A 57,038-nucleotide genomic window follows, 5' to 3' on the forward strand; every position below is an offset into this window, starting at 1 on the left:
CGCGCCGTGCCGACCCGTGGGTAACCCGTTCGCAGGAGAAAGCCGACCGGCCGGTCCTTACCCTCGGTCACCTGCGCCTTCCGCCCTGGCCGCGCACCCTACTCGCCGGTAGGGTGTGGCCCACTCAGCGGTCCACCCTCCGCCGGGCGACTCCGCGGGAGCCTCCCGGCGAGATCCGAGAGAGACGAGAGCGAGCATGACCGAGCAGAGCACCGCCCCCAGGGTCGCCGTCGTCACCGGCGCCGCACGCGGCCTGGGCGCCGCCACCGCCGAGCGGCTGGCGGCCGACGGCTACACCGTCGCCGTGCTGGACCTGGAGGAGGCGGCCGGCCAGGACGCCGTCGACCGGATCACCGCCGCCGGCGGCCGGGCGATCGCCGTCGGAGCGGACGTCTCGGACGCCGGACAGGTGCAGGCCGCCGTGGACCGGATCGCCGCCGAACTCGGCCCGCCGGTCGTCCTCGTGAACAACGCGGGCGTGCTGCGCGACAACCTGATCTTCAAGATGTCCGAGTCCGACTGGGACACGGTCATGAACGTTCACCTCCGCGGCGCCTTCCTGATGACCCGCGCGGTGCAGAAGCACATGGTGGACGCCGGCTTCGGCCGCGTGATCAACCTGTCCTCCTCCTCGGCCCAGGGCAACCGCGGCCAGGCCAACTACTCCGCCGCCAAGGCCGGTCTGCAGGGCTTCACCAAGACCCTCGCCATCGAACTCGGCCGCTTCGGCGTCACCGCCAACGCGGTCGCCCCCGGATTCATCGCCACCGACATGACGGCGGCCACCGCCGCCCGGGTCGGGATGGAGTTCGAGGAGTTCAAGAAGGCCGCCGCTTCGCAGATCCCGGTCCAGCGGGTCGGTGTGCCCGAGGACGTCGCGCACACCATCTCGTTCCTGGCGAGCGAGGGCGCCGGATTCGTCTCCGGCCAGGTCATCTACGTGGCCGGCGGTCCCCTCGACTGAGCCATCGAACCTACACAGGGTTACCACGGAGTGGGAACCGGCGTGGCCGGTCTCCCACTCCGTGCGTTTTGCCCGCCCTTGGGAACGGGCGATCGGTGTTCGCCTGCACATTCGATGGGGGAATATCAGGAAATCGGACCGGAGCGAGGGCGATCCGGTCATTCAAACGCCGCTCCGAAGAATTCCGAATTCCACCGGGAGTCACGCCGGTCCACTGGGTAGGGTCACCCGCGTGCGAGCGCCGAGTGAATTGCAGGAGAACCCGACCACCCGCGGCAAGCGCTCCCGCCGCACCTCCGGAGAACCCGGCTGGCCCCCGCTCGGCCGACGGCGCGCGGGGCTGCTGGCCCTCACCTCGCTCGGCTACCTGATGGTGGTCGCGGGCGTCCTCCTCGACACCCCGCTGGTCGACCTCGACTGGGCGGTGCGCCTCGCCCGCCCTTACGAGCGGTGGCCCGGGCCGCAGCCGCTGCTCGACAACTGGGTGGTGGCCGGGCAGCGCGGCCCGTCCGCCGTCGCGGCCTTCGCCTGGCTCACCTGGCGCGCCCTCCGGCTGCGGCGCCTGCGCCCGCTCCTGGTGATGGGGGCGGCCCTGCTGCTGCTCAACGTCACGGTGGGCGCGGTGAAGATCGTCACCGGCCGGCTGGGCCCCCACTACGCGCACTACGTCGGCTCGCCCGAACTCTTCTCCGGCGGCACCGTATTCCCCTCCGGACACACCGCCAACGCGGTGGTCACCTGGGGCGTCCTGGCCTACCTGGCGGTCCGGTGGCGGCGCGGCGGCGCGGTGCTCGCCGGCGCCACCGCCGCCTCGGTCGGGCTCACCACGATCTACCTGGGCACCCACTGGGTCACCGACGTCCTGGCCGGCTGGGCCGCGGGCCTGCTGGTGCTGCTCTCGCTGCCCCTGCTGGAGCCCCTGGTGACCGCCCTCGAACAGCGGACCGCCCGGCGCCGGGGGCCGGCGCTCACCCCTCCCAGCTGCGTTCCACGACCCCGTCGCGCACCGCGAGGTTGAGCCGCCCCTCGCGGTGGTCCATGGTCATCATCGCCCCCGGCTGGAGGACCCGCACCGAGGTCCAGCCGTCCCGGTGGGCCAGCTCCCGCGCCCGCTCGACCCGCAGGCCGGCGTAGCCCTCCGCGTCCGCTTCCGGCATCGCCCCTCCCCCACTCGTACCCGGACGTACGCTGGAATCGTAGACCGGATCCCGTCCGACGGGAGGTGCGCGGGTATGCGAGCCACGACGCCGCGGCGCTGGCGCAGCGGCACCGAACCCAGTTCCGCCCGGAGCGACCTCAAACTGCGCTATCTGCTCTCCCTGACCTTCACCCCGCTGTTCGCCGTCGCGACGGTGGCTTTCGCGATATGGGCCGCCAACGCCCCGGCGTACGGCGCGCCCGGCCGGGGCACGCTCACCGGATTCGCGGTGGCCTGCGGGCTCCTCACCCTGTTCGCCGTGGTCGATCTCGTCATCGTCATCCGGCGCCGCCGGACCGAGCTCTGACGCGGTGTCTCCCACGGAGTGGGAAGTCGGCCCGGCCGACTTCCCACTCCGCCGCGGCCCGGCCCGCTCAGCGGTTGCCGACCGCCTGCTTCACCAGCGTCCGCCCGAAGTCCCACATCAGGCCGCTCCCGCGGTGCGCGTCGTCCATCACGTCGGTGAAGGCGTCGATGAACCGGTCCACGTCCCGGTCGGTGATGATCAGCGGCGGGATCAGCTTGATCACCTCCAGGTGGTCGCCGGAGACCTGGGTGAGGATCCGGTGCCGCTGCAACAGCGGGACGACCACCATCTGGGCGAACAGGCCCTTGCGGGCCGCCTGCAGCGCCGTCCACCCGGTCCGCAGCTTCAGCGACTTCGGCCGGCCGAACTCGATGCCGATCATCAGGCCCCGGCCGCGGACCTCGGCCAGCAGCTCGTACCGGTCGACCAGCGCCGCCAGCCGCTCCCGGAACCGGTCCCCGACGGCGCGGGCGTTCTCCACCACCTTCTCGTCCCGCATCACCTCCAGGGTCGCCAGGCCCGCCGCCATCGCCTGCGCGTTGGAGCCGAAACTGGCCGAGTGCACCAGCACCCGGTCCATCGAGGAGTAGACCTTCTCGAAGATCCAGCCCTTGCCGAGCGTCGCCCCGACCGGGACGTAGCCGCCGGACAGCGCCTTGGCCGCGCAGACCAGGTCGGGCAGCACGCCCTCCTCGTGCTGGTAGGCGAAGAACTCCCCGGTCCGGCCGATGCCGGTCTGCACCTCGTCGCAGATCAGCAGCGCCTTGTGCTCGTGCAGGAGTTCCTGTGCCGCCCGCAGCCAGCCGGGTGGCGGGGCCAGCACGCCCTTGCCCTGGATCGGCTCCACGATCAGGGCCGCGACGTCGCCCTTCTTCAGCTCCTTGGCCAGTGCCCCGAGGTCGCCGAGCGGGATCGCGGTGTCCGGCAGCAGCGGATCGAAGCCCTTGCGGAACCCGCTCTCGCCGTTGACCGAGAGCGAACCGGTGGTCAGCCCGTGGAAGGCGTGGTCGGCGTAGAGCACGCGCCGGCGCCCGGTGGCGTAGCGGGCGAACTTCAGCGCCGTCTCGACCGCCTCGGTGCCGCTGTTGCCGAAGAAGACCCGGTCCAGCCCCGGCGTGTACGAGAGCAGCCGCTCGGCGAGCAGGCCGGGCAGCGGCGAACAGTCGAACCGGACCAGGTCCGGCAGGTCGAGGTCCATCACCTGCTGGACGGCCCCGCGCACCACCGGGTGGTGCCGGCCGAGTGCGAAGATGCCGAACCCGGCGAGCATGTCGAGGTACTCGTTGCCCTCGGCGTCGTAGAAGTACGGGCCCTCGGCGCGCTCGTAGTACTTGTCGAAGCCGATGGTGTGCAGCATCCGCGGCAGCTGCGGATTCAGGTGGCGGCTGTGCAGCTCGTACCGTTCGCCCCCGCGCTCGGCGAGCAGGGCGGCGAGGTCGAAGCGGGGTTCGTTGCCGGGGTCAGCCTGCATGGCGCTGGTTCGCTCCTCGGGTCGGTAGCAGGTTCTTGGCGAAGGCCGCGGTCTGCGCGGCGACCCCGGTGCCGGTCAGCCCGGTCTCCTCCAGGATCTCGCCCCTGGCGGCGTGGCCGAGGAACTCCTGCGGCAGGCCGAGCACCCGCACCGGGACGTCCACGTCGGCGTCCCGCAGCGCCTGGGCGACCGCCGCGCCGACGCCGCCGGTCCGGCAGTTGTCCTCGACCGTGACGACCAGCCGGTGCGCGGCGGCCAGCGCGGGCAGGGCCGGGTCGACCGGCTTGACCCAGCGCGGGTCGACGACCGTCGCGGTGAACCCCTCGGCCAGCAGCAGGCGCGCCGCGTCCAGCCCGGCGCCCGCCATGGTGCCCACCGCGACCAGCAGGATCTCCGGCAGCTCTCCGGTCCGCAGCAGCACGTCGACGCCGCCGATCCGCTCCACGGCCGGGACGGCCGGCCCGATGTTCCCCTTGGGGAACCGGACCACCGTCGGCGCGTCCGTCACCTCCACCGCCTCGCGCAGCTGGGCCCGCAGCTGGTCGGCGTCGCGCGGGGCCGCCAGCCGCAGGCCGGGGACGACCTGGAGGATCGACATGTCCCACATGCCGTTGTGCGAGGCGCCGTCCGGCCCGGTCACCCCGGAGCGGTCGAGGACGAAGGTCACGCCCAGCCGGTGCAGGGCGACGTCCATCAGGACCTGGTCGAAGGCCCGGTTGAGGAAGGTCGCGTAGACCGCGACCACCGGGTGCAGCCCGCCGGTGGCCAGCCCCGCCGCACTGGTCACGGCGTGCTGCTCGGCGATCCCCACGTCGAAGGTCCGCTCCGGGTGGGCCTTGGCGAACTTGGCCAGCCCGACCGGCTGGAGCATCGCGGCGGTGATCGCGACCACGTCCGGCCGCTCGGCGCCCAGCGCGAGCATCTCCTCGCCGAACACCGACGTCCAGGAGACCCCGGCACTGGGCGCGATGGGCAGGCAGGTGTACGGGTCGATCGGGTTGACGGCGTGGAAGCGGTCCGCCTCGTCCTGCTCGGCCGGACCGTAGCCGCGGCCCTTCACGGTCAGGCAGTGGACGATGACCGGGCCGCCGAAGCCGCGAGCCTGGCGCAGCGCCTGCTCGACGGCGCCCAGGTCGTGGCCGTCGATCGGGCCGAGGTACTTGAGCCCGAGGTCCTCGAACATGCCCTGCGGGGCGAAGGCGTCCTTGAAACCCTTCTTGGCGCCGTGCAGCGCGTCGAAGATCGGCTGCCCGACCAGCGGGGTGCGCTGCAGCGCTTCCTTGCCGAGGGCGAGGAAGCGCTCGTACCCCTGGGTGGTGCGCAGCGTGGCGAGGTGGTGGGCGAGACCGCCGATGGTCCTTGCGTAGGAGCGCTCGTTGTCGTTGACGACGATCACCAGCGGGCGGTCCCGCGCCTCGGCGATGTTGTTGAGCGCCTCCCAGGCGAGCCCGCCGGTGAGCGCGCCGTCACCGATCACCGCGATGGTCTGCCGGTCGTGCTGGCCGAGCAGCTGGGCGGCCTTGGCGAGGCCGTCGGCGTAGGAGAGGGCGGTGGAGGCGTGCGAGTTCTCGACCAGGTCGTGCTCGGACTCCGCGCGCGAGGGATAGCCGGACAGGCCGCCCCTGGAACGCAGTTTCGAGAAGTCCTGCCGCCCGGTGAGCAGTTTGTGGACGTAGCTCTGATGGCCGGTGTCCCAGACGATCCGGTCGTAGGGCGAGTCGAACACCCGGTGCAGCGCGATGGTCAGCTCCACAACCCCGAGGTTCGGGCCGAGGTGGCCTCCGGTCCGGGTGACGGCATCGATCAGGAAGGCGCGGATCTCGTCGGCGAGGAGCGGGAGGTCGGCGGCCGGGATCTTTCTGAGGTCGGCCGGGGACGTGACGCCGGAGAGCAGTGGCATGTGTTCACCTCACGACTCGGAGCAGTGCTGTGGTGCCCCCCTGTGGCAGGACCGCCCGGCACGGGGGCGACCCCGTGCCGGGCGGGGCGCGGTCAGTGACCGCGGTTGGCGCCGACGGTCTCCGTGAGCGCGCGCAGCGACTCCTTGAGCGAGCCCATGGTGGCGAGGACGGCGGTCGGCTCGTAGCCGCAGTGCGCCATGCAGTTGGCGCAGCGCGCGTCCTTGCCGCGGCCGTACTTCGACCAGTCGGTCTTCTCGATCAGTTCGCGGTAGGTGGGCACGTACCCGTCGGCCATCAGGTAGCAGGGGCGTTGCCAGCCGAAGAGCGAGTAGTTGGGGATGCCCCAGGCGGTGCACTCGAAGTCGACCTTGCCCTCCAGGAAGTCCAGGAAGAGCGGGCTGTGGTTGAGCCGCCAGCGGCGCCGGTTGCCGCCGGAGAAGGTCTTGCGGAAGAGCTCCCTGGTCTGCTCCACGCCGAGGAAGTGCTCCTGGTCGGGCGCCTTCTCGTAGGCGAACGCCGGGGAGATCATCATCTCGTCGACCTTGAGGTCGTCGTTGAGGTAGTCCAGCACGTCGATGATGGTCTGCGGGGTGTCGGTGTTGAAGAAGGTGCTGTTGGTGGTGACCCGGAAGCCGCGCCGCTTGGCCTCCTTGATCGCCTCCACCGCCTCGTCGAAGGTCCCCTCCTTGGCCACCGAGGCGTCGTGCCGCTCGCGCAGGCCGTCGATGTGCACGGTGAAGGTGAAGTACGGCGAGGGGGTGAACTTGTCCAGCTTCTTGCGCAGCAGCAGCGCGTTGGTGCAGAGGAAGACGTACTTGCGGCGCGCCACCAGCTGGCGGACGATCTCGTCGATCTGCGGGTGCATCAGCGGCTCGCCGCCGGCGATCGAGACCATCGGGGCGCCCGACTCCAGCACCGCGCCGACCGCCTGGGCGACCGGCATCCGCTGCTTCAGCACACCCGCCGGGTGCTGGATCTTGCCGCACCCCTCACAGGCGAGGTTGCAGGCGAAGAGCGGCTCCAGCTCGACGATCAGTGGGAACTTGTCCCGCCGCTTGAGCTTCTGCTGCATGAGGTAGGTGCCGACCCGCACGGTTTGGCGCAACGGCATGGCCATGGCTAGCTCGCCTCCTGAGGGAGCGTCGAGGGTGTGGGGTGGTTGAGGCTTGCGGACCGCGGGCCTGCCTGCCGCGGCCGGTTCTGCTCGTGCCAGTCGACGAGCGCGGGCACGGTGGCCCGCAGCGTCCGCCAGGCGCGGACGCCGGCCGGCAGGGTGCCCGGGCGCAGCAGCTCGCGCTCGGGGGTGTCGACCACCACCCGCAGGACGGCGGCGGGCAGGGCCGGGCGGATCTCCTGGAGGGCGGCGAGGACCGCCGCGGCCTCCATGTCGACGGCGAGTGCGCCCTGCAGGTGCAGGGCGCGCCGCTCCAGACCGCGCACCACGTGGTCGGCGGTGTGGTGCACGCCGGTGTGGGCCGTCAGCCCACGCGTCTTCAGCGCCCGGCTGAGCCCGGGCCCGGAGTCGACCGCGAAGAGGTTCCCCTCGGCATCGCGCACGCCGTCCGCAACGATCACGTCACCGGGTGTTATTCCCGGCGCGACGGCCGCGCCGAATCCGGCCACCACGACGGCGCCGTAGCCGCCGGGGGCCGAGGTGAGCAGCCGTCTGACCGTGTGGGCGGCCCGGCGGCGACCGACACCGGTGCGGACCAGTACCGGCGGCCCGCCGGCGGCGCCGCGCCAGTCCCCTCCGCGCAGGGCCCAGACCTCGGGGCCGAGTGCGCAGAGCACCAGCAGCGGAGCGGGCTTCACCGGGCCGCCCCGATCACCGGGCTGCCGCCGGCCGGGGCGCCCTTGGCGCCGGGGACGCTGTCCCGGCCGGTGGCGGGAGTGCCGTGCAGGTACCGGCCGAGCGCGGTGACCGGGAAGACCAGCCGGTAGAGGTGGTAGTTGATGGAGAAGTCCCACGGGAAGCCCGTCCCGGTGAACTGCGGCTCGTCCCAGGTGCCCTCGGGCAGCTGGGTGCGGGCCAGCCAGTCGACCCCGCGCACGACCGCCGGGTTGGCCCGGCCGTCCGGGCCCTCGCCGGCCGCGAGCAGCGCCATCAGCGCCCACGCGGTCTGCGAGGCGGTGGAGTCGCCGCGCCCGGCCCAGCGGGCCGGGTCCTCGTAGGAGCGCATGTCCTCGCCCCAGCCGCCGTCGGTGTTCTGCCGGTCCTCCAGCCAGCGGACGGCGCGGCGGATCGCCGGGTGCTCGTCCGGGACGCCGGCCGCGACCAGGGCGGGCAGCACCGAGCCGGTGCCGTAGATGTAGTTGGTGCCCCAGCGGCCGAACCAGGAGCCGTCGGCCTCCTGGTTGCGCAGCAGCCACTCCACGCCCCGGCGGGTACGGGGGTCCTTGCCCTTGCCGACCTCGGCGAGCATCTCCACCACGTGGGCGGTGACGTCGGCGGACGGCGGGTCGACCACCTCGCCGAAGTCGCAGAACGGCAGCTTGTTGGGCAGGGTGCTGGTGTTGTCGACGTCGAAGGCGCCCCAGGCGCCGTTCTTGGACTGCATGCCGAGGTTCCAGCCGACCCCGCGGTCGACCGCGCCGGTCACCTTGGCGGGATCGGGGTGGGCCACCCGGCGCAGGGCGAGCACCACCTCGGCGGTGTCGTCGATGTCGGGGTAGGTGTCGTTCTCGAATTCGAACGCCCAGCCGCCGGGGGCGAGCGAGGGCCGCTGGACGGACCAGTCGCCGCGCCGGGTGATCTCCTCGGCGAGCATCCAGTCGACGGCCGAGACCAGCGCGGGGTGATCGGCCGGCAGCCCGGCGTCGGCCAGCGCGATGGTGGCCAGGCAGGTGTCCCAGACCGGGGACTGGCAGGCCTCCAGCCAGCGCCGGCCGTCCTCGGTGTGCACGGTGAAGCGGTCGAAGGAGGAGAGCCCGGCCTGCATCACCGGATGGTCGAGTTCGTAGCCCTCCAGGTGCAGGGCGATCAGCGAGTAGACGGCGGGCGGCTGGATGCCACCCCAGCAGCCGTCCGCCTCCTGCCGTTCGACGATCCAGCGGCAGGCCTGCGAGAGGGCGAGCCGGCGCAGTGGGCGCAGCGCCCGGCGGTGGTAGGCGTGCAGCACCTTGTCCAGGCGTTCGAAGACGCCGTCCCAGGTGGTGGCGGGGGCGAGCGGGCGCTCGGGGAAGGGGTGCTCCGGGTCGGTGTGCAACTCGGTCAGCGGGAACGGCGCGGGGCGCACCGGGCGGTGCGCCGAGACGATGGTGAGCGGCACGATGGTCTGCCGGGCCCAGCATCCGAAGGCGTAGATGTTCAGCGGGAGCCACTTGGGCAGGAAGATGATCTCCGGTGGCATCTCGGGCAGCCGCGCCCAGGGCCACCAGCCGAAGAGGGCCAGCCAGATCCGGGTGAAGACCCGGGCGGCCGCGATGCCGCCGGCGGACCGGACGTAGCGGGCGGCGGCGAGCATGTGCGGGGCGTCGGGATCGTCACCGGCGAGCTTGAGGGCGACGTAGGCCTCGACCGTGGTGGAGAGCTCCGCCGGTCCGCCGTGGAAGGTGGACCAGGTGCCGTCCTCCCGTTGCTGGGAGCGGATCCACTCGGCGGTGGCCTTGGTCTGCTCCTCCGTCCGGATCCCGAGGAACTGCCGGAGCAGTAAGTCCTCGGCGTCCATGGTGACGTTGGTCTCCAGGTCGCCCTTCCACCAGCCCTCGGAGCTCTGCAGCGAGAGCAGGTGGGTGGTGGCGCGCGCCAGTGCCTCCTCGGCCGAGAGCGGACCGTCCTGCTCCTGGTCGGGCCGGTCGGCCGACCGCCCGGCGCTCAGCAGCGCCGGGGGGCGGTCGCCCACCGCGACCGGCTCGGAATCGTACTCAGGGTCGAGCCGGCCGTCCGCGGTTGCTGTCAACGTAACGTCACCTCTCTCGTACCACCACGAATTCGGCGAGTGCGACGAAGTGCTCGCGCACCACATCGGGCATGGGCACCTCGTCCAGAGCGGCGAGGGCAGTCGTGTGCTGGCGGCGGGCCTCCTCCTGGGTCCAGGCGCGGCCGCCGGCCTCCTCGATCAGCGCGGCGCGGGCGGCGAGCTCGGGCTCGCTCTCCTCGCCGCGCCCCGAGGGGTCGGCCAGCTGTTCGGCGAGCCGGCGCGAGGCCGAGCCGCCCTCGGCGAGGGCCGCGGCCACCGGCAGGGACTTCTTGCGCTGGCGGAGGTCCCCCCAGTGCGGCTTTCCGGTGACCTCGGTGGCGCCCCAGATGCCGAGCAGGTCGTCCACCGCCTGGAAGGCCAGTCCGAGGTGGTGGCCGTAGCGCTGGAGGGCGTCCGAGACCCGGTCGTCGGCGCCGGCCAGGACGGCGCCGATCGCGGAGGCGGCGGCGAGCAGGGCGGCGGTCTTGCCACCCTCCATCTCCAGGCACTCGGCGACGGTGACGCTGTCCCGCTGTTCGAAGGCGACGTCCATGGCCTGGCCGTCGATGAGCCGACGGGTGGCGGTGGTGAGGAGCCGGACGGCGCGCGCGGCGTCGGTGGGGCTCGTGCCACCGGCGGTGGCCGCGTCGAGCAGCACCTCGGTACCGAGCGTCGCCAGGGCGTCGCCCACCAGGATCGCCTGGGCCGGTCCGAAGACCGTCCAGGCGGTGGCCCGGTGCCGTCTGGTCTCGTCACCGTCCATCAGATCATCATGGAGCAGGGAGAAGTTGTGCACCAGTTCAACGGCCACCCCACCGGGCACACCGGCCTCCGCCGGGGCGCCGACGGCCTGGGCCGAGAGCAGCGCCAGGGCGGGGCGCACGGCCTTGCCGCCGTCCCCCGCGGCCGGCGTGCCGTCCCGGTCGATCCAGCCGAAGTGGTAGGCCCCGACGGTGTCCATCGGTGCGGCCAAACGGGCGACGGCGGCCCGCAACGGCGGGGTGCAGAGCGTGCGGCTGCGGGCGAGCAGCTCCGGCACCGAGACCGGTTCGGCGTGCGCCGTGCCTCCGACGGCAGTGCCGGTGCGTGACTCCACGTGCGTTCCCTCTCCCTGGTGGTGCCGGGCCGCGCGGGACGGCCGGGCGCTTGCGATGTCGATGAGACCGGTGCGGCCGGCGGTGGGGCGGCCGGATCTCGCGGGGTCGCCGGGACCGGCGGCGGGGCCCTGGGTCACCGGGGCCACCTCCCGTCGCCGCGGTCCACCGGGAGCCGGGTACCGGCGCCGGCGAGCGCCGCGTCGGCCGCGGCGTGGCCGCTGCGGACGGCGCCCTCCATGGTCGCGGGCCACCCGGTGGCCGTCCACGCGCCGGCCAGCAGCAGGCCGGGGACGTGCGTGCGGGCCGTCGGGCGGACGGCGGCCGTGCCCGGGGCCGGGTCGAAGGTGGCGGTGCGCTCGCGGGTGACGAAGAAGTCCAGCACCTCGGCCCCGCCGGCGGCGGGGAGCAGCCGGGCCAGCTCGGGCAGGTAGCGGCGGCGCAGCTCGGCCACCGGCAGGTCGATCTCGTCCTGGACGGCGGACTGGGAGAGCGCCAGGTACTGGGCCCCTGGGTGGGCCCGGCCCAGCTCGGTGGCGGCCAGCCCGGAGTGCGCGGTGCGGTCGAAGACCCACTGCACCGGCGAGCCGAGCGCGGCGAAGAACGGGCGCCGCAGCACCTTGCGGTCGTAGACCACGTGCACGTTGAGGATCGGCGCGGTGCCGAAGCCGGCCAGCCGCTGCTGGGCGTCGACGGCGTCGGGCGGCAGCAGGGCGGCGGCGGTGTCCTGGGCGCCGGCCAGCACCACCGTGTCGGCCATGAGCAGCTCGCCGCTCTCCAGCCGGACGGCGTGCTGCGGGGCGGACGGCTTGAGCTCGGTCGCCCGGGCTCGCAGCAGTACCTTCACGCCGGCGCGCTCCAGCTCGGCGAGCGCCCGGTCGTGGTGGATCACGCCGAGCGGGACGGCTGCCATGCCGATGTCGGAGGCGCCCGGATCGGAGAGCAGGCCGGTCTTGAAGACCATCGCGGCCAGCGCCAGCGACACCTGGTCGGCCCGGGCGTTCAGGGTGGCCACGCCGACCAGGTCCCAGAGCGCGGCGATGGTGCGCTCGTTCTGCCCGTTGCGGCGCAGCCAGTCACCGAACGAGACCGCGTCCAGCGCCGGATCGGCGAGGTCGAGGCCCTGGAGCGCGATCGCGCCGCGGACCACCCGGGCCCGGTCGGCGGGCGCCAGGTGCGGGTAGGTGGCCAGGCTGGCGGCCAGGTGCAGCGGGACGGGCAGGCCCGCCCGGCGGAGCCGGCCGAGCGTGCGCACCGGCGCGGCCGCGGGCCCGGACACGCCGAGCACCGGGACGTCCAGCCGGTCCTGGAGGTGGACCAGCCGGCTCGCGCCGAGCCGGTCCAGCAGGCCCCGGTAGGCGGTGCAGCAGCGCAAGTAGACGTGCTGGCCGTTGTCGACGGTCAGCTCGCCGCGCTGGAACGAGAAGGCCAGGCCGCCCAGCCGGGGACGGCCCTCGACGAGGGTGACCCGGTGGTCGGCCTCGGCCAGCCGGAGCGCGGTTGTGATGCCCGCCAGGCCGCCGCCGACCACGACGGCGGCCGGGCGCGCGGCATCGGCTCGCCCGGTCATCGGCCCTCCCCCTCGCATCCGGCGCCCGACCCGGTCCGGTCCGGGGCGCTCGTGGTCAACACGGTCGTGCCCAACACGGTGGTCAACACGGCTCTACCCATAAGTGATTCCCCGCTGACACAGCGTGACAGAAGTGCGGCGAGAATCAAGAACGCCCCCCGGCGAGCCCGGAAAGCGCCACGTACGCCTTCTCCCAGCCCGGCAGCGAGACCCGGCCGCGCAGCACCGACTCCGGGTCGGCCGCGATCCGGCCGAGCAGCCGGTGGTAGATCCCGGCCATCGCCGCGGTGCAGGCGCGGCTGCGGCGGTCGAGCATCGGCAGCAGCCGCAGGCCCTCCTCGAAGGCGGCCTGGGCCCGGGCGGCCTCGAAGGCGACCAGACCGGTGAAGTCGGCGCCGGCCGGCGGCCTGGGCAGCGCGAAGCCCCGCTCGCAGCCGAACCGGACGAGGTCCTCGGCGGGCAGGTAGGTGCGGCCGTTGAGGGCGTCCTCGCGCAGGTCGCGCAGGATGTTGGTGAGCTGGAGCGCCAGGCCCAGCGTGTCGGCGTACCGGGCCCCGCGCTCGGGGTCGTCGCAGCCGTACACGCCGAGCGAGATCCGGCCGATCGCGCCGGCGACGCAGCGGCAGTAGACCTTGAGCTCCTCGTACGTCTGATACTCGGCGCCCTTGAGGTCCATCTCGACGCCGTCGATCAGCTCGTCGAAGCCGCCGAGCGGGATCGGGAAGCGCCGGGCGGTGTCCGCCAGGGCGACCTTGATCGGGTCGGTGTCGTCCTCCGACACCGACCCCGCGCGGATCTCGTCCAGCAGCTCCCGCGTGCGCAGCAGTGCCTCGGCCTTGCGGTCCGCGGGGAGCTCGCCGTCGCCGATGTCGTCGACCCGCCGCGCCAGGGCGTACAGGGCCGACATGGCCAGCCGCTTCGGCTCCGGCAGCAGGCGGATGCCGTAGCTGAAGTTGCGGGCCTGCAGTCCGGTGACTGCCTCGCAGTACCGGTACGCCGCCATGACCTGCGCCGACGCCAGTGGTGATGCCGCCACTCGGGCGTTCACCTTCCCTTCGCGAAGATGGCCGCCGCCTTCGCTGCGAGGCGGCGCTTGTCGGGCTTCGTCTGCTGGGCGAGCACGTCGTACCCGGCGCCCTCGATGGCGGCCAGGGCCGCGTACCCGCCGGCGGTGAATCCCGCCAGGAGCAGTCGAAGCCTCCCCCGAACCGTACCTACCAACGGCGCACCGCGGTCCAGCAGGGTGCGGGCCCGTCCGACCTCGAAGGCGACCAGCTCACGCACCGCGTCGCCGGCGGACGGGGCGGCGAGATCGGCCTCGGTGACGCCGAAGCGGGCCAGGTCCTCGGCCGGGAGGTAGATCCGGCCGCTGGCGAGGTCCTCGGCGACGTCCTGGAGGTGCTCGACCACCTGGAGGCCGCTGCAGACGGCGTCGGAGAGCTCGATCCGCTCGGGCGTGGAGACGCCCGCGATGGCCAGCACCAGCCGGCCCACCGGGTCGGCGGAGAGCGTGCAGTAGCCGACCAGGTCCCGGTAGGTGGCGTAGCGGGCGGTGGTCTGGTCCACCCGGTTGGCCTCGATCAGACGGCGGAACGGCTCCGGGGTCAGCGCGTGCCGGTCCACCAGCGGGACGAGCGCGCGCATCAGCGGGTGGCGGGGCGCCTCGGCGGCCGCGGGGCGCAGGGCGGTCTCGAAGACCCGGTCGAGGTCCCGCTCCAGCCCGTCGAGCAGTGCGAGCCGGAAGGCGACCTCCTCCGGACCCGGCGGGGCGGGCTGGGCCGAAGGGGTGATGGCGGGGGGCCGCCCGGGCACCCCGAGCAGCCGGGCGGCGCCGGCCGGGTCGGCGAGGTCGCCGTCGCCGGCGTCGTCCACCAGGCGGGCGAAGCCGTAGACGGCCATCAGGTCGTCGCGCCAGGCGGCGGGCAGGAAGAACGGGGCGACCGGGAAGTTCTCCGCGCTCGCCTTGTCCAGGGTCACTCCCGCTGGACCGTCCGCCGTCCCGTCGCCGGGCCGGGACTCACTACTGGGCTGGGCCGAAGCCGACACTGCTGTCACTCCCCCGTTCTACACCGCTCGGTACGACCGGCCCGAGTCGGACACGCGTCCGATATCGGGGGTCACCTGCGACACACCACCCCCGCGCCTTACAGCCTGACACCACCGCCCGCGCCGGAAAAGGGCGCCCCACCCGGCGCGCGGGGCGCTCACCCGGGCAGCGGCGGGCCACCCGGGGGACGGCGGGCCACCCGGGGTCGGGCGCGCCACCCGGGGTCGGGCGGGCCGGGGAACGACGGAGGGCCGGCGGCCGGGCTGCCCCGGTCACCGGCCCTCCGTGCGGGGCCCTCGCGGTCCTACGGCCGGTCGCCGCGCTCGTAGCGGCTCACGACCTCCTCGGTCGGGCCGTCCATCACCAGCTCGCCGGCCTCGATCCAGATGGTCCGCTCGCAGACCTCGCGGATCGAGCTGTTGTCGTGGCTGACCAGGAAGACCGTACCGGCCGAGCCGCGCAGCTCGTCGATCCGCTTCTTGCTGCGCTGCTGGAACGCCTGGTCGCCGGTGGCCAGCGCCTCGTCGATCAGCAGCACGTCGTGGGTCTTCGCCGCGGCGATGGAGAACCGCAGGCGGGCGCCCATGCCGGAGGAGTAGGTGCGCATCGGCAGGGAGATGAAGTCGCCCTTGTCGTTGATGCCCGAGAACTCGACGATGTCCTGGTAGCGCTCCCGCACCTGGGCCGGGGTCATCCCCATCGCCAGGCAGCCGAGGACGACGTTGCGCTCGCCGGTGAGCTCGTTCATCAGCGCCGCGTTGACGCCCAGCAGCGAGGGCTGGCCGTTGGTGTAGATGCCGCCCTTCTCGGTCGGCAGCAGGCCCGCGATGGCGGCCAGCATGGTCGACTTGCCGGAGCCGTTGGAACCGATCAGGCCGATCGCCTCGCCCTTGTACGCGGTGAAGCTGATCCCGCGCACCGCGTGCACCTCGCGCACGCCCGCGGAGCGCTTGCGGCTGATGATCCGGCTGATCGCGGAGGTGGCGCTGCCCTTGCCGGAGCCGGCGCCGTGCACCCGGTAGACGATGTGCACGTCGTCGACGACGACGGTGGGCTCGCGCGCGACGTCGCTGTCCTGCACGGTCAGGCCCTTTCGCAGGTCGGTGTCAGCCACGGCCGTACTCCTCCTCGGCCTTCCAGAAGAAGACGTATCCGATCACGAACATCCCGACCGCCCAGGCGATGCCGTACGCCCACTGGTGCGGCGGGAGCACCTGGTGCTGGGGGACGTGCTTGTTGTAGATGACCGGCGCGAAGGCGTGCCGGACCAGGTCCATGTAGACCGAGGCCGGGTTGAGCTGCATCACCTTCTGCCAGAACTCCGGCCAGCCGTTGATCTTGTCCTGGATGCTGAACATCACGCCGGAGAGGAACATCCAGGCGCGCATCGCGAACGGGATCAGCTGGGAGATGTCACTGGTCTTGGAACCGATCCGCGCCATCACCAGGGCCACCCCGGTGTTGAACATCGACTGCAGGACGAGCGCCGGGGCCACCGCGAGCCAGGTCCGGCCGGGCTCGATGCCGCTGGCCAGCACCACGCCGACCAGCACCACCATCGAGATCATCAGCTGCTGGAGCTGGATCACCGTGAAGGCGATCGGCAGCGAGGCACGCGGGAAGTGCAGGGCCCGGATCAGGCCGAGGTTGTCGGAGATGGCCCGGGTGCCGGACTGCACCGCGTTCTGCGTGAACTGGAAGACGAAGACACCGATGCAGAGCCACGCGGTGTACGTGCCGTCCGGGAACCCGTCCTTGCTGCGCAGGATCACACCGAAGACCAGGTAGAACACCGCGCAGTTCAGCAGCGGAGTCACGACCTGCCAGAGCTGGCCGAGCTTGGCGTCGGTGTACTGGGCCACCAGGCGGGCGGTGGCGAAGGCCCAGATGAAGTGCCGGCGGGCCCACAGCTGCTTGGTGTAGGCGACGAGGCCGGGTCGTCTGCCGCTGACCGCGAGACCGTACTTGTCCGCAAGCTGCTTGGGGGTCAGGCCCGCGTCCGCCCCCCTCGGGGCTGAGAGGCTGACGGGTTCACTCACTGTCGACACATTCGTCCTTCGCGCGGGATCGTCGGGGAGGCCGGTCGACGGGGGTCCGCCGGCCTTTCGCCGAGGGGGATCCACTCGGATCACGGGGGAGTCCGGCCGGTGCGTGGTCACCGGCCGCTGCGATCGGACGACCGTACGACGACTGAACCGTACGGTTCAAATCATCGCGGGGCCGCCCGACCGTACGATCAGATGACCGGCGGTCGGCCCAGCCTGGTCAGTCGCCAAACGGTACGCCATCGCATGGGCCGCCGCGTACCGCAGGGTTCGCGCCAGCCCGCCCGGAACCCGCCCCACCAGGCCTTCAGCGCCTCCGGGGAGGGGCGGCGGGCCAGGGTCAGCAGGAACCAGGTTCCCAGATAGAGAGGCACGAACAGGGCCGGAAGGTTCCGTCTCGCGAGCCACACCCTGTTGCGGGCCACGTTGTGGAAGTACGTGGCGTGCCGGGCGGGCGAGGTGGTCGGGTGGTGGAGCACCACGTCCGCCCGGTAGTCGATGGCCCAGCCGGCGTCCAGCGCGCGCCAGGCGAGGTCGGTCTCCTCGTGCGCGTAGAAGAACTCGGCGGGCAGCTGGCCGGCCTGTTCGAACACCGTGCAGCGCACGGCGCTCGCGCCGCCCAGGAAGGTGGTCACCCGGGAGGAGCGCAGCGGGTCGCTGGCGCGCAGCCGGGGGACGTGCCGGCGCTGGGTGACGCCGGTGTCGGGGTCGGCGATCCGGAAGCTGACGATCCCCAGCTCCGGGTCGGCGCTGAAGGCCTCGCGCAGCAGCCGGGCCGAGTCGGTGCCCGGGAGCCGGCCGTCGTCGTCCAGGAAGAGGACGGCGTCGACCTCCCGGCCGTCCTTGCCGAACAGCTCGATGCCGACGTTGCGGCCGCCCGGGATGCCGAGGTTCTCCGGCAGCTCCACGCTGCGCACGCCCGGCGGCAGCGGCGGCAGCGGGGCGCCGTTGGCGACCACGGCCAGCTCGACGGTCGGGCCCTCCTGGGCGCGGACCGACTCGATCAGCGCGTTCAGCTCGGCCGGGCGGTTGCCCATGGTGATGATGACCGCGCCGAGCCGGAAGGTGTCGGCGGCGGCCGGGAGGTGCTCCGTCACGGCGCTCACCGGAGCCTGCTGGAGAGGACGATGCTCAGCAGGTGCAGCACGGTCTGCAGCATCGCGATCGCGGCCAGCACGACCACCGCGAGCCGGGTGAAGAGCAGCCCGCCGTGCACGGCGTCCGCGACGCCCGCGGCGAGGATGAGCAGCGAGGCCTCGACCGCGCCCACCAGCCGGTGGAACTTGAGGAAGGAGGCCGCCCGGCGGGCCCTGGCCACGCCGGAGGAACGCGGCACCGAGGCGCTGTCCTCGACCGCCGTGAGGCCGCTGCGGGCCCGGGCCACGTCCACCAGGTCCGTCTCGGACTTGATCAGGATGGCGCCGAGCGCGGCGAGCGTGCCGAGGAAGGCCCATTCCCAGTGCGAGGCGGTGCCGCTCCGGTGGAAGAGGTCGCAGCCGCGCAGGCCGAGACCGGTCAGGAGGGCCGCCTCGGACATGTAGTGGCCGACCCGGTCCAGGTAGACGCCGGTGAGCGAGGTCTGCCGGCGCCAGCGGGCGACCTCGCCGTCCACGCAGTCCAGCAGCAGGTAGACCTGGATGAGCAGGGCGCCGAGGACCGCGCCGGTGAGGCCCGGGACGATCAGCGCGGCACCGGCCAGGATGCCGGTGAGCATCATCAGGTAGGTCAGACCGTTGGGCGTGATCGCCGTCACGGTGGAGAGCACGCGGGTGATCCGCAGCGAGATCCGCCGCATGTAGAGGCGGCCCGCCCAGTGCTCCGCGCTGCGGCGCTGGAGCATGCCCTCCGGGTGGATCACCGCGCGCAGCTCCTCGACGGAGGGGCGGCGGGTCAGATCCACCGGGGCCGGGGGCGAGCCCTTCGTGGCGGGGTCAGCTGTTGACGGCTTGGACATAGTCGGCGTACGCGTCCCTGATCGCTGAGGGGGAGAGGTCGAGGTGCTCAAGAATGGTGAAGCGGCCCGGGCGGGTGTTCGGAGCGTAGTGCACCGCCTCGGTGAACTCCGCCTCGGTGAAGCCGATCTGAGCTGCGGTCACCGGCAGGCCGTGGCGCGACAGGCGCTCCACGATCAGACCGGTCAGCTCGCGCTCGCCCCGCAGGAAGCTGGCGAAGGCGGCCCCGAGGCCGACCTGTTCGCCGTGCTGGGCGGATCGCTTGGGATACAGCACGTCCAGGGCATGCGAGATCTCGTGGCAGGCCCCCGACGAGGGCCGGGTGCTGCCGGCGATGTTCATCGCGATGCCGGACAGTACCAGGGCTTCCGCGAGCGCTGTCAGGAGGTCCTGATCCTGAAGGTTTCCTGGGTGCCGCAGCAGGTTCTCGCCCGCCGAACGGGCCATCGCCACGGCCAGTCCGTCCACCGGCTCGCCGGTCTCGGCCTGGGACAGCTCCCAGTCCGCGCAGGCGGAGATGTTGGAGACGACGTCGCCGATGCCGGCCGCCACGAAGCGCGGCGGAGCCTGCCGGATCACGTCGAGGTCGACCACGATGCCGATCGGGCCGGGCACGCCGTAGGACCCCCGGCCGGCGTCGTTGTCGAGGGTGGAGACGGGAGAGCAGATGCCGTCGTGCGCGAGGTTGGTGGCCACCGCGACCACCGGCAGGCCGACCCGCGCGGCGGCGTACTTGGCGGCATCGATGATCTTGCCGCCGCCGAGGCCGACGATCGCGTCGTAGTGGCCGCCGCGCATCGCGTCCGCCAGGCGCACCGCGCTGTCGAGGCTGCCGTCGTCGACGTTGTACCAGTCGGCGCCCGGCAGGGCCGGCTCCAGCCGCTCGCGCAGCACCGCCCCGGAGCCGTTGCTGATCGCCACCGCGATCCGGCCCGAGGTGGAGAGCCGCTGGTCGGCGAGGATCCCCCCGAGGGCGTCGAGCGCCCCCGAGCGGATCTCCACGAAGACCGGCGACGGCACCAGCCGCGTCAGTACTGGCACGCGATCTCCCGCGCCTTGGCCAGGTCGTCGTGGTTGTCGACCTCGACCCAGGAGACCTCGCCGATCGGCTGCACGTCGATCCGCAGACCGCGGTCGACCATCTCCTGGTAGCCGTCCTCGTAGTACAGCTGCGGGTCGCGCTCGTAGGTGGCGCGCAGCGCGTCGGTGAGGTCGGCGGCGGCCGACGGGTTGATCACGGTGAGGCCGATGTACTCGCCGGTCGCCTCGGCCGGCTCCATCAGCTTGGTGATGCGCCGCATGCCGGTGGCCGGGTCGACGACGACCTTCATCTCCTCGTCGGCGAGCTTCTTCACCGTGTCGAGGGCGAGCAGGATGCCGGGGGCGCGGCCCTCCTCGGTGAGGCGCCGGTTGCCCTCCAGCATGGTCCGCTGGACGGAGGCCGGGTGCACGGTGTCCCCGTTGGCCAGCAGCAGGCCCTCGCCGAAGAGCTCGCGCGCGCACCAGAGGGAGTAGGCGTTGTTCCACTCCTCGGCCTTGTCGTTCTCGACCAGGGTGAGCTTCACGCCGTACTTCTGCTCCAGGGCCGCCTTGCGGTCCTGGACCGCCTCCTTGCGGTAGCCGACGACGATCGCCGCCTCGCGCAGGCCGACCTCGGCGAAGTTGCCGAGGGTGAGGTCCAGGACGGTCCGCTCCCCGTCGACCGGCACCAGCGCCTTCGGCAGGGTGTCGGTGTACGGGCGCAGCCGGCGGCCGGCGCCGGCTGCCAGAACGAGGCCGATCATGCGGGGTCTCCTGATCCGTCGTGCTGTGCTGATCCGTCGGGCCGAACGCCGCAGCCGCCCGGCGGGCTGTGCGCTGCCGCAAGCCGCCGGACCGTGCGCCGCCGCAGGCCGTCGGGGTGGCGCGCCGATGCCGGCGAGGATGCGGGCACCGTGTCATCAGTGATGGTAGGCGACCGTGGCGACCAGCCCGAACGCGGCCGGTGGCCCGGGCGGACGCCGGGTCCGGCGGCGGTGAAGGAGGGGTGCCGTCGAGGTGTCCGTTCACCGTCCGCACGCCGTCGGAATCGAACGGGCGCCGAACGCGTTCCGAACGCCTCTGCTAATCCGTCGCCCATTCCGATACCGGGAATGGTGCGGGAACGGTCATGATCCGCCCTGTTGTGTGTGGGACGCCTGCGGACCGCCACCCGTACGGCAGACTGGGGCACGACGCCACCGGTGCTCCCATTGCCCCCGAAAGAGGCCTCATGCCCCAGAGTCCGCCGACCAGCCCGACGCACTTCACCTCGGAGATCGACACCGGTCTCGACGTGGAGACCGACGTGACGGCCGACCCCCGAGCCGCGGCCGGAGCGCCCGCCGGCACCGAGATCCTGCTGGAGCTCGTCGACGACGAGGGCGTCACGATCGGCACCGCCGAGAAGCACTGGGCCCACCAGCAGCCGGGCCGACTGCACCGGGCGTTCTCGGTGTTCCTCTTCGACCGCCAGGGACGGCTCCTGCTCCAGCGCCGGGCCCTCGGCAAGTACCACTCCCCCGGCGTCTGGTCGAACACCTGCTGCGGCCACCCGTACCCCGACGAGCCGCCGTTCGTCGCCGCGGCCCGGCGCACCGCCGAGGAGCTGGGCGTCGCCCCCGCGCTCCTCTGCGAGGCCGGCACCGTCCGGTACGACCTGCCGGACGAGGCCTCCGGCCTGATCGAGCGGGAGTGGAACCACCTGTTCGTCGGCCTGGTCACCGCCGACGTCGTGCCCGACCCGGACGAGGTGGACGACTTCGCCTTCGTGTCCGCGCAGGAGCTGCGCGAGCTCCAGGAGGAGCGGCCGTTCTCGGTGTGGTTCCGGACCGTCTTCGAGGCCGCGCTGCCCGGCATCCGCGAGATCGCCGGCCGGGACTGGTAGGACCACCCGCTACCGCGCGTCCTCCCGGGGGATGGGCAGCGAGGCCCAGACCACTTTGCCGCCCTCCCCCGTCCGCTCCACGTCGCAGACCCCGCCCGCCTGCAGGGTGACGCTCTTCACCAGCAGCAGCCCCCGCCCGCCGGTCCGCCCGGCGTCGCTCTCCAGGGCCTTCGGCCGGTACGGGTCGCCGTCCTCGACCGACACCCGGACCCAGCCCGCTCCGACCACGAGTTCGGTGGTCACCTCCGGCGACAGCTCGGCGGCGTGCGTCACGGCGTTGCCCACCAGCTCCGAGACGATCAGCAGCAGGTCGTCCACCAGCTCCTGGTAGCGCACCCCCGCCATCCCCTGGGCCAGCAGCCGGTCCCGCACCGCGTGCCTGGTCCGCGGCACCGAGGCCTCCACCGCCGGCACCGGGAACCGCCACACCCCTTCCGCCGGCCCGCTCCCGGCGCGTCCGGATGCCGGGCATCCGGACGCCACACGTCTGGGCTCGGCCTCCGCCGCCCCGCTGATCTGCTCCACGTCCAGCCGCCCTTCGTCCGCGACCCCGGGAATCAGGCGTTCCGCTCATGGCGCCCTCGGTCCACAGAGGCTAGGAGAGCCGGCCCCGGCACGGCCGCACCGTCGACAACTTGCCCGTGTCGGACCACTCCCGCCCGTTCCCGACCGCCCGCCGGTCACAGTCCGACCGCTTCCCGCCCCTGAACCACCGCTTCGCTCAGTCCTGCGACCCATCCCCGCCACCCCGGTGGTCCCCACCCGGGGAAACGCAGGTGAGAAGCACTCCAGAACCCTGGTAATGTTCTCTCTGTCGCCGAGGGGGCGAGCAGAAAGTCCCCGAAGCACACACCCTGTCCGGGTGGCGGAATGGCAGACGCGCTAGCTTGAGGTGCTAGTGCCCTTTATCGGGCGTGGGGGTTCAAGTCCCCCCTCGGACACCAGAACAATTCCCCGCAGGAACTCGAAAGAGTTCCTGCGGGGAATTTCTTTTTGCCCGGACGGGTCGGCGGGAGCCTGCGCCGGCGGCTCTGCGGGAATGGGGCGGCACGGGCGGGTGCACAGGGACACAGGGGGCACTGCGGATCAAGGCTGCCCGGGGTCCGTACGTGTCCGATCTTCGGACACGAGATGGCAACAATCGGATGATCTGAGCTTCATCTGAGGTTTTCGTCCTATTTCGCACCATAGTCTGCTGTGCGTTTGTCCGGAACCCCAGGAGACAGAGGACCGATACGTTGAGCGCGCCTGAGTCGACGACGGCTTCCCATCAGCACTACCGCCGTTCGCTCGGCACCATCAGCCTCACCGCCGTGGGCCTCGGCTCGATCATCGGCTCCGGCTGGCTCTTCGGTGCCGAGCGGGCCGCCCGGCTCGCCGGACCGGCCTCGATCGTCGCCTGGGTGATCGGCGCCGCGGTCGCGCTCACCATCGCGCTGACCTACAGCGAGCTCGGGTCGATGTTCCCCAAGGCCGGCGGGATGGTGCGGTACGGGCAGTACTCGCACGGCTCGCTCGCCGGGTACCTGGCGGCCTGGGCCAACTGGATCGCCATCGTCTCGGTGATCCCCGGCGAGGCCACCGCCTCGGTGCAGTACATGAGCTCCTGGCACTTCGGGTGGGCGAAGGGCCTGTTCGACGGCGAGGAGCTCTCGGTCAGCGGGGTCGCCGTGGCGAGCGTGCTGCTGGTCGGCTACTTCGCGCTGAACTGGTTCGCGATCACGCTGTTCGCCAAGACCAACACCGCGATCACCGTGTTCAAGGTGGTCGTGCCGACGCTGACCGCGGGCGCCCTGCTGCTGGCGCACTTCGACACCGCCCACTTCACGGACCACGGCGGCTTCGCGCCGAACGGCTGGAGCGCGGTGTTCACGGCGGTCGCCGTCTCCGGCATCGTCTGGGCCTTCAACGGGTTCCAGTCCCCGCTGAACCTGGCCGGCGAGGCCCGCGACCCCGGTAAGTCGCTGCCCAAGGCCGTGATCGGCTCGATCCTGATCGCCCTGGTGATCTACGTCGCGCTGCAGGTGGCCTTCCTCGGCGCCGTCCCGACGGCGGACCTCAGCAACGGCTGGAGCGGGCTCGGCTACACCTCGCCGCTGGCCGACCTGTCGATCGCCTGGGGCCTCAACTGGCTCGCGCTGCTGCTGTACGCGGACGCCTTCGTCTCCCCCAGCGGCACCGGCATGATCTACGCCGCCACCACCTCGCGCATGATCCACGGCGTGCAGGAGAACGGCCACCTGCCCAGGATCTTCGGCCGGGTCGACCCCAGGACCGGCATCCCGCGCCCGGCCCTGCTGCTCAACCTGCTGATCGCCTTCCTCTTTCTGGCGGTCTTCCGCGGCTGGGGCTCGCTCGCCGAGATCGTCTCGGTCGCCACCGTGATCTCGTACGTCACCGGCCCGGTCGCGGTGATGGCGCTGCGCCGCCTCGCCCCCGAGCTGCCGCGACCGGTCCGGCTGCGCGCGATGCCGGTGATCGCCCCGGTGGCGATGGTCTTCGGCTCGCTGGTGCTCTACTGGGCCCGCTGGCCGCTGACCGGCAAGGTCATCCTGCTGATGGCCGCCGGCCTGCCGATCTGGGCCTGGTACGAGCTGCGCAAGCCGTGGGCCGAGCTCAAGCCGCACCTCAAGGCCGGCGCCTGGATGATCGCCTACCTGTTCGTGATGGCCGCCGTCTCCTGGGCCGGCAGCGCCGACTTCGGCGGCCGGGGCTACCTCCCCGAGGGCTGGGACCTGCTGATCGTCGCCCTGATCGGTCTCGCCTTCTACCGCTGGGGGGTGGCCAGCGCCTGGGCCAACCCCTCGCTGGCCGCCGTCAAGCGGGAACTGGCCGAGACGGCCGCCGCCGATGCCGCCGGCCCCGAGGCCACCCTGCCCCGCCAGACCGGCGAGGCCTCCCGGGTCTGACCGACCCGCCGCACCACGCCGAAGGGGCGTGCCGACCCGCCGGCACGCCCCTTCGGCGTGGTGCGGACGCGTGCGCCGGGGTGGTCAGCCGCGGCGGGCGCGGCGGATGGCGGCGGTGAGGACCGGGGGGAGGAGGTCGCCCGCGACGCGTTTGGCGACGTTGGCGGGGCGGCGGCGTTCGGCGGCGCGGGCGCGGCGGACGGCGAGGTCGACGTCGGCCTCCTGCTGGGCGCGCAGGGCCTCCGCCTCCGCCCGTTCCGCCTCCCGGCGGGCGGCCTCGGCGGCCAGCCGGTCGTGGTGGCGCGAGGGGCGGAACGGGGCGATGCCGTGGGAGCTGCCGCCGACCCGGACCACCCGCTGGCCGTTCAGGTGCTCGACGGCGAGCTGGACGCCCTCGGCCAGCCCGGTCCGGTCCAGCAGGGCGCGCCGGGCGGGCTCCGGATCGCCCCAGGTGCCGTAGAACTTGCTCTCGCTCAGCACGATCGGGGTGAGGCCCCCGTTGAACACCGCCTCCCAGGTGGCGGCGGCGACGCCCGGGGTGTGCGCGGAGCGGTAGTCGTCCAGGACCACCACGCCCTCCGGCTGGAGCGCTGCCCGGGCCACCCGGAGGTCGTCCACCACGTGCTCGTAGAGGTGCGAGGCGTCGATGTGGACGAAGCGGAACGCGCCGGCCGGGAGGCGGCCGTCGGCCAGTGCCGAGGTGGGCGCCTGGATGATCTCGGGCAGTGCGTCGTGGAAGGACAGGTAGTTGGACTCGAACGCCTTCCGGGTGAGCGACTTCCGGTAGGACATGGACATCTCGGCGGCGTTCTCGTCGTCCGGGGCGTCCGAGTCGAAGAGGTCGCAGACCGTGAAGGTCTCGGTGGGCTGCCGGTGGTCGCCGATCACGATCGCGCTGCGCCCCAGGTAGGCGCCCATCTCCAGCAGGTCCCCGGTGACGCCCGCCTTCTCCTGGCGGTCGAGGAACCACTCGAAGAGGTGGCGGTCGTGGTCCCAGAACCAGCCGGGGACGTCGTCGAGCCGGCCCGGCTCGGTGGGCCGGTACTGCTCGGCGCTCAGCGCGGCGTCGGTCACGAAGTTGCTCCTCACACGGTGCGGACGACCACTGGGAACGACCTCCGGCGCGGACCCGCCCGCCGCACGGGTGCGCGGGCCGGTGACGGACGTCACCGCCCGGCCTTCCGGAGCAGCCTGCGGACCGGCGTGGGCGGACGCCGTTCGAACCCGCTGCCCACGGTAGTGACGCACACCGGAGTGCGCCGCAATCTACCGTCCGCTGTCCGGAGTTGAGGAGATGTCGCACGGACGTTTTCGTCCGGTGCGCGTTTGTGAGCACTCGGCGGGACGGCGGCCCGGGAGGACCGGTTCGTCCATACTGCCGCTCGCGTGCCCGTTTTGTCACCATCCCCGGGGCGGTAGGGGCCGGAGGGCTAGGAGGCCGGGCAGCACAGGGGGCCGGCTCTTGCGCCGGGCTGCCCGGGCGGCCTTGACTGGCCCTTTGGCCAGCGACCCCCAGCGACCCCCGAGCGACCTCCGGCGGCCCCCAGCGGCGGCCCCGCGCGGCTCCTCGGGCGGACGATCCGATGAGAGGACCACCCGGTGCAGCAGGACGCGGAGCAGGGCACCCAGTACGGCGACCAGTACATCGACGGCGAATGGCGGCCCTCGCTGGACGCCGGGTCGATCACGGTACTGAACCCGGCGACCGAACAGGTGCTCGCCACCGTCCCCGCCGGCGGCACGGCCGACGTCGCCGCTGCCGTGGCCGCCGCCCGCCGGGCGGCCCGGAGTTGGGCCGCCACCTCCCGCGAGGAGCGGCTGGCGCTGCTCACCCGGCTGCGGGACGGCCTGGCCGGGTGCCAGGAGGAGATAGCCGACACGGTGGTCGCCGAGCTGGGCGCGCCGGTCGGCTTCGCGACCGCCGTGCACGCCGGCCTGCCGCTGGCCGTGGCCGGTTCCTACCTCGCGCTGCTCGCCGAGTACCCCTTCGAGGAGCGGATCGGGAACTCGGTGGTGCTCGCCGAGCCGGCCGGGGTGGTCGCGGCGATCACGCCGTGGAACTACCCGCTGCACCAGATCGTGGCCAAGGTCGTACCGGCCCTGGCGGCCGGCTGCCCGGTGGTGCTCAAGCCCGCCGAGGACGCCCCGCTGGTCGCCCGGCTGTTCGCGCGGCTGGTCCACGAAGCGGGGTTCCCCGCCGGGGTGTTCAACCTGGTCACCGGCACCGGCGCGGTGGCGGGCGCGGCCCTGGTCGGGCACCCGGAGGTGGACGTGGTCTCGTTCACCGGCTCCACCGCCGTGGGCCGGACCGTCGCCGAGACCGCCGGTCGGGGCATCAAGCGGGTCGCGCTGGAGCTGGGCGGGAAGTCGGCCAACGTGGTGCTGCCCGGCGCCGACCTGGCCCGGGCGGTCAACGTCAACGTCGCCAACGTGTTCGCCAACTCCGGTCAGACGTGCAGCGCCTGGACCAGGCTGCTGGTGCACCAGGACCAGTACGAGGAGGCGGTCGGACTCGCCGCGAAGGCCGCCGCCAAGTACCTCCCGGGCGATCCGGCCGATCCGCGGACCCGGATCGGCCCGGTGGTCAGCGCCCGGCAGCGGGAGCGGGTGCGCGGCTACATCACCGGCGCGCTCGCCGAGGGCGCCCGGCTGGTCGTCGGCGGGGCGGACGCCCCGGCCGGTCTGGACACCGGCTTCTACGTCCGGCCGACCGTCCTCGCCGACGTCACCAATGACATGACGGTCGCCCAGGAGGAGGTCTTCGGCCCGGTGCTGGCCGTCCTCGCCTACCGCGACGAGGACCACGCCGCCGAACTCGCCAACGGCACCCAGTACGGCCTGGCCGGCGGCGTCTGGGCGGCGGACACCGACACCGCCGCCGCCTTCGCCCGCCGCCTCGACACCGGCCAGGTCGACCTCAACGGCGGCCGCTTCAACCCGCTCGCCCCGTTCGGCGGCTACAAGAACTCGGGCCTCGGCCGCGAGCTGGGCCGCCCCGGCCTGGAGGAGTTCCTGCAGCTCAAGTCGCTGCAGTACTGAGCACGCCGGCACACGGCCCGGTCCCCGCGGGGGCCGGGCCGCGCGGGCCTCAGACCAGGTCGACGCCCGGGTAGAGGGGGAAGCCCGCCAGCAGGTCGGCGGCGCGCTTGGCGACGCCCTCGCGGACCGCGTCGTCCAGGGTGTACTGGGCCTTGGACGGCGCGCCGGCGGAGGTCGCGACGGGAGTGGTGGCGCGCAGGACGGTGTCGATCAGGGCGGCGATCTCGTCCATCTCGGCGGTGCCCAGGCCCCGGGTGGTCAGCGCGGGGGTGCCGAGCCGGACGCCGGAGGTGTACCAGGCGCCGTTGCGGTCCTGCGGGACGGAGTTGCGGTTGGTGACGATGCCGGAGTCCAGCAGCGCCGCCTCGGCCTGCCGGCCGGTCAGGCCGTAGCCGGAGACGTCGGCGAGCACCAGGTGGTTGTCCGTGCCGCCGGTGACCAGCGTGCCGCCCCGGCGCAGCAGGCCCTCGGCGAGGGCCCGCGCGTTGTCGACGACGCCGCGGGCGTACGTGCGGAACTCGGGGCGGAGGGCCTCGGCGAAGGCGACCGCCTTGGCGGCCATCACGTGCGAGAGCGGGCCGCCGAGGACCAGCGGGCAGCCGCGGTCGACGTGCTCGGCCAGCTCGGCGGTGCAGAGCACCATGCCGCCGCGCGGACCGCGCAGCGACTTGTGGGTGGTGGTGGTGACGATGTGGGCGTGCGGGACGGGATCGTGGTCGCCGGTGAGCACCTTGCCCGCGACCAGGCCGGCGAAGTGCGCCATGTCGACCATCAGGGTCGCGCCGACCTCGTCGGCGATCTCGCGCATGACGCGGAAGTTCACCAGTCGCGGGTAGGCGGAGTAGCCGGCCACCAGGATCAGCGGGCGGAACTCGCGGGCGGTGGCCCGCAGCGCGTCGTAGTCGATCAGGCCGGTGACCGGGTCGGTGCCGTAGCTGCGCTGCTCGAACATCTTGCCGGAGATGTTCGGCCGGAAGCCGTGCGTGAGGTGGCCGCCGGTGTCCAGGGACATGCCGAGCATCCGCTGGTTGCCCAGCTCGTGGCGCAGCTCGGCCCAGTCCTGCTCGGTGAGGTCGTTGACGTTGCGGACCTCGGCGCGCTCCAGGGCGGGGCTCTCGACGCGCTGGGATAGGACGGCCCAGAAGGCGGTCAGGTTGGCGTCGATGCCGGAGTGCGGCTGGACGTAGGCGTGGTCCGCGCCGAAGAGCGCGCGGGCGTGCTCGGCGGCGATCGTCTCGACCGTGTCGACGTTGCGGCAGCCGGCGTAGAAGCGGCGGCCGGCGGTGCCCTCGGCGTACTTGTCGCTGAGCCAGTTGCCCATGGCGAGCAGGACGGCCGGGGAGGCGTAGTTCTCGCTGGCGATCAGCTTGAGCGAGGCGCGCTGGTCGTCGATCTCCCGGCCGATGGCGGCGACGATCGTCGGCTCCACCTCGCGGACGACGTCGAGGGCACTGCGGAAGGCGGTGTTGGCGGTGGCACTCGCGGCGGTGTGCGGTGCGGCGGTGTGCGGTGCGGCGGCGTCGGGCGCGGCAGGGCTGACGGGGGTGGCCAAGGCGGTCTCCTCGTGACGGGTGGACGAGTACGGACGGCCCAGGCGCTCGGCAACTTGGCGTGCGGGTGCACGGAGCCGCTTCCCGATGGTCGGTTCCATCCGTGCGCGCCAGTCGCGGCTCACCGGGATCGTACCAATGCCCCGGCCGCTGTGGCGGAGATCTCAGAATGCGGGACGGGCCGCCTCCTTTGCCCCGGTATGACCGTTCTTCTGCAACGGCAGTATTGCGGCGGAATGAAGCCGTCACAATTCCCGAAACATTGCACCCGAACTCCGCCGGGAATGATTTGCGGAAATCCGGCGGCGTCCGATCTGATGGCGTTCGGCAGGCCGCCGGGAAACCCCCGCAGGCCGGCCGTCACATGCACACCAGCGCACCCTCACCCACGGGGCGGCGGAGAATTCGGGGAGTACGCCTCTCATGGCAGTGGTCGAGACAGTCGCAGAGCCGTCCGCCGGGACGGCGCCCGCCGCCGCGCGGGCCCCGCAGGGCCTGCTGCGCCGGATCCGCCGCGACCGGGTCGCGGCCACCGCGCTCGCGGTCGTCGTGGTCTTCCTGCTGCTCGCGCTCGCCGCCCCGCTGATCGCCGCCCTCTACGGCAGGAACCCGGTCGAGCACTACGGCCAGAACACTCCCGGCCTGCTCAGCGACGGCGGACTGCCGATGGCGCCGAACGGCGGCATCTCGGCCGACTTCTGGTTCGGCCTGGAGCCCGGGCTCGGCCGCGACGTCCTCACCCAGCTGCTCTACGGCATCCGCACCTCGCTGCTGATCGCCTTCGCCTCGGCCGCCGTCACCACCACGCTCGGGGTGCTGGCCGGCGTCGCGGTGGGCTACCTCGGCGGGATCACGGACCGGCTCTTCGGTTTCCTCTCCAACGTGCTGCTGGCCTTTCCGACCCTGCTCCTGCTGCTCGCGCTCAGCCCCGTCATCCAGTCCCGGCTGGTCGACCCGGACACCGCCGAACCCGAGTGGATGCAGTTCCTGGTGCTGATCCTGGTCTTCTCCGCGTTCGGCTGGATTCCGCTCGCGCTTTCCCTCCGGGCCGCCGTCCGGTCACTTCGGGAAAGGGATTTCGTGCAGTCCGCCCGGGCGCTCGGGGCGAGCGGATTCCATATCGTGTTCCGCGAACTCCTGCCGAATGTCCGGGCGCAGCTCCTGGTGCACGCCACGATGGCGGTGCCGACGTTCGTCGCCTCCGAGGCGGTGCTGTCCTTCCTCGGCGTGGGCATCAACGAGCCCGTCCCGGACTGGGGCCGGATGATCGCGCGGGGCTCCGAGGTCTTCCAGGCCGACCCCACCTACATGTTCTTCCCCGGCGTGGCACTGCTGCTCTTCGTGCTCGCCTTCAACCTGCTCGGCGACGCCGTCCGGGACGCGCTCGACCCGCGCGCCGCGCGCTGAGCGCCGCGTTCCCCTCCTCCCTCCCTCCTCCCTCCCTCCCATTTCACCCGACCGCCCCGTCTCCGGGGCAAGGAGAGTTCCGCCATGCGCTGGATCAAACCGTCCCTCGCCGTCGTCGCCACCGCGGTGCTGGCGACCTCCTGCTCGGCCGGCGCGGGCTCCACCCCGGGTACCGGCGCCGGGGCCACCGCCCGGGAGTCCTCACCGCTGACCGCCGCGCTCGGCACCGAGAAGGAGAGCGCCGGCCCGGCCCCCGCCGTCCCCGGCGCCCGCCCTGGCGGCACCGTGAACGTCTACAACACCACCGACTTCCGCCACCTCGACCCGCAGAAGGTCTACGCCGGCGCCGCGTACAACACCTCGCTGCTCTGGGGCCGCCAGCTGACCCAGTACCAGGTGGTGGACGGCAAGGCCAGGCTGGTCGGCGACCTCGCCACCGACACCGGGACCCCGGCCGACGGCGGCCGCACCTGGACGTACCGGCTGAAGGAGGGCGTGGCCTGGGAGGACGGGCAGCCGATCACCTCCCAGCAGGTCAAGTACGGCATCGAGCGCTCCTTCGGCAAGGGCTACGAGGTCGGCCCGCCGTACTGGCCGCAGTGGCTCACCGGCGAGGCCAGCTACGACGACGCGCGCAAGAAGTACGCCGGCCCGCAGGACGGCGACCTCGCCGCGATCGAGACCCCGGACGACCGCACCCTCGTCCTGCACTTCCCGCAGCCGCAGGCCGACGTGCCGTACATGGCCGCGCAGTCCTCCTCCTCGCCGGTGCGCAGGGACAAGGACACCGGCACGGACTACGACCGGCTGCCGTTCGCCAGCGGCCCGTACCGGATCGCCGAGCACGTCCAGAACACCCGGCTGGTGCTGGAGCGCAATCCGCACTGGAAGGCGGAGACCGACCCGATCCGCTCGCAGTACCCGGAGAGGTTCGTCTTCACCTTCGGCAAGGAGGCGCTCAACATCAACCAGGAGATCCTCTCCGGCCGGGACGGCGGCGCCGACGCCACCACGGTGGCGACCCAGCTCTCCCCCGAGCTCTACCAGAACGTGGACACCGACCCGAAGGCCAAGGAGCTGGTGGTCTCCGGCCGCCAGGGCGCCTTCGTCACCCAGCTCGTGATCAACAACGAGCGGGTGCCGGACGTCGAGGTCCGCAAGGCCCTGCACCTGGCCTACCCGCGCCAGCAGGCGCGCCAGGTCCAGGGCGGCTCCCGGGTCGGCGAGCTGGCCACCACGCTCAGCTCCCCCGCCCTGGTCGACTGGCAGAAGTACGACCTGTACCCGGCCAAGCCGGAGGGCGACCCGGAGGCCGCCAAGCAGGCGCTCGCCCGGGCCAAGCAGCCGCCGGCCGCGCTGACCTACGCCTACGCCTCCACGCCGAACGGGCAGCGGGTCGCCCAGGTGCTGGTGGAGGGCTTCGCCAAGGCCGGCATCACCATCGTGCCGAAGCCGGTCGACCCCAAGGCGCTGCTGGACGAGGCGCACCGCGCCGACTCCCCGTACGACCTGTTCGAGGAGACCAGCTCGGTCGACTGGCCGACCCCCTCCACGCTGGTCCCGTTCTCCTTCGACGGCCGGGCCAACGGCGACCTCAACTCCGCCCGCTACCGCAACGCCGAGGTGGACAGGGAGATCGACCGGATCAACCAGATCGGCGAGCCGCGCGCCAAGGCCAAGGAGCTGTACGCGCTGGAGCAGACGGTGATGAAGGACGTACCGGTGCTGCCCTTCGCCTACCCGGCCGTGAACCAGCTGCGCGGCAGCAACGTCGGCGGGGCGTTCGTCCACCCGATCTACGGCTCGGTCGGGCTGGCCTGGCTCTACCTCAAGTCCTGACCCGCCCGGCCCCGGGGCCGTCCCGGGGGCCCGGCCCGTGCCACGGGCCGGGCCGCCCGGCCCAGACCGCCCCCGCCGTGCCCCTCGACCCCGTCCCCCCTCGACCCCGTCCCCCCTCGACCCCGGACCGGCCATGCTCTCCTTCGCCCTGCGGCGGACCCTCCAGGCCCTCGCCGTCCTGGTCGCGGTCTCCGCCGCCGCCTTCGCCCTCTTCTACGCCGCCCCCGCCGACCCGGCCCGCGCGGCCTGCGGCCCGCGCTGCGACTCCGGCCAGGTCGCGGCCGTCCGCCAGAGCATGGGCCTGGACCAGCCGCTGCTCACCCAGTACACCGACTACCTCGCCGGAGTCGTGGCCGGACGGGACATCGCGGACGTCGACGGCTCGGTCATCCACTGCGACGCACCCTGCCTCGGTTACTCCTACCGGCTCCACCAGCCCGTCACCGAGGCCCTGGTCGACCACCTGCCGGTGACCTTCTCGCTCACCGCCGGCGCGCTCGCCGTCCTGGTGCTGTTCGGGCTCGGCACCGGCTTCGTCTCCGCCCTGCGCCACGGGACCAGGACGGACCGGCTGCTCTCCGGCTTCACCCTGGTCGGCGCCAGCGTGCAGATCTACTTCCTCGGGTACGTCGCCCAGTGGGCGCTGGTCTACTCGACCGGCCTGCTGCCGCTGCCCTCCTACACCCCGCCGGCCGAGGACCCGGCCGCCTGGGCGGGCGGCATGCTGCTGCCCTGGCTCGTCCTCGGCTTCGTCAACTCGGCCGTCTTCGCCCGGCTCTCGCGCTCCCAGCTGCTGGAGACGATGAACGAGGAGTACGTCCGCACCGCGCGCGGCAAGGGCCTCGGCCGGGTGCGCACCCACCTCAAGTACACCTCGCGCGGCGCCGCCGGTCCGCTGGTGCAGCTGCTCGGGCTGGAGGCCGGCGCGCTGCTCGGCGGCGCGGTGATCACCGAGACGGTGTTCGGGCTGAACGGCGTGGGCACCTTCGCCGCCGAGGCCGTCTCCGGGCAGGACCTGCCGGCCGTGGTCGGCGCCGTCCTGCTCGCCGCCTGCTTCGTGGTGCTGTTCGTCGCCCTGGCCGACCTCGCGGTGGCCTGGCTCGATCCCCGCATCCGTCTCAGCTGACCCCTCTGGAGTACCGATGACCCCCTCCACCGAAGCGGTGCTGAGCGTCCGCGACCTCTCCGTCGCCTTCGCCGACCCGCGCGGCGGCGCTCCCGTGCACGCCGTCCGCGGCCTCTCCTTCGACCTCGCCCGGGGTGAAGTCCTCGGCCTGGTCGGCGAGTCCGGCTCCGGCAAGTCCGCGACCGGCCTGGCCGTGCTCGGCCTGCACGACCCGCGCACCACCACCGTCACCGGCTCGATCCGGCTCGCCGGCCGGGAGCTGGTCGGCGCCGGTGAGTCCGTGCTGCGCGAGGTGCGCGGCGGCCGGGTCGCCCTGGTCTTCCAGGACGCGCTCACCTCGCTCAGTCCGTTCCACGGCGTGGGTGCGCAGCTGGCCGAGATGTACCGGCTGCACCACCCGGGCGCCGGGCGTGCCGAGACCCGGCGGCGGGCCGTCGCCATGCTGGACCGGGTCGGCATCCCGGCCGCCCGGGCCGGCGACCACCCGCACCGGTTCTCGGGCGGCATGCGCCAGCGGGTGATGATCGCCATGGCACTGATGAACGACCCCGACGTGCTGATCGCCGACGAGCCGACCACCGCGCTGGACGCCCGCGTCCAGCGGCAGGTCCTCGACCTGCTGGGCGAGTTGCAGCGCGAGCACGGCACCGCGGTGCTGCTGGTCAGCCACGACCTCGGCGTGGTGGCCGGGACGACCGACCGCACACTGGTGCTGCGCGACGGCCGGCAGGTCGAGTCCGCGCCGACCGCCGAGCTGCTGGCGGCGCCGCGACAGCCCTACACCCGGGCCCTGGTGGGCGCGGCGCTGACCGCGGACACCGTGCCGGGCACACCGCTGGCCACCGTCGACGAACCGTCGCCGTCCTTCACGTTCGCGCCACGGGCGGGCGCCGCCCCCGACCGCCCGCTGGTGGAGGTCGAGGAGCTCGCCGTGCACTTCCCCGGGCGGCGGCGCCCCACCGGCCGGCGCGGCGAACCCGTCCGCGCGGTGGAGGGCGTGAGCCTGCGGATCGCGCCCGGTGAGACGCTCGGGCTGGTCGGCGAGTCCGGCTCCGGAAAGTCCACCACCTCACGCGTGCTGGCCGGCCTGCAGCCGGTGACCGCCGGCCGGGTGCGCTACGACGGGATCGACGTCACCGCGCCCGACCGGGCGCTGCGCCGCCGGCTCGCCCGCGAGATCCAGCTGGTCTTCCAGGATCCGTACGCCTCGCTCAACCCGCGCCGCACCGTCGCCCAGACCCTGGACACGCCGCTGCGCCTGCACACCGCCCTCGGCCCCGCCGAACGGCGCGAGCGGTCCGCCGAGTTGCTGGAGCAGGTCGGGCTGGCGGCCGGCCACCTGGACCGCTATCCGCACGAGTTCTCCGGCGGCCAGCGCCAGCGGATCGGCATCGCCCGGGCACTCGCCCCCGAACCGCGCCTGATCATCGCCGACGAACCGGTCTCCGCGCTGGACGTCTCGGTCCGCGCCCAGGTGCTCAACCTGCTGATGGAGCTGCGCGAACGCCTGGGCGTCGCCTTCCTCTTCGTCTCGCACGACCTCGCCGTGGTGCGGCACTTCTGCGACCGCGTCGCGGTGATGCACGGCGGCCGGCTGGTCGAGTCGGCCGACCGCGACCGGCTGTTCGCCGCCCCGCACACCGACTACACCCGGGAGCTGCTCGCCGCCGCGCACTGAGGGTGTGTCGGCGGCCTCCTGGCGACACGATCCGCATACGATCGGCTACCGGCAGCGACCCCCGTCACCCCGGAAGGGGTTCCCGATGACCCTCGTCAGCCAATCCGCCACCCTGCTCCAGCTGTTGGGCCGGCTCCACCCCGAGGCCCTGGACGGCATCCGCCCGCACCTGCCCGTCCTGGGGCCCACCCGCCACGTCCACCTGGCCGCGCACGGCGGCGGGCAGGCCGGGCTCAACCCCCAGCCGCTTCCGCCCGGCGCCACCGAGCTGCGGCTGGCCGTCGCCGGGACGGTCAACGCGGTGGCCAACGCGGCCATCACCGCCCGGCTGTCCGGCGCAGACCCGGGCGGCATCCTCACCGAGGTGGGGGACGACTGGTGCCCGACCCCGCCGGACCGGCGGCTGCCGTGGCCGCGGCACTGGCCGCTCCCCTGGCCGCCCGGCGAGCCGTTCCCGATCGACCCGGGCTACGCCACGCCGGCCGTCCAGGCCCAGGCGGCGCTCGCCTTCCAGGCCTACGCGAGCGGGATCGCGGACGAGGAACTGGGCGCCGCCTTCGGCGAACTGGCGGAGCGACTCTGCGAGGCCGCGCTGGGGAACGCCGGCTGAGCCGGCCCGGTGCACGGGGCCCCCGACCGTCCCGTGCACCGAGACCCGCCCCGCGACAGCGACTCTGCGTAGTCGCGGCGGTGCTCCGCCCGGGGCCGGACCGTGCGCACCCACGGTCACCCGACCCCCATCAGGCCCACCATCCGGCGGAAATCCCGGAGCGGGACAGGTAGCGTGGGGACGTCAGTATCCGGTGGGGGGATCCCGTGAGTGTCACGGTGCGTCACAGCGTGTCGACGCGCTCAGTACGGCCACCGCACGGGTGCCGACTGCCGCACCCGCCCGGATGCGGTACGGACGCTCCGAGGACGCCGCGACATGCCTACCCCGACCACCGCGTACGTCGGCCGACCGGCCGTGGTCGCGGGCCCCCACCTCGTCCGCGCCGAACGGATACGCGACGACATCCTCGCCCGCAATCCCGGCTACTCGCCCCGGCAGGCCCAGACGGTACGGATGGCCCTGAGCAACCTGCCCGGCACCCGCCGGTACTTCCAGCCGTACGAGGTCGTCACCTCGCCCGACCGCACCGCCGCCGAGCGCAAGACCACCACCATGGCCGACCTGCTGGCCGCCGCCGAGAGCGCCGCCCGCGAGGCGCTGGCGAACGCGGGGGCGGGCACCGCGGACGTCGACTGCGTCGTCGTCAGCAGTGCCACCGGTGACGGGGTGCCGGGGCTGGACATCCTGCTCCAGCAGCGGCTCGGGCTCCGCCCGGACATCAGCCGCCGGCCGATGACGCAGCTGGCCTGCGCGGGCGGCGCGCACGTCCTGATCGCGGCCCAGGAGTACCTGGCCGGAAACCCGGGCGGCGTCGTCCTGGTGGTCGCGGGCGAGTCGCTCTCCTCGCTCTACCAGGACAGCCGGACGTCGATCGAGGACCAGATCTACAAGGGGCTCTGGGGGGACCTCGTCGGCGCGGCCGTCGTCACGGGCGAGCGGCGCACGCCCGGGCTGCGCCTCGGCCACCGCTTCGAGTACACCGTGCCGGGGTCCACCGACCGGTACCGCAAGCTGACCGACGACCGCGGCGACCACTTCGCCTCCACCCGGGCCTCGCTCCGCTCGGTCACCGACCTGGGGCCGGCCCTGCTCGACTGGCTGGACCGGCACGACGCCCGGGAGCTCGACTTCGGTGTGCTGCACCCGGGCGGCCCCGCGATCCTCGACCGGCTCGGCACCCTGCTCGGCGTGGACGAGGACTTCCTCCGGCACTCCAAGGCGGTGCTCGCCGAAGAGGGCAACCTGGGCGGGGCGACGGTCTTCTCCGTCCTGACCCGGACCCACCGGACGCCCCCGGCCGCCGGTGCGCGGGGCCTGGTCTTCGGCCTCGGGCCGGGGGTCGCCCTCAGCGCCCTGCTCGTCACCTGGGCCGACGGCCCCGCCGACTGAGCGGGCGGCGGCGGGGGCCGCCGCCACCCCTCTCGGCGTCGACAGGAGGTCGCCAGCAGGTCTCCAGGAGTGCGAGCAGCGAGGGGACGCCGAGCGGCGGCCCGCCCGCTCCCGCTAGGCGCTCGGCACGATCCGCTCGACCATCGTCCCGACCAGCGCGGCGAGGCCGTCGGCGCCCAGCACCTCGGGAAGGGTGAGGTGTTCGACCAGCAGCCCGGTCATCGCGAGGTAGAGGACGACGACCGTCTCACGGTCGCCGGGGAGGCCCTCGCCCACGTGGTAGGCGATGTTCGCCTCCAGTTGCTCGCGGATCGTGCCGGTGAGCTCGGCGCGCAGGTCCGGCCGACGGGTGGCCTCCAGCCGCAGTTCGAGCAGCGCCAGGTACCCGGCCCGCTCGGCGGTGATCCGGCCCAGCAGGTCGTGCATCAGGGCGGTGACCAGGGCGCGGTCGCGCGGGGCCCGCAGCAGCTCGGCGATGACGGCCGGGTCCGGGGTGAGCCGGTGGTGGATGTGACGGGCGGTCTGGTGGAGCAGGTCGTCGCGGTTGGCGAAGTAGTTGGACGCGGTGCCGGCGGGGACGCCCGCCTGTACGTCGACCGCGCGGAAGGTGAGTCCCCGGGCGCCCTCGCGGGCGAGGACGTCGATGGCGGCGTCGGTGAGGGCGGTACGGCGAGCGGGGTTCTGGACCACGGCCCTGATCCTCCTTCAGAAACATCTGGACAACCACTACAGACTGAGTACTATATCCGGAGTGGTTGAGGGCGCAGGGCCTTCGACCGGGTCTCCAAGGACGTGAATGCGCAAGCTCACCTACTACGTCGCCGCCACCCTCGACGGTTACATCGCAGCCCCGGACGGCGACTTCGGGTTCTTCGACCCCTACATCCCCGGGGCCCTCCCCTTCCTGACCGGCGAGATGGGCGACGCACTGCCGACCCCCGCCCGCGCCGCGTTCGGCCTGGCGGACGCGCCCAACGAGCGCTTCGACACCGTCCTGATGGGCCGCGCCAGCTACGAGCCGGGCCTGGCCGCGGGCCTCTCCAGCCCCTACGCCCACCTGCGCCAGATCGTGGTCTCCCGCTCGCTCACCAGCAGCCCGGACCCGGCCGTCGAGGTCACCGCGGAGGAGCCGCTCGACCTGGTGCGCCGGCTGAAGCAGGAGGAGGGCCTCGGCATCTACCTCTGCGGCGGCGGCGACCTCGCCGGTCAACTGCTGCCCGAGATCGACGAGTTGATCGTCAAGCTCAACCCCGTCGCGGTCGGCTCCGGCATCCCGCTCTTCCGGGCCGGGTTCTCACCGAACGCCTTCACCCTGGTCGACACCCGGGTGCTGGCCAACGGCGTGCTCGTCCTCACCTACGCGAAGGCGTCCGGGGTGCCCGCGCCGGCAACCGGCTGACGCTGACCACCAGACAGACACCGACCACCACGATCGCCCCACCCACCAGGGTGGGGCCGGTCAGCGGTTCGGCCAGCACCAGCGAGCCGAGCAGCACGGCCACCACCGGGTTCACGTACGCGTACGTGGCGACCAGGGTCAGCGGCGCGGACTGCAGCAGCCAGGCGTAGGCGGTGAAGCCGACCAGCGAACCGACCACCACCAGGTAGCCGAGCGCCAGCCAGGACCGGGTGGAGAAGGCGCCGACGTCCAGACCCTGCTGCTCCCCTCGGGCCAGTCCGATCACCACGTTGCCCAGCCCGCCCACGATCATCTGGTACGCGCTCCCCGCGAAGACGTTGCCCGGCAACGGGATCCGCTTGGCGGCGAACGAGCCGGCCGCCCAGGTCAGCGTGGCGCAGATGACCGCGATCACGCCGGCCGGTGCGATGTCCCCGCCGATCGCGGGCGCGGAGAGCACCGCGAGCCCGGCCAGCCCGAGCAGCACCCCGGACAGTTCCACGGGCTTGGGCCGGTCACCGGTGGCCGCCGTGAGCAGCACCATCCAGAGCGGGACGGCCGCCACCAGCAGCGCCGTCAGCCCCGACGGGATGGAGTTCTCGCCGAGCACCACCAGCCCGTTGCCGCCGGTCAGCAGCAACAGGCCGACCAGCGCGGAGGAGCCGAACTGCCGCCGGTCCAGCCGGAGCCCGGCCCACCCCTCGCGGAACAGCACGAAGCCGCCCAGCAGCAGCCCGGCGACGAGGAAGCGCGCCCCGGCGGAGAGGAAGGAGGGCATCGTCTCCAGGGCGATCCGGATCGCCAGATACGTCGAGCCCCACACCACGTACACCACGGCGAGCGCCAGCCAGACCGCCTTTCCCAGGCCGGCCGGACCGGGGACGGCGTCGGCGGGTCTGCCGGCCGGGGCCTTGGCGGGCGTGCGTGAGACGGGCGCTGTCATGGGTGTCCCCCTAGGACGGTACTGGCGGTCAACCGTCATGACAGCGCATCACCGCACCCGCGCGCCAGTGGGTATCACCAGACGGTCGCCGCCGCCCGGGGGCGCGCGCGGGGCGGGCGCTACGGTGGGCGCTCCCCCGGCCGGGGGAGCACGCACCGGGAGGCCCCTTGTCCGACGCACCGACAGCCGACACGCCGACAGCCGACGGGCCGACGGCCGGCCCGCCGGGCGCCCGGCCCGGCGCCCTGCCGTTCTTCGTCTACGGCACGCTCCGCACCGGCGGCCGCAACCACGCCGTGCACCTGGCCGGGCGCTGCGCGGACATCCGGCCGGCCGTACTGGAGGGTGCCGCGCTGCACGACGGCCCGGGTTTCCCGTACGCGGTGCCGGACGGCACACCGGGCCGGCGGATCCTCGGCGAGCTGGTCACCGTGCGCCCCGGCGGGTACGCCGCCGCGCTCGCGGCGCTCGACCGGCTGGAGGACTGCCGGGCCGACGGGACGGGAGAGTACGTGCGCGAGCGGCTGGCCGTCCGGACGGTGGCCGGGTCCACCGAGGACGCCTGGGTCTACCTGGCCGGCCCCGCCGTCGCCGCCCGTCTGCGGGTCCACCCGGCGCTGATCCCCTCCGGGGACTGGACCCGCCGCACCGAACGCTGAACGGGGCAGGCCTGGCCCGGGACCGGATCGCACGCGGGGGCGCGGGACACCGCGGCGTCCCGCGCCCCCGCCGACGGCCCACTCAGGGCCTGCCCACCCCGGAGGCGACCCGGTCACCCGGCGATTTGTCGACATTGCGCCAGTACTGCACCGCCCGCGCTACCACCGGGTCGCTGACGCCGGCCTTCAGGTGGCCGACGATGTTGGACACCAGCCGCTCCCGCTGCGCGTCGTCCAGCACCTCGCGGACCTGAACCGGTACCCGGGCGCTCCGTCGAACGGCATGGCCTGGACGTACGGCGTCCAGGACGGGTGGTCGCCGCCCTCGACGGCCTCCCAGAGGTCCTGCCGGTGGAGGTCCGGATCCGGTCCGGCCAGCCGTGCGCGAGTGCTCGTCGCTCGGCACCCGGGTCCCGGTGTTGTCGGTGGTGTGCGGAACCGCTGACTCGGACACGGTGCCCTCCGTTGCGCGCCGAACTGCCCCCGGACGACACTGACCGCGGCCACCGGGGCGTGCACCCTGACCGGGTGGTGGCCGTGTACCGCCAGGTAGGCTGCCCCGGCCACGCCTTCGTCGGCCGAGCGGCGCCGACGGCAGGCCGACCGACCGGCTGTGGAACACGGACCGCAGACCCGCCGACCCGCCGACCCGCCGACCCGCCGACCCGCCGAACGAGGAGCCCCCGGTGCCCGAGCTGCCACCGCCGATCACCGTCGTCGGGATCGGCGCCGACGGCTGGCCCGGCCTCGCCACCACCTCCCGGGCGGCGCTGCGGACGGCCGAGGTGGTGATCGGCGGCCCGCGCCAGCTGGCCCTGCTCCCCGCCGCCGAGGTGGCCGCCGAACGGGTGCCGTGGCCGTCCCCGCTGCGCCCGGCCGTCCTTGGGCTGCTCGCCGAGCACGCCGGCCGCCGGGTGGCCGTGCTCGCCAGCGGCGACCCGATGTTCTTCGGCATCGGCCGCACCCTCGCCGAGACCGTCGGCGCCGAACGGCTGCGCGTCCTGCCGCACCCCTCCTCCGTCTCCTACGCCTGCGCCCGGCTCGGCTGGCCGCTGGAGGGCACCGAGGTGGTCAGCCTGGTCGGCCGCCCCCTGGACACCCTGACGCTCGCCCTGCACGCCGGCCGCCGGCTGCTCGTCCTCGGCGCCAACGCCCGGACGCCCGCCGCCGTCGCCGCGCTGCTCACCGCACGCGGCTTCGGCACCGCCCGGCTGCACGTGCTGGAACAGCTCGGCTCCCCCGGCGAGCGGCGGCTGGACGGCCCGGCCGACGGCTGGCCGCACCCCGCGGGCGACCCGCTGAACGTCATCGCCGTCGAGCTGGCGGACGGCCCCCGAACCTCGCTGGTGCCCGGCCTGCCCGACAACGCCTACGAGAGCGACGGCCAGCTGACCAAGCGGCACGTGCGCGCCGCCACCCTGGCCACCCTCGCGCCCGCCCCCGGCGAGCTGCTCTGGGACGTCGGCGGCGGCTCCGGCTCGATCGCGATCGAGTGGCTGCGCGCCCACCGGGACAACCGGGCGGTGACCGTCGAGCGGAGCGCCGTCCGGGCCGAGCGGATCGGCCGCAACGCCGCCGCGCTGGGCGTGCCCCGGCTGCGGGTGGTCACCGGCGCGGCGCCGGACGCGCTCGCCGGGCTGCCCGCCCCCGACGCCGTGTTCATCGGCGGCGGCCTCACCGCGCCCGGTCTACTGGACGCCTGCTGGGCGGCGCTGCCGACGGGCGGCCGGCTGGTCGCCAACACCGTGACGCTGGAGTCCGAGGCCCTGCTGACCAGCTGGTACCGGCGGCACGGCGGCGAGCTGCTGCGCCTCGCCGTGGCGCACGCCGTGCCCGTGGGCGGCTTCACCGGCTGGCGGCAGGCGATGCCGGTCACCCAGTGGTCCGCCGTCAAACCTTCGACCGATCCAGGAGCGAGCTCGTGACCGTCTACTTCATCGGGGCCGGCCCGGGCGCCGCCGACCTGATCACCCTGCGCGGTGCGCGCATCCTGGCCCGCGCCGAGGTCTGCCTGTACGCCGGCAGCCTGGTGCCGCGCGAGCTGCTGGACGAGTGCCCGGCCGGTGCCCGGCTGGTCGACACGGCCCAGCTCGACCTGGACCGGATCGTCGCCGAGCTGGTCGCCGCCCACGAGGCCGGGCAGGACGTGGCCCGGCTGCACTCCGGCGACCCGTCCGTGTTCAGCGCCGTCGCCGAGCAGATGCGCCGGCTCGACGCGGCGGGCGTGCCCTACGAGATCGTGCCCGGCGTGCCCGCCTTCGCCGCCGCGGCGGCCGCGCTCAAGCGCGAACTGACGGTGCCGACCGTCGGCCAGACCGTCATCCTCACCCGGATCGCCAAGCGGGCCACCCCGATGCCCGAGGGCGAGGACCTCGCCACGCTCGGCCGCAGCGGCGCGCTGCTGGTGCTGCACCTCGCCGCCGGGTACATCGACGACGTGGTCGAACAGGTGCTGCCGCACTACGGCGCCGACTGCCCGGTCGCCGTCGTGGCGATGGCGAGCCGCCCGGACGAGCTGGTGCTGCGGGGCACCGTCGCCAGCATCGCCGAGCAGGTGAAGGCGGCGGGCGTGGTGCGCACCGCCGTCATCCTGATCGGCCGCACGCTGACCGCCGAGCAGTTCCGGGACAGTCACCTCTACTCGGCGGACCGCGAGCGCCCGCACGAGCCCTGCGACGCGTGAGGGCCCACCTGCTCGTCCTCGGCGGCACGACCGAGGCGCGGGCCCTCGCCGCCGCCCTGGCCTCCGACCCGGCGCCGGAGGGCTCCGGGCCGAGGGTCACCAGCTCGCTCGCCGGGCGGGTCGCCGCACCGCGGCTGCCCGCGGGCGAGGTCCGGATCGGCGGCTTCGGCGGACCGGACGGGCTCGCCGCCTGGCTGCGCGCGGAGCGGGTGGACGCGGTGGTCGACGCCACCCACCCGTTCGCGGCCGTCATGTCGCGCAACGCCGCGCTGGCCGCCGCGGCCACCGGCGTCCCGCTGCTGGCGCTGCGCCGGCCCGGCTGGTCGCCGGTGGACGGCGACCGCTGGCATCCGGTGGAGTCGCTGGACGCCGCCGCCGCCGTGCTGCCCGGGCTGGGCCGGCGGGTCTTCCTCACCACCGGCCGTCAGGGCATCGGCGCCTTCGCCCACCTCGACGGCCTGCGCTTCCTGGCCCGCTCGGTCGACCCGCCCGAGCCGCCGGTGCCCGCCGCCCTCGACGTGCTGCTCGACCGCGGCCCGTTCACCCTGGACGGCGAGCGGGCGCTGCTGCGCGAGCACCGGATCGACGTCGTGGTCACCAAGGACAGCGGCGGCGCCGCCACCGCCCCCAAGCTCACCGCGGCGCGCGAACTCGGCCTGCCGGTGGTGGTCGTGGAGCGGCCGGCGCCGCCGGCCGGGGTGCCGGTCGCCGCATCGGTGCCGGCCGCCCTGGACTGGCTCGCGGCGCGCGGTCTCGCTCCCCGGTAAACCGGGCGACGGCCGGCGGCGGCCCTGCCAGGATGGGCCGATGAGAGCCGAAGAGCGCACCCGGACCGAACAGACCGCCGACGAACGCGCCACCCTGGTCAGCTTCCTGGACTTCCAGCGGGACACGCTGGCGATGAAGTGCGCCGGGCTGAGCACCGAGCAGCTCCGCGCGCGCGTCCTGCGGCCGTCCGCGCTCTCGCTGCTCGGCCTGGTCCGCCACCTCGCCGAGGTGGAGCGCAGCTGGTTCCGCAACACCTTCGCCGACGAGGCCAGGCCCGGCTTCTGGAAGCACCCCGACGGCAGCTTCGCCGAGTTCGACGTCGACACGGCCGACCCGGCGGAGGCCTTCGCCGTCTGGCGCGGCGAGTGCGACCACGCCCGGGAACTGGTCGCCGCCGCCGAGTCGTTGGACTCCCTCGGACACCACGGCGAGGAGGCCTTCTCGCTCCGCTGGATCCTCACCCACATGATCGAGGAGTACGCCCGCCACAACGGCCACGCCGACCTGCTGCGTGAGCACCTGGACGGCGCGACCGGCGAGTAGCCGGGCCACGAGCAGCGACGGAGAACCGATGCGGACCCACCGGAAGGACCACCACACCGCCGGGCCGGACGTCGCCGGCCTGCTGACCGGCCTCGACGGGTGAGGCCGGCCGGCGGGCGGCCCGTCAGATGTCGCGGAAGGTCTCGATCTGGGCGCCGATCGAGTTGAGGCGCTCGGCGAGGTCCTCGTAGCCGCGGTTGATGACGTACACGTTGCGCAGCACCGAGGTGCCCTTCGCGGCGAGCATCGCGAGCAGGATGACCACGGCCGGGCGCAGCGCCGGCGGGCAGACCATCTCGGCGGCGCGCCAGCGGGTCGGGCCCTGGACGAGCACCCGGTGCGGGTCGAGCAGCTTGATGTCCGCGCCGAGCCGGGTGAGTTCGGTCAGGTAGATGGCGCGGTTGTCGTACACCCAGTCGTGGATCATCGTGGTGCCGTTGGCGGCCGCGGCGATCGCGGCGAAGAACGGCACGTTGTCGATGTTGATGCCGGGGAACGGCATCGGGTGGATGGTGTCGACCGGCGCGGTCAGCTTGGAGGGGCGCACGGTGAGGTCGACCAGCCGGGTGTAGCCGTTGTGGGCCCGGTACTCGGGGGTGCGGTCGTAGTCGAGGCCCATCCCCTCCAGCACCGCGAGCTCGATCTCCAGGAACTCGATCGGCACCCGGCGGATCGTCAGCTCGGAGGAGGTGACCACCGCGGCGGCGAGCAGGCTCATCGCCTCCACCGGGTCCTCGGCCGGGGTGTAGTCGACGTCGCGGGTGATCTCGGGGACGCCGTGCACGGTGAGGGTGGTGGTGCCGATGCCCTCGATCTTCACGCCCAGCCGCTCCAGGAAGAAGCAGAGGTCCTGGACCATGTAGTTGGGGGAGGCGTTGCGGATGACGCTGACGCCGTCGTGCCGGGCGGCGGCGAGCAGGGCGTTCTCGGTGACGGTGTCGCCGCGCTCGGTCAGCACGATCGGCCGGTCCATCGGCGCGCCGGGCTGGACGGAGGCGTGGTAGGCGCCGGAGGTGGTGGCGACCTCCAGGCCGAAGCGGCGCAGCGCGGTGAGGTGCGGCTGGACGGTGCGGGTGCCGAGGTCGCAGCCGCCCGCGTACGGGATGGCGAAGCGGTCGGCGCGGTGCATCAGCGGGCCGAGGAACATCAGCACGCTGCGGGTGCGGCGGGCGGCCTCGACGTCCATCGCCGCGAGGTCGAGCTCGGCGGGCGGGGTGAGTTCGAGGTCGCGGCCCTCGTTGGTCCAGCGGCTCTTGACGCCGATGCTGGTGAGCACTTCGAGGATCCGGTACACCTCCTCGATCCGGGCGACCTGGCGGATCGTGGTGCGGCCGGTGGTCAGCAGCGAGGCGCAGAGGATCGCGACGCAGGCGTTCTTGCTGCTGCGGACGTCGATCGCGCCGGAGAGCTGGGTGCCGCCGGCGACCCGAAGGTGCATCGGGCCGGCGTAGCCGAGGGAGACGATCTCGCTGTCGAGGGCTTCGCCGATGCGGGCGATCATCTCAAGACTGACGTTCTGCTTGCCCTGTTCGATGCGGTTGACCGCGCTCTGGCTGGTGCCGAGGGCCTCGCCGAGCTGGGCCTGGGACCAACCACGGTGCTGACGCGCGGTGCGGATGAGGGTGCCGATACGGGTGAGGTAGTCGCCTGTCACTCGCCAGACCATATCTCATGCTTGAGATAGCAACAGGGTCGGGGGCGGGCAATGCGTCACCTTTGTCCATTTCTGCTCCGGATTGACGAGGCATCGGCACACCACCGCCACACTCCTGTCACGGATCCGGTGCCCCGCGACCTCACGGGCCGAGCGGTTCCGCCCGGCCCACGATCGTGCCGGCCCGGTCGATGCAGATGACGTCCACCGCGACCGGCGAGCCGACCAGCACCCCGAGCGCGGTGGCCCGGGCCGCCTCGGCGACGAGGTCACCGAGCGGAACGCCGGCCGCGCGGCAGAGCTGGATCGCCTCCAGGGCCGTGTTGGCGGCCGCGACCGCCGCGACCAGCTCGGGCCCGGCGCCGCCGGTGCGGGCCAGGCCCGCCAGGTAGCCCTGGTCGACCTGGGAGCGGGCCGAGTGCAGGTCCAGGTGACCGGCGGCCAGCTTGGAGAGCTTGGCGAAGCCGCCCGCGACCGTCAGCCGCGGCACCGGGTGGCGCTTCAGGTACTTGAGCACCGCCCCGGCGAAGTCGCCCATGTCGAGCAGCGCGTCCTCGGGCAGGCCGTGCACGGTGGCGGCCACCTTCTCCGAGGTCGAACCGGTGCAGCCCGCGACATGGGTGCGCCCGACGGCCCGGGCCACGTCCACCCCGCGCCGGATGGAGTCGATCCAGGCGGAGCAGGAGTAGGGGACGACGATCCCGGTCGTGCCGAGGATCGAGAGCCCGCCGAGGATGCCCAGGCGCGGGTTCCAGGTGGAGCGGGCGATCTCCTCGCCGTGGTCCACCGAGACCTCCACCACGACGTCCCCGCCGCCGCCGAACTCGGCCGCCACCTCGGCGACCGCGTCCCGGATCATCTGCCGGGGCACCGGGTTGACGGCCGGCTCGCCGACGGCCAGCGGCAGTCCGGCCTTGGTGACCGTCCCGACGCCGGGACCGGCCCGGAACACCACCCCGCTGCCCGGCTCCCCCGCCCACACCGTCGAGCGGATCAGCGCACCGTGCGTCACGTCCGGATCGTCCCCGGCGTCCTTCACCACCGCGGCCATCGCCCGGCCGGCCGCCCGCTCCTCCGCCGCCAGCGCGAAGCCGGGTCGCTGCCCCTTCGGCAGGGTGATCACCACCGGATCCGGGAAGACCCCGGTCAGCAGCGCCTGGTAGGCCGCCTTGGTCGCCGCCGTCGCACAGGCGCCCGTCGTCCACCCGGGCCGCAGCCCGCTGCTCCTCAGCTGCCCGGCCCGTCCACCGACCTCCGCCACGCCGCCCGCTCCTCACCTCGCGCGGACCTTTGAACCGGCCCGCCGGCCTCCATCGTCCCCGGCCGCCATCCTCCCCGCCGCGGGCGGGGAGGAGGGCGGGGCTCACACCTCCGGGTAGCGGCGGGGCGTCCAGACCACCTGGGTGCCGTTGCCGCGCCGGACGGCCCGGGTCTGGGAGGAGCCGATCAGCAGGATGGTGCGCATGTCGACCTCGGCGGGGTCGAGGTCCCCGAGGCGGACGGTGCGCACGCGCTCGGTCGGGCCGCCGACGTCGCGGGCCATCACCACCGGCGTCCCGGGGTCGCGGTACTCCAGCAGCAGGTCCCGGGTCAGGCCGACCTGGGTGGTGCGGGACTGCGAACCGGGGTTGTACAGGGCCAGCACCAGGTCGGCCTCGGCCGCCGCGCGCAGCCGCTTGGCGACCACCTCCCAGGGCTTGAGGCGGTCGGAGAGCGAGACCACCGCGTAGTCGTGGCCGAGCGGGGCGCCGGCCCGGGAGGCGGCGGCGTGGGCGGCCGTCATCCCCGGCACGATCCGGACCGGGACGTCGCCGTAGGCCTCCTCGCAGGCGACCTCCAGGACGGCGGTGGCCATCGCGAAGACGCCCGGGTCGCCGGAGGAGACCACCGCGACGTGGTGCCCGCGCCGGGCGAGGTCCAGCGCGAACTCGGCCCGCTCGGACTCCACCTTGTTGTCGGAGCCGTGGCGCTGCTGGCCGGGGCGCTCGGGCACCCGGTCCAGGTAGGTGGTGTAGCCGACCAGGTCGGTGGCGGCGGCGAGGGCGCCGCGCGCCTCGGGGGTGAGCCAGAGCGGGCCGGCCGGGCCGGTGCCGATGACCGTCACGCTGCCGGGGCCCGCGGCCGGCGGGGCCGGCCGCTCCAGCGGCGCGACCTTGCTGGGCAGCACGGCGACCGAGAAGTAGGGGACGCTCTCGGGGTCGACGTCGGCCAGCGGGCCGGTGCGCTCGCCCGCCATGAAGGCCCGCTCGACGTACTGGGCGTCGGCCAGCCGGCCGGCCCGCTCCAGGGCGCGGCGGACGGCGGGGAAGGTCCGGCCCAGCTTCATGATGACGGCGGAGTCGGCGGAGGCGATCCGCGCGGTCAGCTCCTCCTCGGGCAGCGTGCCCGGGATGACGGTGAGCGTCTCCTCCGCCTCGGTGAGCGGCACCCCGAGCCGGGCGGCGGCGGCGCTGACCGAGGTCACGCCGGGGACCACCTCGGTGGGGTAGCGGTGCGCGAGGCGCTTGTGCATGTGCTGGTAGGAGCCGTAGAAGAGCGGGTCCCCCTCGGCGAGCACCACCACGCTGCGGCCGGCGTCGAGGTGGGCGGCCAGCCGGTCGGCGGCCTCCTGGTAGAAGTCGTCCAGCGCACCCCGGTAGCCGCCGGGGTGGTCGGTGGTCTCGACGGTGAGCGGGTAGACCAGCTTCTCCTCGATCTGACCGCCCGTCAGATAGCGCTCGGCGATGGACCGGGCGATGGACCGGCCGTGCCGGGCGCTGTGGTACGCCACCACGTCGGCCTTGCCGATGAGTTCGGCGGCGCGGACGGTGACCAGCGAAGGGTCCCCCGGGCCGAGCCCGACCCCGTACAGCCGGCCAGTCTGCTGAGCGTCCGTCACTCTTCCTCACTCGCAATCGCGTTGATGGCCGCCGCGGCCATGGCACTGCCGCCCCGCCGGCCGCGCACCACCAGGTGCTCCAGGCCGGACGGGTGCGCCGCCAGGGCCTCCTTGGACTCGGCGGCGCCGATGAAGCCCACCGGGACGCCGATCACCGCGGCCGGGCGCGGCGCGCCCGCCTCGATCAGCTCCAGCAGCCGGAACAGCGAGGTCGGCGCGTTGCCGACGGCGACCACCGCGCCCTCCAGCCGGGGCAGCCACAGCTCCATCGCGGCGGCGCTGCGGGTGTTGCCCATCCGCCGGGCCAGCTCGGGCACCGACGGGTCGGTGAGGGTGCAGATGACCTCGTTGTCGGCGGGCAGCCGCTTGCGGGTGACACCGCTGGCGACCATGTTCACGTCGCAGAGGATCGGCGCCCCGGCGCGCAGCGCGGCGCGGGCGGAGGCGACCGCGCCCGGCGAGTACACCAGGTCCTCGACCAGGTCGGTCATGCCGCAGGCATGGATCATCCGCACCGCGACCTGGGCCACGTCGGCGGGCAGGGCGGCGAGGTCGGCCTCGGCCCGGATGGTGGCAAAGGACTGGCGGTAGATGGACGCGCCGTCCTTCTCGTACTCGATCACTTCGTGGTCCTCCTGGCCTCGGCGACCGCCTCGGCCGTCTCCTCGTTCGTCACGTCCACGGCCGCCCCGGCGGCTGCCGGACCGTTCACCGTCACCCGGTAGCCCTGCCCGGTGGCGAGCACGTCCACCCACCGCCCGGCCGGGTGGCCGCAGCGCCGTTCACAGCCTGACCAGTGCACGGGCAGGCCCCCCGTCCCGGCCGCCTCCAGGGCGCGCGCGGCGTCGGCCCGGACGTCGGCCCTGGACGACCCGCAACCGGGCAGCCCGGTACAGGCGGTGGCCCGCTCCCAGGCGGCTCCGGGCGCGGTCCGGAAGCCGGCCGCCGCCAGGCCGGCGAGCCGCCCGGGGGCGGCGCCGGGCAGCACCGCACCGCGCCACGGGGTGAGCCGCAGCTCCCCCTCGGCGGCGTCGACCAGCGCCCGCCACTGCGCGCCGGAGGCGGAGCCGAACCGTAGGGCGACCGAGAGGCCGCCGGGCACCGCGCCGAGCGGCGGCGGCGTACCGGCGAACGCCGGCAGCTTCACCGAACCCGGCGGCACCAGGTCGGGTACGTCCCGCAGGTGCCAGGCTTCGCGGCCGGTGGCGCGCAGCACGGCCACGAAGTCCCGGGCGACCGCCAGCGCCGTGTCGACGGCCCGCTCGGCGGGGACGGGCCGGGCGGTGTCCGCGTGGGCGAGGCGCAGCAGCGCGCTGCCGTCCGGGCCTGCGATCAACGTCACATCGGCGTTCAGGGTGGCCACGTCGCCGCGTCCGTCGTCCAGGGCGAACAGGAACTTGCCGGAGAGGGCGGCCGCCCAGGGGCTCGCGCACAGCTTCGCGTCCAGTTCGCGCGCCCAGGCCCGGACGTCGGCGAAGCCGCCGGCCGGGCCCGGCGAGGCGACGATGTTGCGGACCCGCTCATGGGTGTCGGAGGGCAGCAGCCCGACCGCCCGCAGCCGCCCGCCGAGTTCGGCGCCGCACTCCGAAGCCAGGCCCCGCAGCTGGACGTTGCCGCGCGAGGTGATCTCCAGGTGGCCGTCGCCCAGCGACTCGGCGGCCCCGGCCAGGGCCAGCGCCTGATCCTCCGTCAGCAGTCCGCCGGGCAGCCGGACCCGGGCCAGGGCGCCGTCGGCAGCGGTGTGCAGACGAAGCGCCCCCGGGCAGGCGTCCTCGCGGCCCCGGCCGGTCACGGCGGGGGCCGGCGCGGTCGCGTCGGGTGTGGGTGGCATGGCCGCGAGCATACAGATGATCCGATCGCTTGCCGCTGTCCCGCGGGTCACACTCTCGGCCGCTCTCCCCCTGGTCAGCCGCACCCCGTACGATGCTGCCGGGCGGCCCCGCGGGGCCGTCCGCACGCCAGCGACGGCGCAGGGGAGGAAGCCGGTGCAAACCCGGTGCGGTCCCGCCACTGTGACCACGGTTCAACCGTGGGAGCCAGGAACTCCTGCCGTCCTCCACCGGCCCGGGGCGCGGACCCCGAGGAAGGCTTGACGCCATGCGCCGCCGCATGCCCGCGACCCCGTCGTCGCACGTGCCTCCACGGGCGACCCCGTCGTCGCCCGTGACCTTGCCCTTGCCCGCCATCGAGGCCGGGAGGGCCTTCGCATGATCCTGCTGCTGTCGACGTCAGACACCGACCTGCTCAGTGCCCGGGCCGCCGAGGGCCCCGTCCCGTACCGCCTCGGCAACCCGGCCCGGCTCTCGCCCGAGGAGCTGCCCGCCCTGCTGGAGGGCGTCGAACTGGTCGTGGTGCGCCTGCTCGGCGGCCGCCGCGCCTGGCAGGAGGGCCTGGACGCGCTGCTGGCCGGCCCCCGCCCGGTGATCGTGCTCACCGGCGAGCAGGCGCCGGACGCCCAGCTGATGGAGCTGTCGACCGTCCCGGCCGGCATCGCGGCCGAGGCGCACGCCTACCTCGCCCACGGCGGCGCCGCCAACCTGGCCGAGCTGGGCGCCTTCCTCTCCGACACGGTGCTGCTCACCGGCCACGGCTTCGCCCCGCCCGCCTCCGCCCCCGCCTGGGGACCGCTGGAGCGCGAGGCCCGGACGACCGAGGGCCCGATCGTCGCGGTGCTCTACTACCGCGCCCACCACATGAGCGGGAACACCGCTTTCGTCGACACCCTCTGCCGGGCGATCGAGGACCAGGGCGCGCGCGCCAGGGCGTACTACTGCGCCTCGCTGCGCGGCGCCGAGCCGGAGCTGCTGGCCGCGCTGGGCGAGGCCGACGCGCTGGTCACCACCGTGCTGGCCGCCGGCGGCACCCGCCCGGCCGACGCGCAGGCCGGCGGCGACGAGGAGGCCTGGGACGCCGGCGCGCTGGCCGCGCTGGACCGCCCGATCCTCCAGGCGCTCTGCCTCACCTGGTCGCGCGCGCAGTGGGAGGCCAGTGACGACGGCCTCTCCCCGCTGGACACCGCCACCCAGATCGCCGTCCCGGAGTTCGACGGCCGGCTGATCAGCGTCCCGTTCTCCTTCAAGGAGCTGGACGAGGACGGCCTCACCGTCTACGCGGCCGACCCCGAGCGCGCCGCCCGGGTCGCCGGCACCGCCGTCCGGCACGCCCGGCTGCGGCACATCCCGGCCGCCGAGCGGCGGCTGGCGCTGGTGCTGTCCGCGTACCCGACCAAGCACGCCCGGGTCGGCAACGCCGTCGGCCTGGACACCCCGGCCAGCGCGATGCGCCTGCTGGCGCGGCTGCGCGCGGAGGGCATGGACCTCGGCTCGGACCTGCCGGGGCTGGACACCGTCCCCGAGAACATGCACGAGGGCGACGCGCTGATCCACGCGCTGATCGCGGCCGGCGGCTACGACCAGGACTGGCTCACCGAGGACCAGCTGGCCCGCAACCCGGTCCGCATCCCGGCCGCCGACTACCGCCGCTGGTACGCGACCCTCCCCGAAGCCCTGCGCACCCGCGTCGAGGAGCACTGGGGCCCGGCCCCCGGCGAGCTCTACGTCGACCGCTCGCAGAACCCGGACGGCGACATCGTGCTGGCCGCGGTCCGCTCCGGCAACCTGCTGGTGCTGATCCAGCCGCCGCGCGGCTTCGGCGAGAACCCGGTCGCGATCTACCACGACCCCGACCTCCCGCCCTCGCACCACTACCTGGCCGCCTACCGCTGGATCGCGGCCGCGCGGCAGGACGGCGGGTTCGGCGCCGACGCCGTGATCCACCTCGGCAAGCACGGCAACCTGGAGTGGCTGCCCGGCAAGACCGCCGCGCTCTCCGCCGCGTGCGGACCGGACGCCGTCCTCGGCGACCTCCCGCTGATCTACCCGTTCCTGGTCAACGACCCGGGCGAGGGCACCCAGGCCAAGCGCCGCGCCCACGCCACCCTGGTCGACCACCTCGTCCCGCCGATGGCCCGCGCCGACTCCTACGGCGACATCGCGCGGCTGGAGCAGCTGCTCGACGAGCACTCCAACATCGCCGCGATGGACCCGGCCAAGCTGCCCGCGATCCGGGCCCAGATCTGGACGCTGATCCAGGCCGCCAAGCTCGACCACGACCTCGGCCTGGACGAGCGCCCCGAGGACGACGGCTTCGACGACTTCCTGCTGCACGTCGACGGCTGGCTCTGCGAGATCAAGGACGCCCAGATCCGGGACGGCCTGCACGTCCTCGGCCAGGCGCCGGCCGGCACCGACCGGGTCAACATCGTGCTCGCCATCCTGCGCGCCCGGCAGATCTGGGGCGGCGTCAGCGCCCTCCCCGGCCTGCGCGAGGCGCTCGGCCTGGACGAGGCCGCGCTGACGCTGGGCGCCACCGACGCGGCCGAGGCCCAGGCGCGCGCGCTGGTCGAGGCGATGGAGGCCGAGGACTGGGCGCCGGAGGCCGTCGAGAAGGTCGCCGCCGGACTGCCGGCCGCCGTCGCCGACGTGCTCGCCTTCGCCGCCACCCAGGTGGTGCCGCGCCTGGCGGCCACCACCGACGAGCTCGACGCCGTGCTGCACGCGCTCGGTGGCGGCTTCGTCCCGGCCGGGCCCTCGGGCTCGCCGCTGCGCGGCCTGGTCAACGTGCTGCCGACCGGCCGCAACTTCTACTCGGTCGACCCGAAGGCCGTGCCCAGCAAGCTCGCCTGGGAGACCGGCCAGGCGCTGGCGGCCTCCCTCGTCGAGCGCTACCGCGCCGACAACGACGGCGCCTGCCCGCCCTCGGTCGGGCTCTCGCTCTGGGGCACCAGCGCGATGCGCACCGCCGGCGACGACATCGCCGAGGCCTTCGCGCTGCTGGGCGTGCGCCCGGTCTGGGACGACGCCTCGCGCCGGGTCACCGGCCTGGAGGCGATCTCCCTGGAGGAGCTGGGCCGCCCGCGGATCGACGTCACCCTGCGCATCTCCGGCTTCTTCCGGGACGCCTTCCCGCACGTGGTCGCCCTGCTGGACGACGCGGTGCGCCTGGCCGCCGCCCAGGAGGAGGACGCCGCGGACAATTACGTCCGCGCCCACGTCCAGGCCGACCTCGCCGTGCACGGCGACGAGCGCAAGGCCACCGTCCGCGTCTTCGGCTCCCGCCCGGGCACCTACGGCGCAGGTCTGCTCCAGCTGATCGACAGCCGCGACTGGCGCACCGACGCCGACCTCGCCGAGGTGTACACGGTCTGGGGCGGCTACGCGTACGGTCGCGGCCTGGACGGGCGGCCGGCCCGCGAGGAGATGGAGACGGCGTACAAGCGGATCACCGTCGCCGCGAAGAACACCGACACCCGCGAGCACGACATCGCCGACTCGGACGACTACTTCCAGTACCACGGCGGCATGGTGGCCACCGTGCGGGCGCTCACCGGCAAGGCCCCGACCGCCTACATCGGCGACTCGACCCGCCCGGAGACCGTCCGCACCCGCACCCTGACCGAGGAGGCGGCCCGGGTGTTCCGCGCCCGGGTCGTCAACCCGCGCTGGATGGAGGCGATGCGCCGCCACGGCTACAAGGGCGCCTTCGAGATGGCGGCCACCGTCGACTACCTCTTCGGCTACGACGCCACCACCGGCGTGGTCGCCGACTGGATGTACGAGAAGCTGACCCAGGAGTACGTCCTCGACCCGGTGAACCGCGAGTTCCTGGCCGACGCCAACCCCTGGGCGCTGCACGGCATCAGCGAGCGCCTGCTGGAGGCGGCCGAGCGCGGTCTCTGGGAGCAGCCCGACCCGGAGCTGATCGAGCAGCTCCAGGCCGCCTTCCTGGAGACCGAGGGCGACCTGGAGGGCGACGAGGCCTGACGGGCGCCGACGAGGCCTGACGGGCGCTCGGAAGTCCCGGGCCGGTTTCTCCCGGGGCCTGTCCTGCCAGGGTCCTTCACCCATTCGGGTGACAGGACCCTGGCAGTGATCGCCGCTGAAGCGGACAATACGGGGCATGTCCCGCCGCCTCACGCTGCCCCGGCCCGCCCTCCGGGCGCCCACCCCTCCGGACCGTGCCGTCCGGGCCCACCGCTACCGCGTGCGGGGGGCCGCCCTGGCCGCCGGGGCGCTGCCGGTGTTCGCCTTCCCGGCCCCCGGGCTGGCCGCGCTCGCCTGGGTCGCCCTGGTGCCCGGCCTCCTGCTGATGCAGCGGGCGCCGAGCGCCCGGGAGGCCGCCGTCCGGGGCTGGTGGTTCGGCGCGGGGTTCATCCTCACCGGGATGTACTGGCTGATCCCCTCCATCGGCCCGGCGCTGCCGCTGCTCGCGGTGGTCTTCGGCGTGCTCCAGGCCGGGTTCGGCCTCGCCGTCCACCGGCTGCTGCACCCGCCGCTGACCGCCCGGCGCGCGCTGCTCGCCCTGGCCGTCGTCCCCGCGGTCTGGCTGACCACCGAGTACGCCCGCTCGTGGCACGCCCTCGGCGGCCCGTGGGCGCTGCTCGGCGCCACCCAGTGGCGGCACCCGGCCGTCCTGGCGCTGGCCTCGGCCGGCGGGATCTGGCTGGTCAGCGCGGCCGTGGTGGCCGTGAACACCGGTGTGCTGATCGTGCTGACCGCCGCCGGGTGGCGGCCGCGCGCCCTGGCGGCGCTGGCCACCGTGCTGGTGCTGGCGGCCGGACCGCTGCTGTTCGCGCTGCGCGCCGCGCCCGCCGGCGCCGGAGCGGTCACCGTGGCCCTGGTCCAGCCCGGCATCGTCGAGGACCCGCAGGCCCGGTTCGAGGCGAGTGCCGCCGCCACCGCCGCCCTGGGCGGGCGGCCGGTCGACCTGATCGTCTGGGGCGAGAGCAGCACCACCGCCGACCTGGAGCGCGACCCGGCCGCCGCGGCCCGGCTGAGCCGGCTCTCCGCCGTCACCGGCGCCGAGATCCTGGCCGGGGAGGACGCCCGCAAGGCCGACGGGCGGATCTCCAAGGACGCGGTGCTGGTCTCCCCCGCCGGGACGGTCGACCGCTACCGCAAGATCCGGCTGGTGCCGTTCGGCGAGTACATCCCGCTGCGCCCGCTGCTGGGCTGGATCGCCGGCGTCAGCCGGGCGGCGGGCGAGAACCGGGCCCCGGGGAACGCGTTCCACGTCCTCCCCGCCACCGACCGCACGGGGGCGCCGCTACCGGTCGGGGCGCTGATCTGCTTCGAGTCGGCCTTCCCCGACATGTCCCGGACCGCCGCCCGGGACGGCGCCCGGGTGCTGGTCTACCAGTCCTCGACCTCGACCTTCCAGGACACCTGGGCGCCCGAGCAGCACGTCTCGCTGGCCGCCATCCGCGCCGCCGAGACCGGCCGGCCGGCCGTCCAGGCCTCGCTCACCGGGGTCTCGGCCGCCTTCGACGCGCAGGGCCGCGAGCTGGCCCGGTTCGGGACGGACCGCACCGGCGCGCTGACGGTGCGGCTGCCGCTCACCGCGCCGTCGACGCTGACCTGGTACGACCGGATCGGTGACGTGGTGCCGGCCGCCGCCCTGCTGGTGACGGCCGGGGCGGTGCTGGCCGCCGGGCGCGGCCGGGTGCGCCGGGCGGGGCGGTAGCGGGGGCGGCGCTGACGCTGGGCGGCGCGGGGCGGTAGCGGGGGCGGCGCGGGGCGGTAGCGGCGCGGGGCGGTAGCGGGGCGGGCCTCGTTCCACGCCCGGCCGGCGCGGAAGGCCGACCGGGTGGGCGGGTTCAGCCCTCCGCGCCCGCCAGGTGCACCGCGAAGGCCGCGCCCTGCGGGTCGCGCAGCACGGCGACCCGGGGCCCGTCCGGCATCGAGGTGGGCGGCAGCAGGACGTCGGCGCCCAGGTTCCCGGCCCGGAAGGCGGTGACGTCCACGTCCGCGACCGCGAAGTAGGGCAGCCAGTGCGGCGGCACCTGCGGCGGAAACCGGTCGTCCATCGTCAGCATGCCGCCGAAGTCGGCGCCGGCCAGGCCCCACTGGGGGTAGACCTCGGACGGGCGGACCGTCCAGCCGAACACCGCCGGGTAGAACGACCGGGCGCCGTCCGGGTCCCGGGTGAGCAGTTCCACCCAGCCGAGCGCGCCCGGGTCGTCGAGCACCTCCAGGCCCGCCAGCGCGTGGCCCTGCCAGAGCCCGAACACCGCGCCGGACGGGTCGGCGGCGATCACGAACCGGCCGAGACCGAGCGCCTCCGTCGGTCCGATGACGACGCTCCCGCCGGCCCCGGTGATCCGGGCGGCGGACGCGTCCGCGTCGTCGACCGCGAAGGAGACCGTCCAGGCCGTCGGCTGCCCCTCCCCGTAGAGCGGGGCGACGGCGGCGGCGATCCTGCCGTCCAGCTTCATGAAGGTGTAGTCGCCGGCCTCCGGCGGTGCGTCGAGGTCGGCGGCCCGCCAGCCGAACAGCTCGCCGTAGAACCGCTGGGCGCCCTCCGGGTCGGAGCTGCCGTGCTCCACCCAGCAGGGCCCGCCGACCGTCACCGTACGCTGCTTCATCCCGCCTGCTCCCAGCCGATGTCGAGGATCAGTTTGCCGCGCGCGTGCCCGGACTCCACCAGCGCCAGTGCCTCGGCCGCGTGGGCCATCGGCTGCCGGCCGGTGAGGTGCACGTCGAGCTCGCCGGTCGCCGCCAGCGCGGCGAGGGCGGCGAGGCTCGCCGCGGTGGTGGCGCGGGTGACGAAA

General features: G+C 73.9%; 49 protein-coding genes, 1 tRNA gene, 1 pseudogene and 2 riboswitches (1 of these 53 cut by a window edge). Of the genes and pseudogenes, 21 read left to right on the forward strand and 30 right to left on the reverse strand.

The annotated features are described in order from the left end of the window. The first annotated feature begins 196 nt into the window (after window positions 1-196). Together fabG and ABZ495_RS16340 are read left to right on the forward strand one after the other, a co-directional pair. Complete coding sequence (gene fabG, locus ABZ495_RS16335; protein WP_359836450.1) at window positions 197-964, forward strand: 3-oxoacyl-ACP reductase FabG; 768 nt, start codon at window positions 197-199, stop codon at window positions 962-964. A 232-nt stretch (window positions 965-1,196) separates the two neighbouring features. Continuing rightward, entirely contained in the window at window positions 1,197-1,982 is a 786-nt protein-coding gene (locus ABZ495_RS16340; protein ID WP_359806903.1) for a phosphatase PAP2 family protein, read from the forward strand. Here the strand turns inward: ABZ495_RS16340 and ABZ495_RS16345 are convergent. Continuing rightward, entirely contained in the window at window positions 1,933-2,121 is a 189-nt protein-coding gene (locus ABZ495_RS16345; protein WP_329490729.1) for an I78 family peptidase inhibitor, read from the reverse strand. The two genes, ABZ495_RS16340 and ABZ495_RS16345, sit on opposite strands and share 50 nt — an antisense overlap. A 75-nt stretch (window positions 2,122-2,196) precedes the next feature. Here ABZ495_RS16345 and ABZ495_RS16350 point away from each other — a divergent pair, with 75 nt between their 5' ends. After that, a complete protein-coding gene (locus tag ABZ495_RS16350; RefSeq protein ID WP_359806909.1) occupies window positions 2,197-2,469 on the forward strand; it encodes a DUF6343 family protein in 273 nt (90 codons plus the stop codon). 67 nt (window positions 2,470-2,536) lie between these two features. On the opposite strand, the gene ABZ495_RS16355 is transcribed toward ABZ495_RS16350, so the two are convergent. The 15 genes from ABZ495_RS16355 to ABZ495_RS16425 all read right to left on the reverse strand — a co-directional run bounded on the left by ABZ495_RS16355 (window position 2,537) and on the right by ABZ495_RS16425 (window position 20,232). Beyond that, window positions 2,537-3,940, reverse strand: a complete 1,404-nt coding sequence (locus ABZ495_RS16355) for an aspartate aminotransferase family protein (RefSeq protein WP_359806911.1) — start codon at window positions 3,938-3,940, stop codon at window positions 2,537-2,539. Further along, a complete protein-coding gene (gene dxs / locus ABZ495_RS16360; protein ID WP_359806913.1) occupies window positions 3,930-5,840 on the reverse strand; it encodes a 1-deoxy-D-xylulose-5-phosphate synthase in 1,911 nt (636 codons plus the stop codon). The genes ABZ495_RS16355 and dxs overlap by 11 nt, the downstream gene beginning before the upstream one ends. A gap of 92 nt (window positions 5,841-5,932) precedes the next feature. Next, window positions 5,933-6,958: an adenosyl-hopene transferase HpnH gene (gene hpnH, locus ABZ495_RS16365; RefSeq protein WP_329490725.1), complete on the reverse strand. Its 1,026-nt coding sequence runs from the start codon at window positions 6,956-6,958 to the stop codon at window positions 5,933-5,935. A gap of 2 nt (window positions 6,959-6,960) precedes the next feature. Further along, window positions 6,961-7,653, reverse strand: coding sequence for a 1-hydroxy-2-methyl-2-butenyl 4-diphosphate reductase (locus tag ABZ495_RS16370; protein WP_359806916.1), 693 nt, complete (start codon window positions 7,651-7,653; stop codon window positions 6,961-6,963). Next, window positions 7,650-9,662, reverse strand: a complete 2,013-nt coding sequence (shc, locus tag ABZ495_RS16375) for a squalene--hopene cyclase (RefSeq protein ID WP_329492350.1) — start codon at window positions 9,660-9,662, stop codon at window positions 7,650-7,652. Before shc ends, ABZ495_RS16370 begins: the two co-directional genes overlap by 4 nt. 85 nt (window positions 9,663-9,747) lie before the next feature. Continuing rightward, window positions 9,748-10,779, reverse strand: a complete 1,032-nt coding sequence (locus ABZ495_RS16380) for a polyprenyl synthetase family protein (RefSeq protein WP_329492349.1) — start codon at window positions 10,777-10,779, stop codon at window positions 9,748-9,750. 191 nt (window positions 10,780-10,970) lie between these two features. Then, window positions 10,971-12,404: a hydroxysqualene dehydroxylase HpnE gene (gene hpnE / locus ABZ495_RS16385; RefSeq protein ID WP_329490723.1), complete on the reverse strand. Its 1,434-nt coding sequence runs from the start codon at window positions 12,402-12,404 to the stop codon at window positions 10,971-10,973. Window positions 12,405-12,549: 145 nt separating this feature from the next. Next, the gene (gene hpnD / locus ABZ495_RS16390; RefSeq protein ID WP_329492348.1) at window positions 12,550-13,407 is read right to left on the reverse strand and encodes a presqualene diphosphate synthase HpnD; all 858 of its coding nucleotides are present in this window, start codon (window positions 13,405-13,407) and stop codon (window positions 12,550-12,552) included. Between the two features lie 41 nt (window positions 13,408-13,448). Beyond that, on the reverse strand, window positions 13,449-14,381 hold the full coding sequence (gene hpnC / locus ABZ495_RS16395; protein ID WP_359806920.1) for a squalene synthase HpnC: 933 nt from the start codon (window positions 14,379-14,381) through the stop codon (window positions 13,449-13,451). Between the two features lie 374 nt (window positions 14,382-14,755). Continuing rightward, window positions 14,756-15,565: an ABC transporter ATP-binding protein gene (locus ABZ495_RS16400; RefSeq protein ID WP_329490721.1), complete on the reverse strand. Its 810-nt coding sequence runs from the start codon at window positions 15,563-15,565 to the stop codon at window positions 14,756-14,758. Continuing rightward, window positions 15,558-16,499, reverse strand: coding sequence for an ABC transporter permease (locus tag ABZ495_RS16405; protein WP_359806924.1), 942 nt, complete (start codon window positions 16,497-16,499; stop codon window positions 15,558-15,560). The genes ABZ495_RS16400 and ABZ495_RS16405 overlap by 8 nt, the downstream gene beginning before the upstream one ends. A 188-nt stretch (window positions 16,500-16,687) precedes the next feature. After that, window positions 16,688-17,533: a glycosyltransferase gene (locus ABZ495_RS16410; RefSeq protein ID WP_329492347.1), complete on the reverse strand. Its 846-nt coding sequence runs from the start codon at window positions 17,531-17,533 to the stop codon at window positions 16,688-16,690. A 65-nt stretch (window positions 17,534-17,598) separates the two neighbouring features. Continuing rightward, window positions 17,599-18,336, reverse strand: coding sequence for a CDP-alcohol phosphatidyltransferase family protein (locus ABZ495_RS16415; protein ID WP_329492346.1), 738 nt, complete (start codon window positions 18,334-18,336; stop codon window positions 17,599-17,601). Window positions 18,337-18,427: 91 nt separating this feature from the next. Next, entirely contained in the window at window positions 18,428-19,489 is a 1,062-nt protein-coding gene (locus ABZ495_RS16420) for an iron-containing alcohol dehydrogenase family protein (RefSeq protein ID WP_329490719.1), read from the reverse strand. Beyond that, on the reverse strand, window positions 19,477-20,232 hold the full coding sequence (locus ABZ495_RS16425) for a phosphocholine cytidylyltransferase family protein (protein WP_329490718.1): 756 nt from the start codon (window positions 20,230-20,232) through the stop codon (window positions 19,477-19,479). The genes ABZ495_RS16420 and ABZ495_RS16425 overlap by 13 nt, the downstream gene beginning before the upstream one ends. A gap of 467 nt (window positions 20,233-20,699) precedes the next feature. Between ABZ495_RS16425 and idi the strand changes: the two genes are divergently transcribed. Then, a complete protein-coding gene (gene idi / locus ABZ495_RS16430) occupies window positions 20,700-21,353 on the forward strand; it encodes an isopentenyl-diphosphate Delta-isomerase (RefSeq protein WP_359806928.1) in 654 nt (217 codons plus the stop codon). Between the two features lie 9 nt (window positions 21,354-21,362). Here the strand turns inward: idi and ABZ495_RS16435 are convergent, their stop codons facing one another. Beyond that, on the reverse strand, window positions 21,363-21,836 hold the full coding sequence (locus ABZ495_RS16435) for an ATP-binding protein (RefSeq protein WP_329492345.1): 474 nt from the start codon (window positions 21,834-21,836) through the stop codon (window positions 21,363-21,365). A gap of 373 nt (window positions 21,837-22,209) precedes the next feature. On the opposite strand from ABZ495_RS16435, the gene ABZ495_RS16440 reads away from it, so the two are divergent. Both ABZ495_RS16440 and ABZ495_RS16445 read left to right on the forward strand, forming a co-directional pair. Further along, window positions 22,210-22,297, forward strand: a tRNA-Leu gene (locus ABZ495_RS16440). Between the two features lie 294 nt (window positions 22,298-22,591). Then, window positions 22,592-24,262 (forward strand): APC family permease, encoded by a 1,671-nt coding sequence (locus tag ABZ495_RS16445; RefSeq protein ID WP_359836453.1) that lies wholly within the window; start codon window positions 22,592-22,594, stop codon window positions 24,260-24,262. 84 nt (window positions 24,263-24,346) lie between these two features. On the opposite strand, the gene ABZ495_RS16450 is transcribed toward ABZ495_RS16445, so the two are convergent. Beyond that, entirely contained in the window at window positions 24,347-25,336 is a 990-nt protein-coding gene (locus ABZ495_RS16450) for a class I SAM-dependent methyltransferase (protein WP_329490715.1), read from the reverse strand. Between the two features lie 525 nt (window positions 25,337-25,861). Between ABZ495_RS16450 and ABZ495_RS16455 the strand changes: the two genes are divergently transcribed. Then, entirely contained in the window at window positions 25,862-27,301 is a 1,440-nt protein-coding gene (locus ABZ495_RS16455) for an aldehyde dehydrogenase family protein (RefSeq protein WP_352292460.1), read from the forward strand. A gap of 49 nt (window positions 27,302-27,350) precedes the next feature. On the opposite strand, the gene ABZ495_RS16460 is transcribed toward ABZ495_RS16455, so the two are convergent. Beyond that, the gene (locus tag ABZ495_RS16460; RefSeq protein ID WP_359836477.1) at window positions 27,351-28,730 is read right to left on the reverse strand and encodes a glycine hydroxymethyltransferase; all 1,380 of its coding nucleotides are present in this window, start codon (window positions 28,728-28,730) and stop codon (window positions 27,351-27,353) included. A 152-nt stretch (window positions 28,731-28,882) separates the two neighbouring features. Continuing rightward, window positions 28,883-28,979: riboswitch (ZMP/ZTP riboswitch) on the reverse strand. A 295-nt stretch (window positions 28,980-29,274) separates the two neighbouring features. On the opposite strand from ABZ495_RS16460, the gene ABZ495_RS16465 reads away from it, so the two are divergent. The 6 genes from ABZ495_RS16465 (at window position 29,275) to ABZ495_RS16490 (ending at window position 36,903) form a co-directional block, all read left to right on the forward strand. Then, on the forward strand, window positions 29,275-30,258 hold the full coding sequence (locus tag ABZ495_RS16465; protein ID WP_352292464.1) for an ABC transporter permease: 984 nt from the start codon (window positions 29,275-29,277) through the stop codon (window positions 30,256-30,258). 84 nt (window positions 30,259-30,342) lie between these two features. Continuing rightward, window positions 30,343-32,097: an ABC transporter substrate-binding protein gene (locus tag ABZ495_RS16470; protein WP_359806943.1), complete on the forward strand. Its 1,755-nt coding sequence runs from the start codon at window positions 30,343-30,345 to the stop codon at window positions 32,095-32,097. A gap of 133 nt (window positions 32,098-32,230) precedes the next feature. Then, window positions 32,231-33,223, forward strand: coding sequence for an ABC transporter permease (locus ABZ495_RS16475; protein WP_329490711.1), 993 nt, complete (start codon window positions 32,231-32,233; stop codon window positions 33,221-33,223). 16 nt (window positions 33,224-33,239) lie between these two features. Continuing rightward, complete coding sequence (locus tag ABZ495_RS16480; RefSeq protein WP_359836455.1) at window positions 33,240-34,901, forward strand: ABC transporter ATP-binding protein; 1,662 nt, start codon at window positions 33,240-33,242, stop codon at window positions 34,899-34,901. Between the two features lie 85 nt (window positions 34,902-34,986). Then, a complete protein-coding gene (locus ABZ495_RS16485; protein WP_359836457.1) occupies window positions 34,987-35,511 on the forward strand; it encodes a hypothetical protein in 525 nt (174 codons plus the stop codon). Between the two features lie 318 nt (window positions 35,512-35,829). Then, window positions 35,830-36,903: a PhlD gene (locus ABZ495_RS16490; protein WP_359836458.1), complete on the forward strand. Its 1,074-nt coding sequence runs from the start codon at window positions 35,830-35,832 to the stop codon at window positions 36,901-36,903. A 114-nt stretch (window positions 36,904-37,017) separates the two neighbouring features. Here the strand turns inward: ABZ495_RS16490 and ABZ495_RS16495 are convergent, their stop codons facing one another. After that, entirely contained in the window at window positions 37,018-37,593 is a 576-nt protein-coding gene (locus ABZ495_RS16495; RefSeq protein ID WP_329490707.1) for a TetR family transcriptional regulator, read from the reverse strand. A 106-nt stretch (window positions 37,594-37,699) separates the two neighbouring features. Here ABZ495_RS16495 and ABZ495_RS16500 point away from each other — a divergent pair, with 106 nt between their 5' ends. Beyond that, window positions 37,700-38,302, forward strand: a complete 603-nt coding sequence (locus ABZ495_RS16500) for a dihydrofolate reductase family protein (RefSeq protein WP_359806956.1) — start codon at window positions 37,700-37,702, stop codon at window positions 38,300-38,302. Here ABZ495_RS16500 and ABZ495_RS16505 read toward each other — a convergent pair. Further along, the gene (locus ABZ495_RS16505) at window positions 38,256-39,245 is read right to left on the reverse strand and encodes an EamA family transporter (protein WP_359806958.1); all 990 of its coding nucleotides are present in this window, start codon (window positions 39,243-39,245) and stop codon (window positions 38,256-38,258) included. The two genes, ABZ495_RS16500 and ABZ495_RS16505, sit on opposite strands and share 47 nt — an antisense overlap. A gap of 167 nt (window positions 39,246-39,412) precedes the next feature. Here ABZ495_RS16505 and ABZ495_RS16510 point away from each other — a divergent pair, with 167 nt between their 5' ends. Further along, window positions 39,413-39,904, forward strand: coding sequence for a gamma-glutamylcyclotransferase family protein (locus ABZ495_RS16510; RefSeq protein WP_359806960.1), 492 nt, complete (start codon window positions 39,413-39,415; stop codon window positions 39,902-39,904). Between the two features lie 82 nt (window positions 39,905-39,986). Here ABZ495_RS16510 and ABZ495_RS16515 read toward each other — a convergent pair. Both ABZ495_RS16515 and ABZ495_RS16520 read right to left on the reverse strand, forming a co-directional pair. Next, window positions 39,987-40,154, reverse strand: a pseudogene (locus ABZ495_RS16515) (catalase-related domain-containing protein); the annotation flags it as partial. Beyond that, on the reverse strand, window positions 40,091-40,606 hold the full coding sequence (locus ABZ495_RS16520; protein ID WP_359836479.1) for a catalase: 516 nt from the start codon (window positions 40,604-40,606) through the stop codon (window positions 40,091-40,093). The gene ABZ495_RS16520 and the pseudogene ABZ495_RS16515, both read right to left, overlap by 64 nt. Between ABZ495_RS16520 and cbiE the strand changes: the two genes are divergently transcribed. From cbiE to ABZ495_RS16540, 4 genes are read left to right on the forward strand one after another with little or no spacing between them, the layout of a single operon-like run. Continuing rightward, window positions 40,591-41,829 carry a precorrin-6y C5,15-methyltransferase (decarboxylating) subunit CbiE gene (gene cbiE / locus ABZ495_RS16525; protein ID WP_359836460.1) on the forward strand — a complete coding sequence of 413 codons (1,239 nt, stop codon included), beginning with the start codon at window positions 40,591-40,593 and terminating at the stop codon, window positions 41,827-41,829. The two genes, ABZ495_RS16520 and cbiE, sit on opposite strands and share 16 nt — an antisense overlap. Then, on the forward strand, window positions 41,826-42,587 hold the full coding sequence (gene cobM, locus ABZ495_RS16530) for a precorrin-4 C(11)-methyltransferase (protein WP_359806964.1): 762 nt from the start codon (window positions 41,826-41,828) through the stop codon (window positions 42,585-42,587). Before cbiE ends, cobM begins: the two co-directional genes overlap by 4 nt. Then, entirely contained in the window at window positions 42,584-43,354 is a 771-nt protein-coding gene (locus ABZ495_RS16535; protein WP_359806967.1) for a cobalt-precorrin-6A reductase, read from the forward strand. The genes cobM and ABZ495_RS16535 overlap by 4 nt, the downstream gene beginning before the upstream one ends. Before the next feature lie 40 nt (window positions 43,355-43,394). Further along, the gene (locus ABZ495_RS16540; protein ID WP_359806969.1) at window positions 43,395-43,898 is read left to right on the forward strand and encodes a DinB family protein; all 504 of its coding nucleotides are present in this window, start codon (window positions 43,395-43,397) and stop codon (window positions 43,896-43,898) included. A gap of 124 nt (window positions 43,899-44,022) precedes the next feature. Here the strand turns inward: ABZ495_RS16540 and ABZ495_RS16545 are convergent, their stop codons facing one another. The 5 genes from ABZ495_RS16545 to ABZ495_RS16565 form a co-directional block, all read right to left on the reverse strand. Beyond that, window positions 44,023-45,552 carry a UDP-N-acetylglucosamine 1-carboxyvinyltransferase gene (locus ABZ495_RS16545; RefSeq protein WP_329490699.1) on the reverse strand — a complete coding sequence of 510 codons (1,530 nt, stop codon included), beginning with the start codon at window positions 45,550-45,552 and terminating at the stop codon, window positions 44,023-44,025. A 142-nt stretch (window positions 45,553-45,694) separates the two neighbouring features. After that, window positions 45,695-46,813, reverse strand: a complete 1,119-nt coding sequence (locus ABZ495_RS16550) for a cobalt-precorrin-5B (C(1))-methyltransferase (protein ID WP_359806972.1) — start codon at window positions 46,811-46,813, stop codon at window positions 45,695-45,697. Between the two features lie 102 nt (window positions 46,814-46,915). Continuing rightward, window positions 46,916-48,430 carry a precorrin-2 C(20)-methyltransferase gene (locus ABZ495_RS16555; RefSeq protein ID WP_352292495.1) on the reverse strand — a complete coding sequence of 505 codons (1,515 nt, stop codon included), beginning with the start codon at window positions 48,428-48,430 and terminating at the stop codon, window positions 46,916-46,918. Then, window positions 48,427-49,053 (reverse strand): precorrin-8X methylmutase, encoded by a 627-nt coding sequence (locus tag ABZ495_RS16560; protein WP_359806975.1) that lies wholly within the window; start codon window positions 49,051-49,053, stop codon window positions 48,427-48,429. Before ABZ495_RS16560 ends, ABZ495_RS16555 begins: the two co-directional genes overlap by 4 nt. Next, on the reverse strand, window positions 49,050-50,261 hold the full coding sequence (locus ABZ495_RS16565; protein ID WP_359836462.1) for a hypothetical protein: 1,212 nt from the start codon (window positions 50,259-50,261) through the stop codon (window positions 49,050-49,052). The genes ABZ495_RS16560 and ABZ495_RS16565 overlap by 4 nt, the downstream gene beginning before the upstream one ends. Window positions 50,262-50,405: 144 nt before the next feature. Next, window positions 50,406-50,476, forward strand: a riboswitch (cobalamin riboswitch). Window positions 50,477-50,637: 161 nt separating this feature from the next. Here ABZ495_RS16565 and cobN point away from each other — a divergent pair. Beyond that, on the forward strand, window positions 50,638-54,252 hold the full coding sequence (cobN, locus tag ABZ495_RS16570; protein ID WP_359836464.1) for a cobaltochelatase subunit CobN: 3,615 nt from the start codon (window positions 50,638-50,640) through the stop codon (window positions 54,250-54,252). Between the two features lie 136 nt (window positions 54,253-54,388). Further along, window positions 54,389-55,951, forward strand: coding sequence for an apolipoprotein N-acyltransferase (gene lnt, locus ABZ495_RS16575; protein WP_359836466.1), 1,563 nt, complete (start codon window positions 54,389-54,391; stop codon window positions 55,949-55,951). A gap of 133 nt (window positions 55,952-56,084) precedes the next feature. Here lnt and ABZ495_RS16580 read toward each other — a convergent pair whose 3' ends face one another. Both ABZ495_RS16580 and ABZ495_RS16585 read right to left on the reverse strand, forming a co-directional pair. Beyond that, window positions 56,085-56,852: a VOC family protein gene (locus ABZ495_RS16580; RefSeq protein WP_359806985.1), complete on the reverse strand. Its 768-nt coding sequence runs from the start codon at window positions 56,850-56,852 to the stop codon at window positions 56,085-56,087. Continuing rightward, window positions 56,849-57,038, reverse strand: partial view of an NADP-dependent oxidoreductase gene (locus tag ABZ495_RS16585; protein ID WP_359836467.1) — the final stretch only. It continues 734 nt past the right edge of the window; the window shows 190 of its 924 coding nt (coding positions 735-924); the start codon falls outside the window, past its right edge; it ends in the stop codon at window positions 56,849-56,851. Before ABZ495_RS16585 ends, ABZ495_RS16580 begins: the two co-directional genes overlap by 4 nt.

It is taken from the genome of Kitasatospora sp. NPDC005748, from assembly GCF_040630735.1.
Lineage (GTDB): Bacteria > Actinomycetota > Actinomycetes > Streptomycetales > Streptomycetaceae > Kitasatospora.

What these genes read in the sequence shown, in the direction of transcription:
- fabG (WP_359836450.1), top strand. Translation starts at nt 197, where the DNA reads ATGACCGAGCAGAGCACCGCCCCCAGGGTCGCCGTCGTCACCGGCGCC.
- ABZ495_RS16345 (WP_329490729.1), bottom strand. Translation starts at nt 2,121, where the DNA reads ATGCCGGAAGCGGACGCGGAGGGCTACGCCGGCCTGCGGGTCGAGCGG.
- ABZ495_RS16350 (WP_359806909.1), top strand. Translation starts at nt 2,197, where the DNA reads ATGCGAGCCACGACGCCGCGGCGCTGGCGCAGCGGCACCGAACCCAGT.
- ABZ495_RS16355 (WP_359806911.1), bottom strand. Translation starts at nt 3,940, where the DNA reads ATGCAGGCTGACCCCGGCAACGAACCCCGCTTCGACCTCGCCGCCCTG.
- dxs (WP_359806913.1), bottom strand. Translation starts at nt 5,840, where the DNA reads ATGCCACTGCTCTCCGGCGTCACGTCCCCGGCCGACCTCAGAAAGATC.
- hpnH (WP_329490725.1), bottom strand. Translation starts at nt 6,958, where the DNA reads ATGGCCATGCCGTTGCGCCAAACCGTGCGGGTCGGCACCTACCTCATG.
- hpnE (WP_329490723.1), bottom strand. Translation starts at nt 12,404, where the DNA reads ATGACCGGGCGAGCCGATGCCGCGCGCCCGGCCGCCGTCGTGGTCGGC.
- hpnD (WP_329492348.1), bottom strand. Translation starts at nt 13,407, where the DNA reads ATGGCGGCGTACCGGTACTGCGAGGCAGTCACCGGACTGCAGGCCCGC.
- ABZ495_RS16410 (WP_329492347.1), bottom strand. Translation starts at nt 17,533, where the DNA reads ATGGGCAACCGCCCGGCCGAGCTGAACGCGCTGATCGAGTCGGTCCGC.
- ABZ495_RS16415 (WP_329492346.1), bottom strand. Translation starts at nt 18,336, where the DNA reads ATGCTCCAGCGCCGCAGCGCGGAGCACTGGGCGGGCCGCCTCTACATG.
- ABZ495_RS16425 (WP_329490718.1), bottom strand. Translation starts at nt 20,232, where the DNA reads ATGATCGGCCTCGTTCTGGCAGCCGGCGCCGGCCGCCGGCTGCGCCCG.
- idi (WP_359806928.1), top strand. Translation starts at nt 20,700, where the DNA reads ATGCCCCAGAGTCCGCCGACCAGCCCGACGCACTTCACCTCGGAGATC.
- ABZ495_RS16465 (WP_352292464.1), top strand. Translation starts at nt 29,275, where the DNA reads ATGGCAGTGGTCGAGACAGTCGCAGAGCCGTCCGCCGGGACGGCGCCC.
- ABZ495_RS16470 (WP_359806943.1), top strand. Translation starts at nt 30,343, where the DNA reads ATGCGCTGGATCAAACCGTCCCTCGCCGTCGTCGCCACCGCGGTGCTG.
- ABZ495_RS16475 (WP_329490711.1), top strand. Translation starts at nt 32,231, where the DNA reads ATGCTCTCCTTCGCCCTGCGGCGGACCCTCCAGGCCCTCGCCGTCCTG.
- ABZ495_RS16480 (WP_359836455.1), top strand. Translation starts at nt 33,240, where the DNA reads ATGACCCCCTCCACCGAAGCGGTGCTGAGCGTCCGCGACCTCTCCGTC.
- ABZ495_RS16485 (WP_359836457.1), top strand. Translation starts at nt 34,987, where the DNA reads ATGACCCTCGTCAGCCAATCCGCCACCCTGCTCCAGCTGTTGGGCCGG.
- ABZ495_RS16490 (WP_359836458.1), top strand. Translation starts at nt 35,830, where the DNA reads ATGCCTACCCCGACCACCGCGTACGTCGGCCGACCGGCCGTGGTCGCG.
- ABZ495_RS16500 (WP_359806956.1), top strand. Translation starts at nt 37,700, where the DNA reads ATGCGCAAGCTCACCTACTACGTCGCCGCCACCCTCGACGGTTACATC.
- ABZ495_RS16505 (WP_359806958.1), bottom strand. Translation starts at nt 39,245, where the DNA reads ATGACAGCGCCCGTCTCACGCACGCCCGCCAAGGCCCCGGCCGGCAGA.
- ABZ495_RS16540 (WP_359806969.1), top strand. Translation starts at nt 43,395, where the DNA reads ATGAGAGCCGAAGAGCGCACCCGGACCGAACAGACCGCCGACGAACGC.
- ABZ495_RS16565 (WP_359836462.1), bottom strand. Translation starts at nt 50,261, where the DNA reads ATGCCACCCACACCCGACGCGACCGCGCCGGCCCCCGCCGTGACCGGC.
- cobN (WP_359836464.1), top strand. Translation starts at nt 50,638, where the DNA reads ATGATCCTGCTGCTGTCGACGTCAGACACCGACCTGCTCAGTGCCCGG.
- lnt (WP_359836466.1), top strand. Translation starts at nt 54,389, where the DNA reads ATGTCCCGCCGCCTCACGCTGCCCCGGCCCGCCCTCCGGGCGCCCACC.
- ABZ495_RS16580 (WP_359806985.1), bottom strand. Translation starts at nt 56,852, where the DNA reads ATGAAGCAGCGTACGGTGACGGTCGGCGGGCCCTGCTGGGTGGAGCAC.